The sequence below is a fragment of the Nonomuraea sp. NPDC048882 genome (assembly GCF_040649755.1).
Classification (GTDB): Bacteria; Actinomycetota; Actinomycetes; order Streptosporangiales; family Streptosporangiaceae; genus Nonomuraea; species Nonomuraea maheshkhaliensis.
Genome location: NZ_JBEZGB010000029.1, coordinates 1 through 57,671, shown reverse-complemented (window position 1 = coordinate 57,671; position 57,671 = coordinate 1). Strand labels below are relative to the sequence as shown.

The 57,671-nt window shown below is 69.0% G+C and carries 45 protein-coding genes and 4 pseudogenes (1 of these 49 running past the window's edge); 24 read left to right on the top strand and 25 right to left on the bottom strand.

Annotated features, from left to right (window positions below; genetic code table 11):
* Together AB0C27_RS52210 and AB0C27_RS52205 are read left to right on the top strand one after the other, a co-directional pair.
* A protein-coding gene (locus tag AB0C27_RS52210; protein ID WP_357862102.1) for an ROK family transcriptional regulator crosses the window boundary here: on the top strand, window positions 1-55 show its 3' end. Its footprint begins 1,082 nt before the window's first position; the window shows 55 of its 1,137 coding nt (coding positions 1,083-1,137); its start codon lies beyond the left edge, outside the window; its stop codon occupies window positions 53-55.
* A 12-nt stretch (window positions 56-67) separates the two neighbouring features.
* Complete coding sequence (locus AB0C27_RS52205) at window positions 68-1,495, top strand: M81 family metallopeptidase (RefSeq protein ID WP_357862100.1); 1,428 nt, start codon at window positions 68-70, stop codon at window positions 1,493-1,495.
* Between the two features lie 287 nt (window positions 1,496-1,782).
* Here AB0C27_RS52205 and AB0C27_RS52200 read toward each other — a convergent pair whose 3' ends face one another.
* Window positions 1,783-2,697, bottom strand: coding sequence for a hypothetical protein (locus AB0C27_RS52200; protein ID WP_357862099.1), 915 nt, complete (start codon window positions 2,695-2,697; stop codon window positions 1,783-1,785).
* Window positions 2,698-2,837: 140 nt separating this feature from the next.
* On the opposite strand from AB0C27_RS52200, the gene AB0C27_RS52195 reads away from it, so the two are divergent.
* Window positions 2,838-9,020: a VWD domain-containing protein gene (locus AB0C27_RS52195; protein ID WP_357862097.1), complete on the top strand. Its 6,183-nt coding sequence runs from the start codon at window positions 2,838-2,840 to the stop codon at window positions 9,018-9,020.
* A gap of 156 nt (window positions 9,021-9,176) precedes the next feature.
* On the opposite strand, the gene AB0C27_RS52190 is transcribed toward AB0C27_RS52195, so the two are convergent.
* Window positions 9,177-10,244 (bottom strand): hypothetical protein, encoded by a 1,068-nt coding sequence (locus AB0C27_RS52190; protein ID WP_357862095.1) that lies wholly within the window; start codon window positions 10,242-10,244, stop codon window positions 9,177-9,179.
* 305 nt (window positions 10,245-10,549) lie between these two features.
* On the opposite strand from AB0C27_RS52190, the gene AB0C27_RS52185 reads away from it, so the two are divergent.
* The 3 genes from AB0C27_RS52185 to AB0C27_RS52175 all read left to right on the top strand — a co-directional run bounded on the left by AB0C27_RS52185 (window position 10,550) and on the right by AB0C27_RS52175 (window position 12,183).
* Window positions 10,550-10,957 carry a DUF1963 domain-containing protein gene (locus AB0C27_RS52185; RefSeq protein WP_357862093.1) on the top strand — a complete coding sequence of 136 codons (408 nt, stop codon included), beginning with the start codon at window positions 10,550-10,552 and terminating at the stop codon, window positions 10,955-10,957.
* Complete coding sequence (locus tag AB0C27_RS52180) at window positions 10,929-11,306, top strand: DUF1963 domain-containing protein (protein WP_357862091.1); 378 nt, start codon at window positions 10,929-10,931, stop codon at window positions 11,304-11,306. Before AB0C27_RS52185 ends, AB0C27_RS52180 begins: the two co-directional genes overlap by 29 nt.
* A 109-nt stretch (window positions 11,307-11,415) precedes the next feature.
* Entirely contained in the window at window positions 11,416-12,183 is a 768-nt protein-coding gene (locus AB0C27_RS52175; protein ID WP_357862089.1) for a hypothetical protein, read from the top strand.
* Window positions 12,184-12,385: 202 nt separating this feature from the next.
* On the opposite strand, the gene AB0C27_RS52170 is transcribed toward AB0C27_RS52175, so the two are convergent.
* Both AB0C27_RS52170 and AB0C27_RS52165 read right to left on the bottom strand, forming a co-directional pair.
* Window positions 12,386-13,012 (bottom strand): response regulator transcription factor, encoded by a 627-nt coding sequence (locus AB0C27_RS52170; RefSeq protein ID WP_357862087.1) that lies wholly within the window; start codon window positions 13,010-13,012, stop codon window positions 12,386-12,388.
* On the bottom strand, window positions 13,009-14,214 hold the full coding sequence (locus tag AB0C27_RS52165; RefSeq protein ID WP_357862085.1) for a sensor histidine kinase: 1,206 nt from the start codon (window positions 14,212-14,214) through the stop codon (window positions 13,009-13,011). The genes AB0C27_RS52170 and AB0C27_RS52165 overlap by 4 nt, the downstream gene beginning before the upstream one ends.
* Before the next feature lie 114 nt (window positions 14,215-14,328).
* Between AB0C27_RS52165 and AB0C27_RS52160 the strand changes: the two genes are divergently transcribed.
* Window positions 14,329-14,517 (top strand): hypothetical protein, encoded by a 189-nt coding sequence (locus tag AB0C27_RS52160; protein WP_357862083.1) that lies wholly within the window; start codon window positions 14,329-14,331, stop codon window positions 14,515-14,517.
* Between the two features lie 376 nt (window positions 14,518-14,893).
* On the opposite strand, the gene AB0C27_RS52155 is transcribed toward AB0C27_RS52160, so the two are convergent.
* From AB0C27_RS52155 to AB0C27_RS52135, 5 genes are read right to left on the bottom strand one after another with little or no spacing between them, the layout of a single operon-like run.
* Window positions 14,894-18,376, bottom strand: coding sequence for an alginate lyase family protein (locus AB0C27_RS52155; RefSeq protein WP_357862081.1), 3,483 nt, complete (start codon window positions 18,374-18,376; stop codon window positions 14,894-14,896).
* Complete coding sequence (locus AB0C27_RS52150) at window positions 18,373-19,989, bottom strand: extracellular solute-binding protein (protein ID WP_357862079.1); 1,617 nt, start codon at window positions 19,987-19,989, stop codon at window positions 18,373-18,375. The genes AB0C27_RS52155 and AB0C27_RS52150 overlap by 4 nt, the downstream gene beginning before the upstream one ends.
* 33 nt (window positions 19,990-20,022) lie before the next feature.
* Window positions 20,023-20,919 carry a carbohydrate ABC transporter permease gene (locus tag AB0C27_RS52145; protein WP_357862077.1) on the bottom strand — a complete coding sequence of 299 codons (897 nt, stop codon included), beginning with the start codon at window positions 20,917-20,919 and terminating at the stop codon, window positions 20,023-20,025.
* Between the two features lie 50 nt (window positions 20,920-20,969).
* Window positions 20,970-21,881, bottom strand: coding sequence for an ABC transporter permease subunit (locus tag AB0C27_RS52140; RefSeq protein WP_357862076.1), 912 nt, complete (start codon window positions 21,879-21,881; stop codon window positions 20,970-20,972).
* Complete coding sequence (locus tag AB0C27_RS52135; RefSeq protein WP_357862074.1) at window positions 21,874-23,151, bottom strand: polysaccharide pyruvyl transferase family protein; 1,278 nt, start codon at window positions 23,149-23,151, stop codon at window positions 21,874-21,876. Before AB0C27_RS52135 ends, AB0C27_RS52140 begins: the two co-directional genes overlap by 8 nt.
* 79 nt (window positions 23,152-23,230) lie before the next feature.
* On the opposite strand from AB0C27_RS52135, the gene AB0C27_RS52130 reads away from it, so the two are divergent.
* Window positions 23,231-24,235 carry a LacI family DNA-binding transcriptional regulator gene (locus AB0C27_RS52130; RefSeq protein ID WP_357862072.1) on the top strand — a complete coding sequence of 335 codons (1,005 nt, stop codon included), beginning with the start codon at window positions 23,231-23,233 and terminating at the stop codon, window positions 24,233-24,235.
* Window positions 24,236-24,416: 181 nt separating this feature from the next.
* Here the strand turns inward: AB0C27_RS52130 and AB0C27_RS52125 are convergent, their stop codons facing one another.
* The gene (locus tag AB0C27_RS52125; RefSeq protein WP_357862070.1) at window positions 24,417-25,388 is read right to left on the bottom strand and encodes an aldo/keto reductase; all 972 of its coding nucleotides are present in this window, start codon (window positions 25,386-25,388) and stop codon (window positions 24,417-24,419) included.
* A 139-nt stretch (window positions 25,389-25,527) separates the two neighbouring features.
* Between AB0C27_RS52125 and AB0C27_RS52120 the strand changes: the two genes are divergently transcribed.
* Window positions 25,528-26,133, top strand: coding sequence for a TetR/AcrR family transcriptional regulator (locus AB0C27_RS52120; protein ID WP_357862068.1), 606 nt, complete (start codon window positions 25,528-25,530; stop codon window positions 26,131-26,133).
* 156 nt (window positions 26,134-26,289) lie between these two features.
* On the opposite strand, the gene AB0C27_RS52115 is transcribed toward AB0C27_RS52120, so the two are convergent.
* The gene (locus AB0C27_RS52115; RefSeq protein ID WP_357862066.1) at window positions 26,290-26,823 is read right to left on the bottom strand and encodes an RICIN domain-containing protein; all 534 of its coding nucleotides are present in this window, start codon (window positions 26,821-26,823) and stop codon (window positions 26,290-26,292) included.
* On the opposite strand from AB0C27_RS52115, the gene AB0C27_RS52110 reads away from it, so the two are divergent.
* A complete protein-coding gene (locus AB0C27_RS52110) occupies window positions 26,725-27,378 on the top strand; it encodes an RICIN domain-containing protein (RefSeq protein ID WP_357862064.1) in 654 nt (217 codons plus the stop codon). The genes AB0C27_RS52115 and AB0C27_RS52110 overlap by 99 nt on opposite strands.
* A 450-nt stretch (window positions 27,379-27,828) precedes the next feature.
* Here the strand turns inward: AB0C27_RS52110 and AB0C27_RS52105 are convergent, their stop codons facing one another.
* On the bottom strand, window positions 27,829-29,295 hold the full coding sequence (locus AB0C27_RS52105) for a serine hydrolase domain-containing protein (protein ID WP_357862062.1): 1,467 nt from the start codon (window positions 29,293-29,295) through the stop codon (window positions 27,829-27,831).
* 332 nt (window positions 29,296-29,627) lie between these two features.
* On the opposite strand from AB0C27_RS52105, the gene AB0C27_RS52100 reads away from it, so the two are divergent.
* Window positions 29,628-30,365 (top strand): TetR/AcrR family transcriptional regulator, encoded by a 738-nt coding sequence (locus tag AB0C27_RS52100; RefSeq protein WP_357862061.1) that lies wholly within the window; start codon window positions 29,628-29,630, stop codon window positions 30,363-30,365.
* Between the two features lie 681 nt (window positions 30,366-31,046).
* Here AB0C27_RS52100 and AB0C27_RS52095 read toward each other — a convergent pair.
* Window positions 31,047-31,757, bottom strand: a pseudogene (locus AB0C27_RS52095) (IS256 family transposase); the annotation flags it as partial.
* Window positions 31,758-31,873: 116 nt separating this feature from the next.
* Here AB0C27_RS52095 and AB0C27_RS52090 point away from each other — a divergent pair.
* The gene (locus AB0C27_RS52090; protein ID WP_357862059.1) at window positions 31,874-33,418 is read left to right on the top strand and encodes an ISL3 family transposase; all 1,545 of its coding nucleotides are present in this window, start codon (window positions 31,874-31,876) and stop codon (window positions 33,416-33,418) included.
* 300 nt (window positions 33,419-33,718) lie between these two features.
* A pseudogene (locus AB0C27_RS52085) lies at window positions 33,719-34,498 on the top strand (transposase family protein).
* A gap of 264 nt (window positions 34,499-34,762) precedes the next feature.
* On the opposite strand, the gene AB0C27_RS52080 reads toward AB0C27_RS52085, so the two are convergent.
* Window positions 34,763-36,706 carry a hypothetical protein gene (locus AB0C27_RS52080; protein ID WP_357862057.1) on the bottom strand — a complete coding sequence of 648 codons (1,944 nt, stop codon included), beginning with the start codon at window positions 36,704-36,706 and terminating at the stop codon, window positions 34,763-34,765.
* Window positions 36,707-36,814: 108 nt separating this feature from the next.
* Between AB0C27_RS52080 and AB0C27_RS52075 the strand changes: the two genes are divergently transcribed.
* Both AB0C27_RS52075 and AB0C27_RS52070 read left to right on the top strand, forming a co-directional pair.
* Window positions 36,815-37,390, top strand: coding sequence for a hypothetical protein (locus tag AB0C27_RS52075; RefSeq protein WP_357862154.1), 576 nt, complete (start codon window positions 36,815-36,817; stop codon window positions 37,388-37,390).
* 587 nt (window positions 37,391-37,977) lie between these two features.
* Window positions 37,978-39,186, top strand: coding sequence for a serine/threonine-protein kinase (locus AB0C27_RS52070; protein ID WP_357862055.1), 1,209 nt, complete (start codon window positions 37,978-37,980; stop codon window positions 39,184-39,186).
* Between the two features lie 34 nt (window positions 39,187-39,220).
* Here the strand turns inward: AB0C27_RS52070 and AB0C27_RS52065 are convergent, their stop codons facing one another.
* Entirely contained in the window at window positions 39,221-39,955 is a 735-nt protein-coding gene (locus AB0C27_RS52065; RefSeq protein ID WP_357862053.1) for an aldo/keto reductase, read from the bottom strand.
* 456 nt (window positions 39,956-40,411) lie between these two features.
* On the opposite strand from AB0C27_RS52065, the gene AB0C27_RS52060 reads away from it, so the two are divergent.
* Both AB0C27_RS52060 and AB0C27_RS52055 read left to right on the top strand, forming a co-directional pair.
* The gene (locus tag AB0C27_RS52060) at window positions 40,412-40,906 is read left to right on the top strand and encodes an SDR family NAD(P)-dependent oxidoreductase (RefSeq protein WP_357862051.1); all 495 of its coding nucleotides are present in this window, start codon (window positions 40,412-40,414) and stop codon (window positions 40,904-40,906) included.
* A complete protein-coding gene (locus AB0C27_RS52055) occupies window positions 40,903-41,973 on the top strand; it encodes an alcohol dehydrogenase catalytic domain-containing protein (protein ID WP_357862049.1) in 1,071 nt (356 codons plus the stop codon). Before AB0C27_RS52060 ends, AB0C27_RS52055 begins: the two co-directional genes overlap by 4 nt.
* Before the next feature lie 465 nt (window positions 41,974-42,438).
* On the opposite strand, the pseudogene AB0C27_RS52050 reads toward AB0C27_RS52055, so the two are convergent.
* The 3 genes and pseudogenes from AB0C27_RS52050 to AB0C27_RS52040 all read right to left on the bottom strand — a co-directional run.
* Window positions 42,439-42,716: pseudogene (locus AB0C27_RS52050) on the bottom strand (deaminase); the annotation flags it as partial.
* A 683-nt stretch (window positions 42,717-43,399) separates the two neighbouring features.
* Window positions 43,400-44,233: a ribokinase gene (locus AB0C27_RS52045; protein ID WP_357862047.1), complete on the bottom strand. Its 834-nt coding sequence runs from the start codon at window positions 44,231-44,233 to the stop codon at window positions 43,400-43,402.
* Window positions 44,234-44,250: 17 nt separating this feature from the next.
* A complete protein-coding gene (locus AB0C27_RS52040) occupies window positions 44,251-45,045 on the bottom strand; it encodes a GntR family transcriptional regulator (protein ID WP_357862045.1) in 795 nt (264 codons plus the stop codon).
* A gap of 147 nt (window positions 45,046-45,192) precedes the next feature.
* Between AB0C27_RS52040 and AB0C27_RS52035 the strand changes: the two genes are divergently transcribed.
* From AB0C27_RS52035 to add, 3 genes are read left to right on the top strand one after another with little or no spacing between them, the layout of a single operon-like run.
* Window positions 45,193-46,611 carry an MFS transporter gene (locus tag AB0C27_RS52035; protein WP_357862043.1) on the top strand — a complete coding sequence of 473 codons (1,419 nt, stop codon included), beginning with the start codon at window positions 45,193-45,195 and terminating at the stop codon, window positions 46,609-46,611.
* Between the two features lie 19 nt (window positions 46,612-46,630).
* Window positions 46,631-47,623, top strand: coding sequence for a nucleoside hydrolase (locus AB0C27_RS52030; RefSeq protein ID WP_357862042.1), 993 nt, complete (start codon window positions 46,631-46,633; stop codon window positions 47,621-47,623).
* 8 nt (window positions 47,624-47,631) lie between these two features.
* On the top strand, window positions 47,632-48,633 hold the full coding sequence (gene add / locus AB0C27_RS52025) for an adenosine deaminase (protein ID WP_357862040.1): 1,002 nt from the start codon (window positions 47,632-47,634) through the stop codon (window positions 48,631-48,633).
* On the opposite strand, the gene AB0C27_RS52020 is transcribed toward add, so the two are convergent.
* Window positions 48,601-49,404 (bottom strand): alpha/beta hydrolase, encoded by an 804-nt coding sequence (locus AB0C27_RS52020; protein ID WP_357862038.1) that lies wholly within the window; start codon window positions 49,402-49,404, stop codon window positions 48,601-48,603. The two genes, add and AB0C27_RS52020, sit on opposite strands and share 33 nt — an antisense overlap.
* Window positions 49,405-49,732: 328 nt before the next feature.
* Between AB0C27_RS52020 and AB0C27_RS52015 the strand changes: the two genes are divergently transcribed.
* The 3 genes from AB0C27_RS52015 (at window position 49,733) to AB0C27_RS52005 (ending at window position 52,403) form a co-directional block, all read left to right on the top strand.
* Window positions 49,733-50,719 carry a DJ-1/PfpI family protein gene (locus AB0C27_RS52015; RefSeq protein ID WP_357862036.1) on the top strand — a complete coding sequence of 329 codons (987 nt, stop codon included), beginning with the start codon at window positions 49,733-49,735 and terminating at the stop codon, window positions 50,717-50,719.
* A gap of 158 nt (window positions 50,720-50,877) precedes the next feature.
* Complete coding sequence (locus AB0C27_RS52010) at window positions 50,878-51,477, top strand: hypothetical protein (RefSeq protein WP_357862034.1); 600 nt, start codon at window positions 50,878-50,880, stop codon at window positions 51,475-51,477.
* Window positions 51,478-51,941: 464 nt separating this feature from the next.
* Window positions 51,942-52,403: an NACHT domain-containing protein gene (locus AB0C27_RS52005; protein WP_357862032.1), complete on the top strand. Its 462-nt coding sequence runs from the start codon at window positions 51,942-51,944 to the stop codon at window positions 52,401-52,403.
* A gap of 245 nt (window positions 52,404-52,648) precedes the next feature.
* Here the strand turns inward: AB0C27_RS52005 and AB0C27_RS52000 are convergent.
* The 5 genes and pseudogenes from AB0C27_RS52000 to AB0C27_RS51980 all read right to left on the bottom strand — a co-directional run.
* Window positions 52,649-52,825, bottom strand: a pseudogene (locus AB0C27_RS52000) (tetratricopeptide repeat protein); the annotation flags it as partial.
* 88 nt (window positions 52,826-52,913) lie between these two features.
* On the bottom strand, window positions 52,914-53,159 hold the full coding sequence (locus tag AB0C27_RS51995; protein WP_357862030.1) for a hypothetical protein: 246 nt from the start codon (window positions 53,157-53,159) through the stop codon (window positions 52,914-52,916).
* A gap of 12 nt (window positions 53,160-53,171) precedes the next feature.
* The gene (locus tag AB0C27_RS51990; RefSeq protein WP_357862028.1) at window positions 53,172-53,654 is read right to left on the bottom strand and encodes a hypothetical protein; all 483 of its coding nucleotides are present in this window, start codon (window positions 53,652-53,654) and stop codon (window positions 53,172-53,174) included.
* A 213-nt stretch (window positions 53,655-53,867) separates the two neighbouring features.
* Window positions 53,868-54,512 (bottom strand): response regulator transcription factor, encoded by a 645-nt coding sequence (locus tag AB0C27_RS51985; protein ID WP_357862026.1) that lies wholly within the window; start codon window positions 54,510-54,512, stop codon window positions 53,868-53,870.
* A complete protein-coding gene (locus AB0C27_RS51980) occupies window positions 54,500-55,741 on the bottom strand; it encodes a sensor histidine kinase (protein WP_357862024.1) in 1,242 nt (413 codons plus the stop codon). Before AB0C27_RS51980 ends, AB0C27_RS51985 begins: the two co-directional genes overlap by 13 nt.
* 113 nt (window positions 55,742-55,854) lie before the next feature.
* Between AB0C27_RS51980 and AB0C27_RS51975 the strand changes: the two genes are divergently transcribed.
* Window positions 55,855-56,724, top strand: coding sequence for a CPBP family intramembrane glutamic endopeptidase (locus AB0C27_RS51975; protein WP_357862022.1), 870 nt, complete (start codon window positions 55,855-55,857; stop codon window positions 56,722-56,724).
* Between the two features lie 107 nt (window positions 56,725-56,831).
* On the opposite strand, the gene AB0C27_RS51970 is transcribed toward AB0C27_RS51975, so the two are convergent.
* The coding region (locus AB0C27_RS51970) for a transposase (protein WP_357862020.1) at window positions 56,832-57,671 on the bottom strand (840 nt) is incomplete at its 5' end.

The window sequence follows — 57,671 nt, the reverse complement described above, 5'->3', positions numbered from 1 at the left end:
CCTGATCGGCCTGGGCCACCTCCTCCGGGAAACCGCCGAAATCCGCCCTTCCTAGAAAGCCTGTGCAGTGTCCCTGCGTATCGCCGTCTGCGGCATCCACATCGAGTCCAGCACCTTCTCACCTCACCTCAGCGACACCGCCGACTTCGAGGTCACCCGCGGCCAGGCCCTGCTCGACCGGTACGGCTGGCGCGGCGACCCCTGGGCGGCCGAGGTGGAGTGGGTGCCCCTGGTCCACGCCCGCGCCCTGCCGGGCGGAGCGGTCGAGCCCGCCGCGTACGACGCCTGGCGGGCCGAGATCGTCGAGGGCCTGGCCGAGGGCCCGTTCGACGGCGTGCTGCTGGACTTCCACGGCGCGATGAGCGTCGTGGGCCGCCAGGACGCCGAAGGCGACCTGATCACCGCCATCCGCTCCGTCATCGGCCCGGAACCGCTGGTGTCGGCGGCGATGGACCTGCACGGCAACGTCTCCGAGACCCTGTTCGACGGCTGCGACCTGCTGACCTGCTACCGCACCGCGCCCCACGTGGACGTCTGGGAGACTCGCGAGCGCGCCGCCCGCAACCTCGTCACCGCGCTCAGAGCGGGTGGCCGGCCGCACAAGACGCTGGTCCACGTGCCGATCCTGCTGCCCGGCGAGATGACCAGCACCCGCGTCGAACCGGCCCGCGGCCTGTACGCCCGCATCCCCGAGGTCGAGTCGAGGCCGGGCGTGATCGACGCGGCCATCTGGATCGGCTTCGCCTGGGCCGACGAGCCCCGCTGCACCGGGGCCGTCGTGGCCACCGGCACCGACGCCGCCGCCACCGAGCGGGCGGCGCGCGAGCTGGGGCAGGCGTTCTGGGACGCCCGTGACGACTTCGCCTTCGTCGCGCCCACGGGCTCCATGGACGAGTGCCTGGACGTGGCGCTGAAGGAGGGCGCGCCCCGGCCGTACTTCATCAGCGACTCCGGCGACAACCCGGGCGCGGGCGGGGCCGACGACGTCACGTATGCGCTGGAGCGCATGCTCGCCAGGCCCGAGATCCGCGACGGCTCGACGCGTGCCGTCTACGCCTCCCTGTTCGACCCCGAGGCGGTGGCGCGCGTCGGCCACCTGCCGATCGGCTCGCCGGTCAGCGTCCGCGCCGGCGCCCGGCTCGACACCCGGGCACCGGGACCGGTGCTGCTGGAGGGCACCCTGGAGGCAGTGGCCGACGACCCCGACGGCGGGCGCGTGGTGAGCGTGCGGGTCGGGGGGCTGAGCGTGTTCCTCACCTCGCGGCGGATGCAGTACCGGCTGCTCTCGTCCTATGGGCGGCTGGGGGTGGACGTCGGCGGCGTGGACGTGGCCACGGTCAAGATCGGATACCTGGAGCCTGAGCTGTTCGAGGCGGCGGCCGGGTGGATGCTGGCGCTCACGCCGGGGGGTGTGGACCAGGATCTGCGGCGGCTGCCGTACCGGAACCTGCGCCGCCCGATCTTCCCCCTGGACCGCGACGCCACCTTCGGCTGAGCCCGCAGGCTCAACCGTGGGGCCAGCACATCCTGGAGTGGAGGCGAAGGGACCGGCCGGGCGGGAGCGGCGGTTCCAGCGACTCGTCCAGGGGAATCCCGGTCCAGTCGATGGACGTGGTGTCCTCGTCGAGACGCTCGTTCAGGTCGGGCCGCCTGCAGCAGGTGGATGTGTGGATCCTGTACGGGCATGGGGCGGATTCTGTCATCGAGTCGTGGCGATTCCCGGGGAACGCGATCATCGAGGGCCGCTTGCCGAAAGGCCGCAGGAGGCCTTCGGACGCTTCGTCAGGCGACGATGTCGAGGGCGTCGATCGAGACGGCCGGGCTGACGGTCAGGAAGGGACGCTCGTCGCCGTCGTCGAGGTCGGTGGTGACGAGCTGCCCAGGCGCGGAGCCGGGGCGGACGACCCGGCCGGCGCTGACGGCGAGGTAGCCGTCGAAGGTGCGCCGGGTGAAACGGCGCTCGCCGCCCGTCCGCACGTCGATCAGGATCAGCGGGCTTTCGTCGTCGGGCTCCGGGTAGACGATCAGCTCGTGGCCGGAGGCCCAGACGGAGTGCGGGCCGGGCAGGGCCACGCGTTCAGCGTAGGCGGCGAGCTCCTTGCCGGTGCGGTCGAGGACGACGGTCGTCAGGACGTCGTCCAGCGTGAGGTAGGTCGCGGCGAGCAGCAGCCCGTCGGGCGACCAGCTGATCGAGGCCTCCTCCCAGTAACCCTCGGCCTGCCAGAGCCGCTGCCGGGTGCCAGTGCCAGTGCCCCCGTCGGTGCCGGTGCCGGTGTCGATCAGCTCGATGCCGGCGAGCTCGTCGCCGACGCCGGGGATGCCGGGGCCGCCGGACAGGTCGGCCAGGACGGCCAGGCGGGTGCCGTCCGGCGAGAGCGCCGCGCGCAGGTAGTCGTCGGAGGCGAACTCCTGGCGGGCCCCGGTGGCGAGCGTGTGCAGCACGACGCGCGGCGGGCCGGCGCCGTCGTCGTGGCGCGCGGTGAGCACCAGCCGGGTGCCGTCGGACGACAGCGACACCGTCTCCGGCGCGAGGTGCGCCGGCAGGCCCGGGACGGTGGCGAACGTGTCGCTGTCGGCGTCCAGCACGATCACGGCGGCCCCGCCCGGCCCGGTGGCCGCGAGCACCATCCGGGCCGCGCGCACCGGCCGTGCGGCCGGCGCGTCGAATGCGATCTCCCATGACCGGTCGACGACCACGACACCTCCTGTTGCTGATCTGGTGCGCAGCCTAGTCAAAGATCACCCGGAAAGGGAGGTGGCGATCTCTACCGCTAAACGATCTTTTAGGTGTACGGTCCCGCTGCCAGTCTTATGTCCTCTTTATTCGGGGTGACCGCTTGAGGCGTCTTCGTCTGTTCATGGTGGCCGTGCTCGTGGCCGGGTTCCTCGTTCCCATACCCGACTTCTTATTAGCCAGGTGGGCGGAGGCGGCCACCGCCTGCTCCCCCAACAGCAGCGACTGGTCCAACGGCCGTAGCGGCCAGAAACGCTGCGTCTTCAAGCACATGTACTCCACGCGCCGCCGCATCAACGAGGCGTGCCTGCGCGACCGTCCGGTGCTCGGCACCCACATCTACCAGCAGCCCAACGAGTGCAGCCCGTCCGGCGGCATCGAGGCCATCGGGCAGGCCCGGGCCATCAAGTACCTGAGCGACCAGCTCGGCCGCAGCGGCGGGCTCATCGACCCCGAGATCCAGTGGGAGCCGACCCTCAGCGGCGGCAGCGACCGGCCCGACATCATCTACTACGACCGCGCCGGCAACAACTGGGGCCAGGTGATCGAGGCCAAGGTCGAGGGCAACCCCGACTACTCCGGCTGGGGCGGGCAGGTCGTCCGGTACGTCGGCGTACTGACCAATGACGGTGTCAAGAACGTCACCGCCGGCACGGTGCTCAACCGCTGGGGCAGCTACGACGACTGGTTCCAGGTCTACAGCAAGAACCCCTCCTGCAAGGTGGACGGCAAGGACGGATACCAGCTCTCCACGTACCGGGCGCTGTCGCCCGTTCCCGGCCTGCTGCACATCGAGGAGGTGAAGAAGGAACGCAAGTGCGAGGAGAGCAAGCGGCAGCCCCCGCCAGGCAGCCCGCCCGCCGAGATTCCCGAGGTGGACGAGGACGACGACGACCGCGACTGGCCGATCTCCCCGGGCCTGCGCCAGCTGATCGACCAGCTCACCAGGCCCGGCAACGACTCCGACAACTCCGGCGACTCGCAGAACAACGACGTGGCCAAGTACGGCAGCGCCGCGGCCGCCGCGGCGGCGCTGACCGCCTCCATCATGGTGTTCCTGCGCAGCCCGCAGGGCGCGCTCTTCCTGCGCGCGGCCGGCTTCGCCACCATCGAGATGGCGCTGGCGCTCGGCGTGGGCGCGCTGGTCGTCCTCATCCTGTTGTGGTACTTCTCCGAGCACGGCGGCCTGGTCAAGGGCGAACCGCACTTCACCACCCTGGACGGCCTGGGCTACGACCTGCAGTCCGTCGGCGAGTTCGTCCTCGCCAGCAGCGAGAGGCACGGCCTGGAGATCCACGGCCGGCTCAGCCCCGCCAGCGGCGGCCGGGACGTGTCGGTGATGTTCGACGCCGCGATGGAGGCCGGTGACCACAAGGTCGAGTTCCACGAGGACGACCTCTACGTCGACGGCCAGAAGCTCACGCTCGGCGCCGGCAAGATCCTTTACCTGGGCAAGGAAGCGTTCGTCCTGCGTAAGGACGGCAAGTGGCTGGTCATGTTCGACGGTCTGGAAGGGCCCGTCCTGTCCTGGAGGCGGGGCGCCGCGGGCCTCTACCTGCCGCCGTCCGCCGACAGCGACCTGGAGGGCCTGCTCGGCAACGCCGACGGCGACCCGAAGAACGACCTGAAGCTGCGTGACGGCACCCAGTTGCCCGCCAACGCCACCCCGACCCAGCTGCACACCGACTACGCCAACTCCTGGCGGCTGGACGACACCGAGTCGCTGTTCACCTACGGCCCGGGCGAGAGCACCGCGACGTTCACGGACCTGCGCTTCCCCTCCCGCATCGTCACGATCCACGACCTGACACCCGAGCAGATGCAGCTCGCCTCGGCGCAGTGCGAGGAGAGCGGCGTCGCGCCGGGCGTGCCGTTCAACGACTGCGTCCTGGACATCGCGCTGACCGCGGACACCTCGTTCGCCGAGGCCGCCGCCGAGCAGAAGACGGTGAGCATCGACCCGGCGGCGCAGGCCGTGGACGTCAACGGCGACCTGACGATCGACTTCGAGGGCACGCTGGGCAAGAACACGCTGCCCTCGCGGGTGTCGGCCGACCCCGCGGTGAGCTCGTTCGCCGGGCCGTTCAGCGGCGGCGACTCCTACCGGTTCTTCGTGCAGTCGTTGCCGCTGCACAAGGCCGGCACGCTGAGCTTCGACCTGCTGGCCGTCGGCGACTGGACCTCCGACTCCGACACCGAGACGATCAAGGTCGAGACCGACCGCGACGACCCGCACACGATCACGCCGGGCGAGCTGACGCCCGTCGCGTCCGGCACGCTGGCGAACGGCCTGCCATGGGCGAAGTACCGCGTCACGGTGCCGATCACGCACAAGAACAGCCAGATCGAGGTCAAGGTCTCGGCCACCGGCATGGCGGGCCTGTCCAACCAGGCGTACGGGCTCGACAACGTGGCGCTCGACCTGGAGGTCACCCCGCCGCAGACGTTCCCGGTCTCGCTGCCGTTCACCGTTTCCGACGGCGTGCCCGGCGAGGGCGCGGGCAACCTGGAGGGCGAGGTCGCGGTCGACGAGTACCGGTTCACGCTGGACCAGCCGGCCTCGGTCTTCGTCAACGCGCAGGAGTGCCCCGGGTCCGGGTTCGGGCTGCGGTGGGAGCTGGCCGACGCCGCTGGCGCGAGTGTCGCCACCTCCTACCTGTGCGGCGCCAAGCGCGTGGACGGGCTGCCCGCCGGCGCCTATCGGCTGCGCGTGTGGCCGTGGAACGACGTGTTCGGCCCGTACAAGCTCAGCGTGAACACGCTGGGAGCCGACGTCACCGCCACCGCGGCGATCGACGGGCCGCAGGTGCCGCTGCGGATCACCGACCCGGGCCAGCGGGGCACCTGGACGTTCACGGGTACCGCGGGCCAGAAGGTCTCCGCCGCGCTCACCGACGGCACGCTGACCTCGCTCAGCGACGCCACCCTGCAGCTCCGCGGGCCCGACGGGAAGGTGCTGTCACAGGATTCCTGCGGTGCCGCCTGCTACGTCGACACCGAGACGCTGCCGGTCACCGGCACGTACGCGATGGTGTGGGACCCGAAGGACGACAAGACGGGCTCGATCGCACTACGCCTGTACGAGGTGCCCGCGGCGGTCACCGGGACGGTCGCGATCGGCGCGCCGTCCACGCTGACCACCACCGTCCCGGGGCAGAACGCGTCCTGGTCGTTCGCCGGCACGGCGGGCCAGCGGGTCGCGTTCGCGATCAGCGGCCTGGCCGGCACCGCCAGCGCCTCGATCACCAAGCCGGACGGGACCCGGCTGTTCGGCTCCACCCACTGCCCGAAGACCTGCGCCTTCGACACCGTCACGCTGCCCGCGACGGGCACGTACACGCTGCTCGTCGATCCCACCGACGTGCACACCGGGCCCGTCACGGCCAGTGCGATCGAGGGAGACGTCGTCGGCGCCCTGACCGTCGGCGGCGCGCCGGTGCGGCTGACCACCACGGGGCCCGGCCAGCGGGCGTACTGGACGTTCGCCGGCACGGCGGGCCAGCGGGTCGCGTTCGCGCTGACGGACGGCACGTTCAGCGGCGCGTACGCGTCACTGCGCAAGCCGGACGGCACGGACCTGGTCCGCTCCACCTGGTGCAAGACGTCGTGCGCGTTCGACACGATCGCGCTGCCGGAGGACGGCACCTACACCCTCGTCCTGGACCCGACCAAGACCGCTGTGGGCTCCATCAGCGCGCAGGTCAGTGAGGGCGACGTCACGGGCACGATCACCGCGGGCGGTGGCCCGGTCAAGCTGACCACGACCGCCCCGGGACAGGCCGCCACCTGGTCCTTCGCCGGCACGGCGGGCCAGCGGGCCGCGTTCGCGCTGACGGACGGCACGTTCAGCAGCGCGTACGCACTGGTGCGCAACCCGGACGGAACGGAGCTGTTCGAGCGCACCTTCTGCAAGCCGTCGTGCGCGTTCGACACGGTGTCGCTGCCGGCGGACGGCACCTACACGGTGGTGCTCGACCCCACCGGCACGGCGGTGGGCTCCATCTCCGCACAGGTCACCGTGGGCGACGTCAAGGCGGCGCTCACGGCGGGCGGCGAGGCGGTCAAACTGACCACGAAGGGCCCGGGGCAGAACCCGACCTGGACCTTCGACGGGACGACCGGGCAGCGGATCTCGGTGACCTTCTCGGGCGGCACGTTCTCCAGCGCGTACGCGTCGCTGCGCATACCGGACGGCTCGGTCCTGGTGCCGGCCACGTTCTGCCCGAGCTCCTGCTACTTCGACACGACGGTGCTGCCGGAGGACGGCACCTACCAGGTGGTGGCCGACCCGGCCGGCGTCCAGACCGGCTCGATCTCGGCCCAGCTCAACATCGTGCCGCCGGACGTGACCGCGCAGATCACCGTGGGCGGTCCCGCGTCCACGCTGACGACCACCATCCCCGGGCAGCGCGGCCTGTGGACCTTCGCCGGGACGGCGGGGCAGCGGGTGTCGTACGACTTCACCGGCTCGACGTTCACGCTCTCCTCCGACGCCACCGTCAAGGTCGGGAAGCCGGACGGCACCGACCTGATCGCCGACACCAACTGCGGCACCGGGTGCCTGCTGGAGCCGCTCACCCTGCCGGCGACCGGCACGTACCAGGTGGACCTGCGGCCCAAGGGCGCCAAGACGGGCGCGCTGACGCTGCGGGCGTACCTGGTGAACGACGTCACCGCCGCGATCGCGATGGATGGCGGCACCTCGACGCTGACCACCACCACCCCGGGACAGAACGGCACCTGGACCTTCACCGGGACCGAGGGCCGCTACGTCAACCTCGCGTTCATGAACGGGACGTTCTCCAGCGCCTCCGACGCCGCGGTCTCGGTGCGCGGCCCGGACGGCACCGTCCTGCGGGAGGACACCTCCTGCGGCAAGCTGTGCGTGCTGGACCCGCTCACCCTGCCGGCGTCCGGCACGTACACGATCCTGTTCGACCCGCGCAAGGCCCTCGCCGGCTCGCTGACCGCGCAGCTCACCGAGGGCGACGTCACCGGGACGACCTCGGTCGGCGGCCCGGCGTCCACGCTGACCACCGTCGGCGCCGGGCAGAAGGCCGTCTGGACGTTCACGGGGACGGCGGGGCGGCGGGTGTCGTACAACTTCACCGGCTCGACCCTCACCAGCACCTACGACGCCTACGTCGCGGTACGCAAACCGGACGGAACCGTTCTGATCGACGACACCCCGTGCGGGAAGAACTGCCTGCTGGACCCGGCCGTGCTGCCGGTGAACGGCAGCTACACGGTCGAGTTCCGGCCGCAGGACGCCACGACCGGCTCGATCACCCTGCAGCTGTACGAGGTCACTCACCTGAGCGCGAACGTCACGCTCGGCGGCTCCGCCTCCACGCTGACCACCACCACTCCGGGCCAGAACGGCACCTGGTCGTTCACCGGGACGGCGGGGCAGCTCGCGTCGTTCAACCTCACGGGCGGGAACTTCGCCGGCTCGGCGGACGCCAAGGTGTCGGTGAAGAGGCCGGACGGCACCACGCTGGTATCGGCCACCTCCTGCGGCAAGAACTGCTTCCTGGAACCGGTGGCACTGCCCGTCACCGGCACCTACACGATCGAATTCGACCCGCAGGACGACAAAACCGGCAAACTAACCCTGGAGGCGTACGCGGTCACCCACCTGCTCGGCTCGGTCACCGTCGGCGGCGCCGCCTCGACGTTCACCACGACGACCCCCGGCCAGAACGGCACCTGGTCGCTCGCCGGGACGGCCGGGCAGGTGGTGTCGTTCAACCTCACCGACGCGAACTTCACCGGCACCACCGGTGCGCGGGTGTCGGTGAAGAAGCCGGACGGCACCACGCTGGTGTCGGCGACTTACTGCGGCAAGAACTGCTTCCTGGAGCCCGTGGCACTGCCCGTGACCGGCACCTACACGGTGGAGTTCGACCCGCAGGACGAGAGGGTGGGCAAACTGACCCTCAGGGTCCACGCGGTCCGCGACCTCGCCCCGGCCGCCGTCACCATCGGCGGCACGGCGGTCACGCTGACCACCACGACCCCCGGCCAGAACGGGAGCTGGACCTTCACCGGCACCGCCGGGCAGCAGGTGACCGTCACCTTCACCGGCACCAGCTTCTCCGCCGCCGCCGACGTCCGGGTCGGCCTGCTGAAGCCGGACGGCACGGCGCTGGGCAACTCGCCGAGCTGCGGACGTAACTGCACCATCGCGGCGACGACGCTGCCTGTCACGGGCACGTACACGATCGTCTTCAATCCGCAGGGCGACAAGGTCGGGTCGCTGACCGCGAAGGTGGCGGTGCCGTGACGAGCTGAACCGCTCAAGGGCACGGCCGGAACCGCTCCGGCCGTGCCTTTTTCGCACCGCCCCGCCGCTTGACGGCAGCTCAGACCACGTCACTTCATATCATTCCGCGCCGGGCGGGGTGAGGCTCGGGAACTCTCGGACGCGGCCCGCTGAGGCTCACGTGTTCCCGGGCGCCGGCCGCCACACGAGAGCGCGCCGCGAACCGTCGGGGGCCACGGCCCATCCGGTGATCTCGCCCCGTGCGTTGACGGAATTGGCCATCGTGGCGATGCCGGTCGCCGGGTCGGGCAGCAGGGCCGGCGCCGCGTCGGGGCCGGTCCAGACCGCCGCGTGGGCGACGGTGCCGGCCTCCGTGCAGGTGTGCGTGCCGGCGATCACGTCGTCGTCGTTGACGGCCTTGGGCGCGGCCAAACCGCCGGCGTCGGGCAGGCGCCGCATGCCCTCTTCAGCGCTCCAGATGTAGCCGCCCGCGAGCACGCCGTCCGCGCCGAGCGCCGACTGGCCGACGATGTCGCCGTCGCCGTTGATCCCCTCGGCCTGGCTCCACTGGCCGCCGAGCGTACCGAGCTCGGTGATGACGCCGTCCTCCCAGAGGAAGGCCTGGTGGGTCCGCAGGCTCGCCGGGCCGGGTGGTTCGAGGCGACGCTGGGTCCCGGCGATCTGCCCGGCCGGGTTGACGGCCGCCGCCTGGCTGCCGGCGACGGCGGCGAGGTCGGTCCTGACACCGTTCTGGATGCGGAACGCCTGGTAGCGGGCCGTGCCATCGGGCAACCGGTACCGATATTCGCCCACGATGACACCCGCGCCGACGTCGTGGACCAGGGTGGGGATGCTGCCGAAGGTGCCGAGGTCGGTCATCGTCCCAGCGCGCCAGTGGAAGGCGTGACCCTTCTCCGTCGCCGTGTAGCTACTGCCGACGACGTTGCCGTCCTCGTCGAGGGCGCCGGCGTAGGCGTGACCGCCGCCGAGGCTGCCCAGATCGATCACCTGCGCGCCGTCCCAGACCGTCGCCCGCTGTTCGCCGGTCGCGCTCACGCTGGAGCCGGCGATCTGTCCCACGTCGTTGATGTCGAGCGCGCTCCCGGTGACGCCCAGGTCGGTGACCTCCCACTGGTCGGTGATCGCCGGGCAGCCGTCCGCCGCGGCCGGGCCCGCGCCCGCCGCCTGCCCGGCCATGAGGAGGATGCTCGCCAGAATGGTCAGGTTCGTGCGTGTGGATCCCATGTTCACCCCGCCGCGGTTCGATGAGCCAGCAAAACGATCACCAACGTATGTGCGCGATCATCGGCTGCCAAGGCATGAAGGGGAACGTCACCGTCCGTTCGTACGCGATTTCATGTGTCCGGTGCCGGAAGTGCTGTGGAGGGTCCAACCTGGTCTTCCAGGCTTCGCTCTCGTGCTGTTTCGACTTCTGTTGAACGCCACTTCGACCAGCGTCGCCCGCATCGAGGTCTGGTACCTCGATGCGGGGGGCGGCAGGCCGTGTCGCTGCTCTTGCGCCGTTCCGTTCGAGATCAGATCCGGGCAGGATGGCCGCCATGCAGGACTGCATGCTGGATTTCGCCGAGTACGTCCGGGAGTTGTTACCTGGGGAATTCGCCGAGCCGTTCATCGCCCTGGCTCGTCCGGCCGTTCGGTGGTCGATCGCCGAGGAGGGCGAAGTCGTGGTCGGCCAGCAGGGCGGCCTGCCCCGGCTGCCGAAGGGGGTGCCGTGGCCGCGCGTCGGGGATTCCGCGATGCGGTTCCTCGCCGAACTGGACTGCGCGGCGCTCGCACCGTACGAATCGGACCTCGACCTGTCCGCCGCAGGCACGCTGTTGTTCTTCGCCACCTGGGACTGCACGGCCGCGCAGGTGATCCCGCTGTGGTGCGCGCCTTCGGGAGTCTGGACGCGGCCAGAGAACTGGTGTGGGACCGCATGGTGTACCCGACGATGAGGACCTCGACGACGAAAACCCCGACATCGGGGACGGTGGCGAGACCTTCGCCTGGGAGCTCGGGTTGTACGGCGAACGGCGTAAGAAGCCTGGGCCGAAGCACCAGGTCGGCGGCTACTCCGACGCCCTGCAGGCGCCGATCGAACCCGCGGCCGCGTCCGCGGCGGGGCTGAACCCGGAGGATCCCGGCTTCGCGGAGGAGGCCGCCCAGTGGGTCACCCTGCTCCAGCTTGACGAGGACAACGGGATGACCTTCGGAGACGGGGCCATCCTGATCTTCGGCATCCGCCGGGACCGGCTCGCCGCCCCCAACCTCTGCGCCCGGCGTAGGCGGCGATTCGGCCGATGACGCACTTTCAGACTCTTTGAAGTGAGCCGTTCTCCCGCGAGTACCGGATAGCGTCACGGTTCCTGATCAAGAACAGGTCCTGATCAACGGCAATCGTGGGAGCGACGACATGAAGAGGTTCCCGGTTTACGCCGGCGCGTTGGTGCTGGCGCTCGTGGGCCCGGCGGCCACGGCCGCTGTCACGGCCTCCGCCCAGGCGGCCACGGTCCAGGAGCGGCCCCGTACCACGTGGCTGAACCCGGGCCAGCGACTGCAGGCGGGTGACTCCGTGCGCTCGTCGAACGGCGAGTACGTCCTGCAGCAGCAGAAGGACGGCAACCTCGTCCTCTACCGCGGCACCAAGCCGCTGTGGAGCAGCCAGACCGGCGACAGCCCCGGCGCGTTCGCCGCCATGCAGGAGGACGGCAACCTGGTCGTCTACCGGGGCAAGACCGCGCTGTGGGCCTCCAACACCGGCGACGCGCCCGGCGCGCGCCTGGCCGTGCAGGATGACGGCAACCTGGTCATCTACGACGGCAAGACGCCCCTGTGGGGCCGCCACTCCACGATCGGCGTGCTCAAGCCCGGCTACGGACTCAAGGCGAACCAGTACGTACGCTCCCAGAACGGCGACTACCAGTTCGTCATGCAGGAGGACGGCAACCTGGTGCTGTACAAGGCGAGCAAGCCCCTGTGGAGCACGAAGACGGGCGACAACCCCGGCGCGTCCGCGCAGATGCAGAAGGACGGCAACCTGGTCGTCTACCAGGGCACCACGCCGCTGTGGAGCTCCGAGACCGGCAAGAACCCGGGCGCCAGGCTGGAGGTCCAGAACGACGGCAACGTGGTGATCTACGACGGCACCCGTCCCCTGTGGTCCACGAAGACGGGCCGCTGACAGCGCGTGAGATGACTCGAGACCGCCGCCGTCCCCGAAGAGCCACCGGTGTCGCGACGGCGCGACCACCTCGGTCACCGGACGCACCGCCGCCTCCGGCAGCACCGTCTCGTTGATGGCCTGGTCACGTCCGGCCTGATGAGCGCGGCCCGACCCCGATACCTTCGCCCCCGAGGTCATGGCGATGGGACGGGCCGCCAAGTCAAGGCGGGCTGAGGATGCCGCGGGCGATGGCGGTGGTCACGGCGGCGGTGCGGTCGGCGACCCCGAGCTTGCCGAAGATGCGCATCATGTGGCTCTTCACGGTCGCCTCGCTGATGAACAGCTCCCGCCCCGTCTCCGGGTTCGACAGGCCGCGGGCCGCGCACTCCAGCACCTGGATCTCCCGCGTGGTGAGCGAGGGGGCCTCGCCCCGCATGCGGGTGGCCAGCTTGGCCGCGACCGGAGCGGCGAGCACGGTGCCGCCCGCGGCGGCCGTGCGGACCCCGGCGACGAGTTCCTGCGCCGAGGCGTCCTTCAGCAGGTAGCCGGTCGCTCCCGCGGCGACGGCGCGCAGGATGTCCCCGTCGGAGTCGTACGTGGTCAGCACGACGACCGCCGTGGCGCTCCCGGCGGCGACGATGCGCTCGGTCGCCTCGACGCCGCCCAGGCCGGGCAGCCGCAGATCCATCAGCACCACATCGGGCCCGGCGTCCGCCGCCAGGGCGACCGCCTCCTCGCCCGTGCCGCATTCGGCCACGACCGCGAAGTCCGGCTGCGCGGACAGCACCGCGCACAACCCCTGCCGCACGATGGGGTGGTCGTCGACGATGAGCACGCGTACGGTCACGACGGTAGCTCCACCTGGACCAGCGTTCCCGACGGCCTGCCCGGTCCGATGCTCAGCACCCCGCCGACCTCGGCGACCCGGTCGCGCATGCCGCCGATCCCGAACCCGGTGCCGGTCTCGCCGGGGTCGAAGCCCTGGCCGTCATCGGTGATCCGCAAGGTCACGCCCTCGGTCCCGTACGCCAGCACGCCTCCCAACCGGCCTGCCCCGGAGGCATGCTTGCGTACGTTGGCCAGGGCTTCCTGGGTGACCCGCAGCAGCACCACCTCCTCGTTCGGGGTGAGCCGGCAGGGCGTCCCGGTCACCGTGAAGCGAGCCTCCAGCCCGGTCTCCGCCTCGAACCGCTCAATGAGCCCGCCCAGGGCGTCCGGCAGCGAGGCGTCGCGGAGCTGCGGCGGCGGCAGCGCCGCGACCATGGCGCGGGCCTCGGCCAGGTTGTCCATGGCGGTACGGCGGGCCTGGTCGAGGTGGCCGCGAGCGGCCTGGTCGCGCTCGCACGTGCCGGCCTTGGCCGCCTCCAGCAGGAGCAGCACACTGGTGAAGCCCTGCGCGAGCGTGTCGTGGATCTCCTTGGCGAGCCGCTCGCGCTCAGCCAGCACCCCGGCCTCCCGGCTGACCTCGGCCAGTTCGGCCCGCGTCGCCGCCAGCTCCTCCACCAGCCTGGCCCGCTGCCGGCTCTGCTCGATGATCCGGGTGATCCAGACCCCGAGTACGAGGGCGACCACCAGCGCCACCACCACCTGGAGAATCACCGAGGACAGCTCCTGCTCGTACGCGTCGCTACGGAAGATCATCACCGCGGCCATCGACATCACGCTCGCGACTGTCGCGGCCATCGCTTTGCGCAGCGGGAGCAGCGCCCAAATATGCGGGTACAGCATGACCCACATCAGCGCGCCCTCAGGCGCCACCGCGAACAGCGCCGCCGACAGCGGGACGGCGCCGGCCAGATAGACGATTCCCAGTCGGCTGTGGTCACGATGCAGGGCCCGAGCGCCGGTGGCGCCGTACCAGCCGCTCAGCAGCACGAGCACGAGCAGCGCGATACCTCGCTCGGCGGTGGCGGGGCCGTCATCGCCGGTGACGACGAGACAGGCGGTCAGTACGGCCAGGGTGGCGAAGGCGAGATGCCAGCCGGGCACCGTCCGATGCCAATCGTCCTGCCCGGCATCGACCGGGTCTGTGAGGGATCCACCAGCCATCTGACCAGTATCGACGACCGGCGTCGCCGCCCGGTATCCACCTTTCGTCGGAATCAGCATCCCCTCCCCCGGTGGCTGTCCCCACACGGTCGAGTTCGGGCACGCTCAGCGGCCATGAACGCGAAACTCTCCGCACGGGCCCTCATCGCCCTGTCCATCGTCTACGGTCTGACAATCGGCGTCCTGGCCGTGCTCCACGTCGCCGATTCCACGACGACGACCTTCATAATCGTCGGTGCCATCGTCATCGGCGCCCTGTGGGCGATACGCGGCCTGCTCACCGGACGCGGCCGATCATCCTGAAACGGAGATCCTGCACGCCGCCGACATCGATCCCATGTCCCGCGGTGCCGGGCCGCGGTGGCAGCATAGAATAGCCTGCGGTCAGCCGTGACGCCCGCGCCCTTTCGAGTGTGGACCACCCCCCGCCTGCCTCCGGAGCCGACCATGCCCTTCGCGGCGCCCCCACCTGCTACTACCGCCAAAGCGCGGTGCTCGACGCCCCGCGTTCTGGGCCAGATCGGCCTGCGACTGGGTGGTGCACACAGATGGCTATGACGAGTGGGGGTCTCACCTCACGCTATTGATCAAGGACAGGATCCCGCGCCGGGCTGATCACCTTGCCGTCAAGGCGATGGGCTGGTGGGCCGCCCATACGAACGGCAGCCCACCAACCCTGCTATACGCCAGTTCCGTCGTTGTGGTTCGTGCGGTGGCCGGCGCCGGGGGTAATTGGCCGCAGGCGCTCCCGCCCTCCACAAGACCGAGCGACAGTGACGTTCTCGAACGAGCTCTCCGTAGATGCGTAAAGCCCGACACCCCCACTACGCACAACAGTGTCGCGACCCTTCAGGATCTCGACGCCGTTCAACGTCACGGTGATGCGGTCGCCATGAATCATGGCACCCAGTCGCACGGGACCTGTCAACGGGTTGCTGATGTTCGTCTTGGCCACGGTCACGGGACCCGACGCGTGGGCCTCGCGGATGATGCTCGCGTACTGGGTTCCGTCGCTCGTCTTGCCGACGTGGATCCGGTACCCGTACGCGTCCGTACTGTCTCGCAGCGAGATTCCCGCGTTACCGACGGATCCGTCGAGCGTGAGCGTGGTCTCCGCGACATAGTCGCATGCCTCCGAGAAGCGCGCCGGCAGGGTCGAGTCGGCCAGTACGTGCGCCCGGCCACCGGCAGGCGGCGTGAGGCGCAACTTGCCCGAGGCGACGGACACGGACCCGGTCATCCCTCGCCAATTGGCCTGATCGAGCCCTTCCCTGATCACGATGTCGTCGAAGGTCGCGGCCCGCCGATGCGTGTAGGCGGCGGCGCCACCCGTCGGCAGCTGTGCGTCGTCCGCGGAGATCGACGTATCGCCGATTTTGGCGCTCAGATGCCTCCCGATCGCGGATACGACCAGCTTGTGCGGGACGTTGGCGCCGGTCGGCAGATCGGTCTCCGCGAGAACCTCGGTTTTCGAGTCGTAGATCTTCACGAGCTTCAGCGTCGCTCCCGACGCGGAGTTGAGCACTTCGGCCCGGTAGTAGTTGCGGGAATTGTGGTAGCGGAACGCGAGACCGGTACGGGACGTCGTCTGGCCGCGTGGTCCGGGAACGATGTCCGCGGCCATGACCACGTCATCGGGTACGTCCTGCAGCGCCGCGAACGACACCATGTCCGCGGTCGAGGTCTGTGCCAGTTGCCCGCCGGTCACCGTCCAGGTCCCCTGGACCGGCGTCCAGCCGCCGAAGGATGCGTTGAAGTCATGGACGGTGCGGTCCAGGCCGGCATCGTCGAACTCCTCGTTGAGCACGGGCGCCGGGGCGAAGCGTTCCTCGAGTGACACGGTGATGAGGTCGCCCGCGCGGGTGAACGCGGTCGGGGTGCCGTTCACCGTCACCGCGTTCGCGTTCGGCGCGTGGAGGGAGAGCGTGCCGGTGAACGGGTCCCCGAGCGAGATCCGGGCGGTCGCGCCGCGCAGTTCCACACTGACATCGGACACCGGTGCGGATGCGCTGATGACGGTGTTGCCTGCGTCGATCAGCGACGACCCTCTGGTCAGGGCGTACCTGGTGAGCCCGCCGCCCGAAGCACGCTCCAAGTACGCGGTCTCGCCGTTGGTCGTGGCGGCCCCGAACGCCCTCGACGAGGGATTCGCCTCGCGCGAGAGGTAGAAGCGCCCGGTCGCGCCCGGCAGGCCGACCTCCAGCGCCGTCGCCACGGAGTGACTCACTCCGGGCATGGCGATGCGCTTCGCCGTCACCGAGGGCGCCGCGCCGGCCGGGCCGGGGAAGACGACCGTGTCCACTCCCGTCGGGCCGGTGGCGGACCAGTCGTAGGACAGGTAGTCGACGTCGGTGAGTACCTGTTCGCCGACGCGTACGGCGCCGTCGTCGTGGACCGTGGGGGTCACCGCGGCGCCGGCCGTCGCCACCGGGATGAGCCGCACGCCGGCGCCGGGTGCGGCTCCTGGCACGGTGTCGAACCCGACCGTGGCGACCTTCGTCGTCGGATTGACGGTCACCGGATCGCCGGGGAAGTGCCAGAGCTGCCGGTAGTCGTGCGCGGCGGTGGCACCGGTGAGGTCGTCGGAGACCACCCAGAAGCCGGGCTTGACGAAGTAGACCGTGCGATCGTGCTCGATCGGCCGGTAGCCCATCGTCGCACCGCGGTAGATGTCGAGGCCCGCGTTCGAGCGCCACAGCGACGTCGTGCGGGGGACGCCGGCGGTCTGCGCGGCTCCGTCGACCTCGATGGTGTTGTGCGCCGCGGTTTGACGGCGCATCCAGTCGTTCGTCGGAGTCGCGCTGTAGTCTCCCACCCCGGAGTCGACGATCAGCGGACGCCCGTACGCCGCCATCACCAGGCTGAGGTCGTCCGGATGCCGATGCGAGGCGGTGTAACTGGAATTCTGGTTGTTGATCAGCATGTACCGGGCATCGGCGTCCCACCCGGAACGCTGGACCGCGAAGCTGATCGGATACACCGTGGACGACAGCGTCGGGGCGGTCCCCTGCGTGCGGCCGGAGGCGACCCAGGTGAAATCGGGCCAGGAGTTGCGTACGCCGCTCCTGCGAATGGCCGACGTACCCGCGGTGTTGTTCGGCGTGTCGCCGATCGCCGCGGGTTCGAGATTCGGCTGACGGGTCGCGAACAGCGAATCCGCGATCCAGTCCGCCGCCTGGACGAGGTAATCGGGAACGGTCCGCCCGTTGGCGTCCGCGACTGCGATGACGGAGTTGAGGAGGTCCGCCACGTATGCCTGATAGTTGAACGCCGGCTCGCGGTACACGCCGTCGCCCTTCAGGTACGCGCGCAGAAACCGCTCGGCTGAGCGCACCGCGAACCACTCCGAGCCGGACGATGCCGAGAACTCGGGCAGGAACACGGCCGCCGCGTGGACGGAACGGGCCATCGACATGTACCAGTTGTTTCCGACGTGACCCTGCATCACGCCGACGAGGAAGTCCGTCGTGAAGTGCACGCCGGACAGGTACGCCACGAGATCGCCCGGGTCGATGCCGGGATCGGTCCTGAACACGGAGAACCCGCTGACCAGCTGGGAGAGCCGCTTGGCCGCCGACAGGTTGCGGCCCTTCGGCCAGCTCTGATTGTCGGCGAAGAAGTCCAGCGAGATGTCCATCCACGCCTTCGCGTACGCCGCCCGCTTCGCCGGGTCGCTCTCGGACACGTACGCGAATGTCAGTTTGGGCATGAACGTCAAGTCGCTCATCAACGTCTGCGCGCCGCCCGGGGTGGTCTGCGTCCCACCCCAGGGGTCCTGCCAGTCGATGTCGATCCGCTGCTCGGCGCTGTCGTAGAAGGTGCGGGTCTCGGCGCCGAACCGGAAGATCCCCGCCGCGAGCTCGTCGGGGCCCGAGTCGCCACCGCCCAGGCCAGCGGCCGGAGCCGGGTAGTGGACGTCGGTGCGGCCCGCGTAATACGCCTTGAGCTCGCTCGCGGCGCCCGCTTCGTCACCGGCGGCCAGCTCGGCCGCCACCGCGGCGAGCCCCGGGCGCGTCAGGTCGAGCAGCCGGCCGAGATCCGACATGTCGGCGACCGCGGCCCGGCCCGGCGACAGAGGCGACAGGAACGCCGCCACCAGAGCCAGTACGACCGCCGCACGGGCCCGGCCACGCGTGTACCAACGTAACGTGCTCCGTCTCATGACTGCTCCTCGTACTCGGCCTTGATCTTGTCGCCCACCCGATCCATGAACTTCTTGATGGCCGGCTGCCACGCCGAGACGGGCTTGTTGCCCAGCTGGATCTCCAGCAGCACCGCGTCCAGTTCCTGCTGCTCGCTGGCGGCCTTGCTGGCGGCGGTCTCCGAGTACCGCCCGAGGGTCGGGTCGGCGACGGCGAGCGGGACGCCGGCGACCTGGTGATCGTGCTGGTCCTGTACGGCCTGGCGGTTGCCCGGCTCGTAGATGACGGGCGATGCCTCGGCGAGGTAGCGCACCGGCAGGAACACCTGGCTGCGCCCGCCCTCGGTGAGGGTCGGGTCGGAGCCGTCGCGGGTGAACGTCTGGCCCTCGACGCCGTACCGGAGGGCCAGGTACTCGCTGCTGCCGAAGGGTGAGCACAACCAGTCGAGGACCTTGAGGATCTGCTTGATCCGGTCGGCGTCGTCGGTCCTGGCGATGGCGGTGAAACTGGACAGGGTCGGGCCGGGCGTGCGTACCCGCGTCCCTTTGCCGTCGCGGGTGGGCGAGAGCATGCCGGTCAGACGGAAGCCGGACACGTCCTTCGCCTGACCGTAGAACTTGCCCCACCCGGCGTACCCGCCGATGGTGAACGCGGTCGTGCCGGCCAGCATCCACGCGTTGCGCTTGGTGTTGGGCGCGCCCGCATGGTCGGGATGGATCACCCCCGACTTCACCAGCTCGACGGTGTCCTCAAGGGCCTGCGTGAACTGCGGTGTCGTCCCGGAGTGGGTGAAGACGCCACCCGCTGCCTGCCAGACGCCGACGCCGCCGGGCCAGTTGCCGGTGATCCCGTTCATCTCCAGGATCGTGTTGAACGGGATCTGCCCGAACGCCCACCGACCGGCCCGCTCGTCGCTCAGCGCGGCCGCCAGCTCCTTGAACTCGGCCCACGATTCGGGCTGGAGGCTGAGTCCTGCCTTGGCCAGCAGGTCGGCCCGGGTGTACAGCACGGTGCCGATCCGGGCCCGCGGCACGGGGACGCCCCAGATCCGCTGGTCGTAGACGGTGCCGCGCCAGGCGTCGGTGGGCAGGGCGGCGAGGTTCGGGTAGGCGAGGACCGCGTCCCCGGACAGGTACTCGGTGAGGTCGGTGAACGTCGCCTTCAGCATGGCCGGCATCTGCTGGACGACGCCCTGGATGGCCACGATGTCGGGCAGATCGCCACCGGCGATGGTCGTGGCGACCTTGCTCTTGTAGTCGGTCGAGGGGACGTACGTGATCTTCAGCTCGGTGCCGAGCTTGCTGTTGAGGTTCTGCCAGTAGGGGTTCGAGCCGAGCGCGGGGGCGATCGGGTCGTAGGTGTACGTCAGTGCCGTGACGGCTTCGCCCTGCACCGGTTGTGATGCGGCGCTGGAGGCGGTCGGGTAGGTGAAGTATCCCGGCGACACCCCGGGCGGCTCGGCGGCCAGGTCCGGCGTGGCCGCGGTGACGGGCTTGTAGGTGGGCAGCTTGACCGGCCCGGTCGAGCTGTTCGGCGCACTCGGGCCGCCGTCGCCGCAGGCCCCGAGCAGCGGGGCCAGCCCCGTTGCCGCGCCGAGTGCCAGGAGGCGGCGGCGGCTGAAGGTGGGTGCCATGACGTTCCCTTTCCACATGGCGTGGACGATCGGTCAGCCCTTGACGGCGCCGACCATGAGTCCTTTGGCGAAGTGCTTCTGAATGAAGGGGTAGACGAACAGGATGGGCAGGACGGAGATGACGAGAATCGCCATCTGGACGGAGATCTGTGGTGGCAGGTTCTCCAGGTTCGAGCTGAGCTGGTCGGACCCGATCGGGGTGTTGTTGACGACGTAGGTACGCAGCACCAGTTGCAGCGGCCACTTCTCGGACGACTGGAGGTACAACATCGCGGAGAAGAAGGCGTTCCAGTACGCCACCGCGTAGAACAGCCCGATCACGGAGACGACCGCCTTCGACAGCGGCAGGACGATCCGCAGCAGGATGCGCATCTCCCCGGCACCGTCCATGTGGGCGCTCTCCCGCAGCTCGCGGGGGATCTCCTGGAAGAACGCGCGCATGACGATGACGTTGAACGCGTTCACCAGCACCGGCAGGACCAGTGCCCAGTAGCTGTCCAGCAAGCCGAGCTGTTTGACCGTCAGGTACATCGGGATGATGCCCGGATTGAACAGCAGGGTGAACACCGTCATCAGCAGGAGCGGCTTCTGCAGCAACGAGCCCGGCCGCGACAGCGCGTACGCCAGAGCGATCGTGGCGACGAGGCTGAGTGCCGTGCCGACCGCGGTGACGCCGGCGCTCACCAGCAGCGCACGGGTGACGATTCCGCCGGACAGGACGGCCCGGTAGGAGTCCAGCGTCGGTGCGTTCGTCCACAGCACGAAGCCGCCCGCCCTGTTGACCTCCTCCGGGGAGGCGATGCTGGTGATGAGCACCGCCCAGAACGGCACCAAGACCGCCAGGCAGCCCAGGCCGAGCACGAGTCCCCGCGCACCGACCCCCAGTTTGCTGGACTCGCCCATCCAGACCGGACGCCGACTGCCGGCCAAGCGTGGCCTGTGGCGCGCTACGGACACCCCTGTCGACGCAGGTCGGCTCGTCATTTGGCGTACACCCCCTGCTCGCCCAGAGCGTGGGCCAACCGGTTGGCGCCGAGCACGAGCGCGACACCGACCATGCCTTTGATCAGCCCCACAGCGGCCGCGGTGCCCCAGTCGCCGCCGACGATCCCGTGGTTGTAGACGTAGGTGTCGAGTACTTCGCCGGCACCGGCACCGACCTGTGCCTGCTGCAGGATGATCTGCTCGAACCCGACGGACAGCGTGTCACCGAGCCGCAGAATCAGCAGCAGGACGATCACCGGGCGGATGGCGGGCAGGGTCACGTGCCACAGGCGGCGAGCCGCCGAGGCGCCGTCCACCACCGCGGCCTCCATCTGCGCCGGATCCACTCGGGACAGCGCGGCCAGGAAGATGATCGTCGACCAGCCGGTGTCCTTCCAGATCACCTGTGATGTGATCATGAGTTTGAACAACTCGGGCACGCCGACGACGGTGAACGTGGACAGGTCGGCCGAGCGCAGCCAGGCGTTGAGCATCCCGCCGTTGCCGAACATCTGCTGGAACAGGGCGACCACGATGACCCAGGACAGGAAGTGCGGCATGTAGAGGATCGACTGGGTGAGGCGCTTGAGCCGTTCGCTGATGGTCGCGTTCAGGATCAACGCGAGGCAGATCGGCAGCGGGAACACGAAGACCACCTGGATCAGCGTGATGATCAGCGTGTTGACGAGTGCGTTGAGGAACACCGGGTCGCCGGTGAGCACCGGCTCGAAGTTGTCCAGCCCGACGTACGGGCTGTGCCAGATGCCGAGGAACGGCTGGAAGTCCTGGAACGCGATGACGTTCCCACCGAGCGGCAGATAGTGGAACAGCAGCAGCACCGTGACCCCGGGAAGCGCCAGCAGCAGCAGGACCCGGTCACGCCGCCAGCGGTCGCGCAGGCTACGCATCGCCGGTCCCCGCCGCTATGGGCCGGCCCGCTGCGCAGGCTTCCACCGCCGCCCGCAGCCGGTCGTCGGCGTTGGCCGCGACCCTCCTGCTCCGGTCGACCGCGGGCGCCGGGTCGGTGGCGATGTCGGTGACCGCCGCGACGACCGTCGCCGCGGCACGATGGTCGAGCTCGATCACCAGGTCCGGGGCGCCGAGGTCGGCGAACATCTGAGACTTCGTGGTCTCGGTCGGCTGCCGGAGGTAGATGGTCGGGATCGCATGTCGTGCGGCCATGATCGGCGAATGACACTCCATGCTGACCACCAGCGACGAGAGGGCGTAGACCCCGGTCGCCTCCTCCAGCGGCCAGTACCGGTCCAGGATCCGGACCTGACCGAGCGTCTGTGGGCTGAGCAGGCTGGGAAGCTGCTCGTGGGCGAGCTCGACGGCATAGCTCATCTCGGGCACCACGACGGCCGGCAGGCCGCTGACGCGTACCCAGGTCTCGATCGCCGCCGCCAGCACCGCCAGGTCGTGCGTCACGGTGGCCCGGTTGACCGCGTCGCGCCGCATCTGCTCGCGGGTCGGTTCCGTGCCGTAGATCTTCGCGTACGGGGCGAAGCGCAGCCGCGGAACGAAGCAGGCGAACCCACCGGGCCGCAGGCCGAACTCCTCCAGCAGGCGAGCGGCGGCGACGTCGTCGGTGTGGTCGAACGCGAACGTGCCGTCCGGCCCGAAGGCGAGGTCGGGCCCGGTGATCTTCTGGCCGCGCAAGGTGGCCAGGGTCAGCGTTTCGCGGCAGTACACGAAGTCGGCGCCGTCGAAACGGTCCTTGACGTCGTCCTCGAGATAGGAAGGTGGGAGCAGATCGACCATCTGCGCCAGCTCCGGCAGCGTCGCCATGGTCGGTGGGCACAGCGGATCCACGGTGATGCCGAAGTACCCGTACGGGCGGCCCACGTGCTCGCGCCACCAGTCGATCTCGGTGGTCTGGAAGGCGTCGGCGCCCGATCCGTGCATCAGGACGTCCGCGCCGTCGATGGCGGCGGCCAGCTCCGGGGTGCTCGGCCCGTCCCCGCCGAGAGTGCCGTCGACGACGCGCAGGTCAGGGAACGCGTGCCGCAGCATGGATCGTTCGCGCTCCTCCAGCCGCACCGGCCAGAGGACGACCTCGACCTCGGGGGCGAACCGCTGAAACGCCCGCACCACCCCAGGGGAGTGAGCCACGTCGCCGATGTTCACCGTCGCCCAGGAGGACCGCAGGAGGACGGTGCGACGTACCGATGTCATATGTACTCCTTGTTGACGTAACGTTAATTCAAAATAGGGATGGTGAGACGTTACGTCAAGAACCGAGTAGGCTTGCACCATGGCAACGCAACGTGACGTCGCACGGGCGGCCGGAGTGTCACTCGCTGTGGTGTCGGCGGTGGTCAACGGCACGAGCCACACCCGGATGAAGGAATCCACCCGCACCCGGGTGCTCCAGGCGATGCAGCAATTGAACTACCAGCCGAACCAGACGGCGCGCTCGCTGCGGCTCAACCAGACCGACATGATCGCGATGATCCTCAACAAGCTCGACAACCCGGTCTACGCACCGCTGCGGCATGGGGTCTACGAGGCGGCGGCGGAGCACGGCGCGACGGTCCTGCTGGGCGATGCCGAGACGATGCGCTCCGGCAGCCAGTTCCTGACCCGGCTGCTCAGCCAGGGCACGGTCGACGGCATCCTGATCCGCGGCGAAGGGCTGCTGGACGACGACGTGATGGCCGAACTCCGCGACCACCCCAAGCCGATCCTCATCCTGGAACACGCACTGGAGCATCCCTGGATCGACGTGGACGATCTCCGCGCGGGCGAGATCGCGACGCGGTTCCTGATCAACCTCAGCCACCGCCACATCGTCTTCGTCGGGGGCTCTGGATACCTCTCCCAGCAGCGCTACCTGGGCTACCAGCGGGCGATGGACGCCGCCGGCCTGACACCGGCTCCGCACCTGGCCACCGGGTTCGGCGAGCAGGCCGGCGCCGACGGGCTCCGCCAGGCCATGCAGGCGGCGACCGCGCCGACCGCCATCGTCGTCAACAACATCATGAGCGCGGTCGGGGTCCTGGCCGCCGCCCGCGACCTCGGCATCACCATCCCCGACCAGCTGTCGGTGGTCGGCATCCACGACGTCGACCTGATGCGACACCTGCGCCCGGCCGTCACCGCGGTCCGGATGCCGATGTACGAACTCGGCCGGGCCGGCGTCGAGGCGCTTTACGACCTGATCGCGGGGCGGCCGAGCGCGGGCGGTGTCATCACCGATCCTGAACCGGAACTGGTGATCCGTGACTCAGCGACCGCTCTGACCCGGGTCCGCGATTAGCGGCCGCATGCTCGGCCGCCCTGTCTTGGAGAGACCCCTCACGGACCGACGGTCCGCGTCAAGAGGTGCGTGAGGCACTCGCCGGGCCCGCCGCCACTCGCGAGTTTCGGTGCCACGATGGGGAATGCGGCACTCTTCGCCCGGATGCCGGCCCGCATTGTGCGTGATGGTACATCTTCGATCAGCGGTCGATGGCGGCCATGTTGTCCGCGTCGTAGCGCTCGCCGGAGGCCGGGGGCAGGTCGTTCAGGCGGGCGACGTGGCCGGCAGTGAGCTCGATGTGGTCGGCGGCGGCGTTCTCCTCCAGCCGGGCGACTCGCTTGGTGCCGGGGATGGGCGCGATGTCGCCACCCTGGGCGAGCAGCCAGGCCAAGGCGACCTGTGCGGGCGTGGTGCCGATCTCGGCGGCTACGGCCCGGACCTCGTCGACGATTCGCAGGTTGCGTTCCAGGTTGCCGTCGGCGAAGCGGTGGTTGGTGCGGCGCCAGTCGTCGGCGCCAAGATCGTTCAGGGAACGGATGTCGCCGGTCAGGAAGCCGCGGCCGAGCGGGGAGTAGGGCACGAAGCCGATACCCAGTTCGCGCAGGACGGGCAGGATCTCGGCCTCCGGGTCGCGGGTCCACAGCGAGTATTCGGACTGGACCGCGGTGACCGGATGCACGGCGTGAGCGCGGCGAATCGTGGCGGGGCCGGCCTCCGACAGGCCGATGTGGCGGATCTTGCCTTCTGCCACCAGTTCGGCCAGCGCGCCAACGGTCTCTTCGATGGGTGTGCCGGGGTCCACCCGGTGCTGGTAGTAGAGGTCGATGTAGTCGGTACCCAGGCGCTTCAGTGATCCCTCCACGGCCAGGCGGATGTTGGCCGGGCTGCTGTCCGGTGCCGAGCCACCGGTGTGGGCGATCAGTCCGAACTTGGTCGCCAGCACGACCTCGTCTCGGCGCCCTCGCACGGCCCGGCCGACCAGCTCCTCGTTGATGAAGGGGCCGTACACCTCAGCGGTGTCGATATGGGTGACCCCGAGGTCCAGAGCGCGGTGGATCGTGTGAATCGACTCGTCGTCGAACTGGCCGGCGCCGGCGTAGAACGCCGACATTCCCATGGCTCCGAGACCGATGCGCGAGACCTCGAGGCTGCCGAGCGAAATGGTTTTCATGGCGCGGACTTCCCTTCCCATTAGTTAAGTACCGGTCGGTGCAGAACTCTAGCACATCAAGACCGATCGGTACTGAATTGCCTGGGCGGGATGAAACCGCTGGTCAGCGTAGATCTGTACCGAGGGGTACGCTTGTGGCATGAGCGACTCCCGCAGGGCCGTCATGGGCCGGCCTCGAGGATTCGACATCGACCAGGCGCTGGAACGCGCGATGCGGGTGTTCTGGGCGCGGGGTTACGAAGGCGCAAGCCTCGCTGAACTGACCGGCGCCATGGGTATCACCAAGACGAGCATGTATGCGGCCTTCGGCAACAAGGAGCAGTTGTTCCGCAAGGCCCTCCAGCGCTATGGCGCGGGGCCGGCCGCCTACGCCACGCGCGCCCTGGAGGAGCCCACCGCACGGGCTGTGGCCTTGGCGTTCCTCCGCGGAGCGGTCCGCACCACGACCCCTCCCCGCGGGCCCTCCGGATGCCTGACCGTGCAGGGTGCGCTGGCGTCGAGCGACGAGAGCCGGGCCATCCACGACCTGCTTGTCGACTGGCGCAACGACGCGGGGGTCCGCCTCGAGGAGCGCTTCCGGCGCGCCGTCGACGAGGGTGATCTTCCGCGCGACGCCGACCCTCGGCGTCTTGCCCGGTTCATCATGACGATGGGTTTCGGCATCGCAGTGCAGGCCGCCAACGGCCTCGGTCCTGCCGAACTCGATGAGATCGTTGACACGGCGTTGCTCGGCTGGCCCGCGTAGCGGCCGCCATCCTGGCCGTCATCGAGCACGCCACCAGGCGCGTCCATGTGCTCGGCACCACCGCGCACCCGAGCACGAGCTGGGCCACCCAGGCGATGAACGCAGGCGGACGGTCCCCGCGCCGAAGCGGCGCGGGGACCCCGGTTTCGAAGACGTCTAAGCGACTTTGTTGATGTGCCAGCTCTGGTTCTCGCCGCCCCAGCAGCGGGCCTGGACCACCCTGGCGCCGTTGGCCTGGTCCACATTGGCCACGTCCAGGCACAAACCGCTGTGCTTGGCGATGACCCGGTAGGTGCCGTCGGCGTTCTTCTTGAGCCGCCACCGCTGGTTGGCTTTGAAGCTGCAGGTCGCCTGGATCACGGCCGCCGCGCCCGCGGTGCTCGCGAAGGCGACATCCAGGCACTTGCCGCTGTGCCTGGCGACGAACACGTACGCCCCGTCGTCGAACCTACGGGCCTCCCACCGTTGACTGAGCACTTGATCCAGGCACCGCCACTGGTGCGTCGGGGTGGCGTGAAGCTTGCTCCCGTGCAAGACGTCCAGGCACTTGCCGCTGTGCTCGACGACGAACTTGTAGTAGGCGGGTCCGGCATGGGCGACCCCGGTCCCGGTGAGGGCGAGGCCGGCGGCCGCGGTCAAGGCGACGACGAAGGCGCGGCGGACTGTTGCGAAGGACGTTGCAGAGAGCATGGTGACACTTCCTTTCATGTGCTCAAGAGTCGGTGTGACGAGCGGATTCCGCATGAGTCGGGCCTACTCATTTCCGGACCCATTCCGGGATCCCGGGGTGCTTGGCGCCCAGGCCAGAGCCAGGCTGAATCGCCTCGACGAAAGGACATCTGCGTGCGAGAAGGGTCGATCTACGTGCTGGTGAACGTGAACACCGGCACGTGCCTGGATGAGAACCAAGGCAACCATTGGGTCAGAGCGTGGGGGCCCAACGGAGGCGACAATCAGAAGTGGGAGGTGAATCGGGATGGCCCCGGCCAAAAGTGGTGGCTTCGGAACATCGGGTCTGGCCGCTACCTTTGCCCCGAACTCACAGCTCGGGGAGGCGCACTTCGCACTGAGGAGGAGCCCTTCCGGTGGCATATCTCGTCCGACGAACAAGGGACCCGTTTGCAAGTCGAACACGACGTCGATTTGCATGTCGACGTAGAAGACGCTTCTAGCGACGACGACACAGCAGTCCTGTCGTGGAAACACAGGGGCAACAACCAAGTCTGGCGCTTCGAAGAGGTATAAGGGGCGTTTAGTCCTTTCTGATCCTGGGGTTCAGGCGCCGCGCCAGACTGCCAACCGACTGTATGGGCGTGTCGGCTTCCAACAGCGGGAGGTCACCGGTTCGGGCTGCCGGCAGCCACGACAGGACCTCCCCGACCGTCCCATGGGCACCCCCCAAACCGACGCCTCGGTGCGGACCATCGCTCTGGGCACCGACACGGCAGCACGAGCCTGGGATGGGGGCGGCATCGCGGTAGATGTTGTGACTGGTCGCGCGGCCGGACGGCAGGTGCATGGTCTCCGGCGGCAGCAGGACGTTGTGCGCATCGGCCGGCGACTCGTCACACGACAGCTCCACCTCCAGGCGGTGGCCCGGCCTGAAGGCATTCGGGAGAGGCAGAGGTGTACCACGCACTCCTGGATCTTCCCCGGCTCGACCGGGACCGGGCGGGTGTGCGGGTGGCAGCTCCGTCAGCGCGTCCCGACCTTGGGGGTGGCGCGCATGCCGACGTACGCGCAGGCCGTGCCGTCGGCCAGGGTGGAGAAGACGACGGGCATGTAGTCCTCGCTGAAGGACGGGCCCGCCCCCGTGGCCGCGAAGACGGTGTCGGTCACCGGGAGCAGCTCCATGTCCAGGGGCGGGGACATGTCCTTCATGCCGTCCACGAACTCGTAACGCATGCGCAGGCCACCACCGGCGCCCTGGCTGTCCTGGCTGTCCTGGCTGACGGTGATGACGACGCCGGCGCGCCGGTAGGTGCCGATCAGCGGGGTGACGTCCACGGCGGGCGGTTCGGCGGGCGGGCCGAAGGGGGCGGGCATGGTGACGCCGGCGAGCTCGGCAAGTAGGTCGCGGAACAGGTCGGCGTACAGGAGCCGGGCGCTGCCGCCGTTGGTCAGCAGGACCAGGGCGAGGCCGGCGTGCGGGACGACGCGCAGGTAGGCGTACTGGCCGATGGCGGCGCCGTCATGGCCGAAGCCGGACACGCCGTTCCAGTCGTACAGGGTCCAGCCGAGCCCCCAGCCGTCGGCGGAGACCGTCCACTTGTCGGGCACGTCAGTCTCGCGGCGCTGCATGGCGGCGACCGCCTCGGCCGACAGCACCGGGCCGCCGCCGGCCAGGTGCATGGCGGCCAGGCGGGCCATGTCGCCCGCGGAGGTGATGACGCGGGCCGCGGGGCCGACGGAGCGCGGCATGAGGTCCCAGGCGGGGGCCGGTTCCGGGTCGGCGCCGGGCTCGCCCAGGTGGCTCATCGCGGCCGGGAAGCGCAGCGCCTCCTCCGGCAGCGTCATCGAACGCTCCATGCCGAGCGGCGTGAACAGCAGGTCCTTGAGTGCCTGGTCCCAGGTGCGGCCGGTGAGGACCTCGATGAGGCGGCCCAGCACGATGTAGCCGAGCCCGCCGTAGGAGATCGCGGTGCCGGGTGGGCAGTCCAGCGGCACGTCCCGGGCGGCCTCGACGTAGCGGGCCAGGCAGTCGTCGCCGCGCCCGCCGTCGTAATTGAAGTCGTTGGTGACGCCGCCGGTGTGCGACAGGAGCTGGCGGACGGTGATCGTCCGGGTGGCCTCGAGGTCGGGGGTGGCGAACTCGGGCAGGACGTCGGCAACCCGGGTGTCCAGCGTCAGCCGGCCCTCGTCGATCAGCAGCATCACCAGGGTGGCCGTGTAGACCTTGGCGATCGAGCCGGACAGGAACACCGCGTCGGTCGTCACCGGCACGCCGGTGCCGCGGTGCAGGACGCCACTCGCCAGCTCGTGCACCTGCCCGTTGACCAGCACCGCCAGGGACGCGCCCGGCACGTGGTGCCGCCGGCGCAGCTCGTCGAAGCGCGCCTGCCAGCGGGCCAGGTCGAAGGTCTGTCCCTGCGAGCCCGCACTCCCCCAGTCACCGCCGGCGGTCCAATCGCCCTGCTCGTTCCACTGCACGTTCGTCGCCATGCTTTCCTCCGGTACGCCGTTCTCTCGATGCGCACACTGTACGCATATGGAATCGGCGTTCGCAACCGCGCACGGTCTCCCAGGCGGAAGTGGCGAGCAGACCCAGCGGTCCAGCCGTTCGTTAGGTACCGCGACACACGACCGGGCTGTCGTACAACTTGGCGGTTCAAGGGCCGCACAGTGGGGCGAGACGGTCGTGCGACCGCGCACCAGTACAGCCGTGCCGCCAGCCCCGCCGCCGTGAGTCCATTGACACCTGATGGCCGAGATCGCTGTACGCACCTTGCGAACGCCGTACGCTACGATGGCCGTTCAGCAAGGAGGAGGACTGAATGCCGGCCGAGAAGCAGCCCATCCCCTCGGTTTGGGCCCGCCCGCGTCCCAAGCGGGAGCAGCCGTCGCTGAGTCGCGACCGGATCGTGTCCGAGGCCATCCAACTCCTGGACGCCGAGGGCATCGACGCCCTGAGCATGCGCAGCCTCGGCGCCCGGCTCGGCGCGGGAGCCACATCCCTCTATCGCCACGTGGCCAACAAGGACGAGCTGATCGAGCTGGTCGTGGACGAGATCTACGGCGAGGTGCGGGTGCCCGCCGCCGACCCCGCACACTGGCGGGCCGCCGTCACCGACTCCGCGCACAGCCTGCGCTCGATGGTGCTGCGTCATCCCTGGGTCGTCTCCGTGCTCGGCCAGGTCGGGCTCGCCTATCTCGGGCCCAACCTGATGCGGCAGTCGGAGCGCATGCTCGCCCTGTTCAGAGCGGCGGGCTTCGCCGCTGACGAGGCCGATCAGGCCATGAAACTGCTCATCGCCTACGTCATCGGGATGACCACCAGCGAGGCCGCCTACCTGTCGGTGCTCGCCCGCAGCGGCCAGAACGAGCAGGACTGGCTGGAGAGCCTGCGACCGACCACCGAAGAGGCTCTGCAGGAGTATCCGCTCCTGCGCGACGGGCGTGCCACGGCGCAGACCAAGGACCCGGAGCAGCTTCGCGCGGATTCCTTCGTCTACGGCGTCGAGCGCATCCTGGACGGCCTGGAGAGCAGGCTCGGCCGCACCTCCGCCCGGTGAGAACCGGAGGGAGGGCGGCGGACGGCAGCCGTACGCGCCAGGCGGGGACTCCGGACTCCAGGGACGGGAGCCTGCCGGGGTGTCTCGGCCGGTCGTTGCCGAGTTGCTCGGCGGCCTTGGTGTAGAGCTCGGCCACCCGGCGCTCGGCGGCGTCGTGCACGATGTGCGCGGCGTGCGCGATGGCCAGCCCCTGGTGGCGCCGGCGGCGTACAGCCGGCAGTAACGTCACCGCGGCGCCGACACCGGCCCCGGCCCCGGCCTCCAGCGCGATCCGAACGGCCTTGACGGCCGTCCCGCATACGACGGCTTTCGGGACGGCTGACTGACACACACCTGGGCCATCAGTCCGAACTCCTCATCGCCGGGCCGCGCGGTCCAAGGCCGCGAACAGCCGACATACTTCACAATGAGAGCGATGTCAGCTCACCTCCTTGCACGAGCCACAGCCTCACTCCATGGCTTGGCTCTCGGCGACGCCTTCGGTTCCCAATTCTTTGTTCCGGCCAATCGTCACGCCTTCTCCTCTCGCTCTCTTCCGCCAGGCCCATAGCAGTGGACGGACGACACCGAGATGGCGTGCTCCATTTATCGCGTCCTGGCGGATCACCGCACCATCGACCAGGACGAGCTCGCCATCAACTTGGGTGTGTCCAGTCAGTGGTGTATCTCGATCTTTCTTGATTAGCGGGTGGTCGGGGTCAGGCGGCCTTCGAAGGTGATAGCGAAGGCGTTCAGGGCGGCTTTCCAGCGGGTGATCCAGCGTTTGCGGCCCCTGCCGGTCGGGTCCAGGCTCATGATCGCCATGTAGACGCACTTGAGCGCGGTCTGCTCGTTCGGGAAGTGGCCGCGGGCCTTGACCGCCCGCCGGATGCGGGCGTTGACCGACTCGATGGCGTTGGTCGAGCAGATCACCAGGCGGATCTCGGTGTCGAAGTTGAGGAAGGGCACGAACTCGGCCCAGGCGTCCTCCCACAACTTCACGACCGCCGGATACCTGCCGCCCCACGTCTCGGCGAACTCGTAGAACCGCTCCAGCGCGGCCGCCTCGGTCGGGGCGGCGTAGACCGGCTTGAGCGCTTTGGCGATGGCGTCCCAGTGCTGGCGGGCGGCATACCGGAACGAGGCGCGCAGCAGGTGAACGACACACGTTTGCGCCACCGCCTGGGGCCAGACGCTCTCGATGGCCTGGGGAAGGCCCTTGAGCCCGTCGCAGACCACCATCAGCGCATCGCCGACCCCGCGGTTCTTGATCTCGGTCAGCACGTGCAGCCAGAACTTGGCACCCTCGCCACCGTCGCCGGCCCACAAGCCGAGGGTGTCGCGCTCGCCGTCCACCGTGACGGCCAGCGCCACGTAGATCAGCCGGTTGGCGACCTGGCCCTCGCGCAGCTTGGCTCTGTCGCAGATTGCGTGATCCTCGGTTCGTCGGTCTGGTTGCGGGTTCCCGGCAGGAATAATGATCTTCGTGTCTTGCGCAGTGGATTGACGTTCTGCTTCCGCACCTGACGGTGCTAACCGTGGAGGATGCCAAGCGCGAAGGCGGGATAGTGAGTATTCGTGCTCGGGTAAGCGGGACGCGAGCGGCGTGCACGAGCTGTGGCGGGTTATCGGCTCGGGTTCACGGCAGGTACGTGCGCCGGCTCAAGGACGCCGTGGTGGGTGGTGCCTGCGTGATCATCGAGTTGGTGGTCAGGCGGTTTCGCTGTGTGAGCGTCACGTGTCCGGTGAAGACGTTCGCCGAGCAGGTGCCGGGCCTGACTCGGCCGCATGCGCGCTTCACCGACGCCCTGCAGCGGGTGCTGGCATCGATAGGGATGGAGCTGGCGGGCCGGGCCGGCGTTCGCCTGGCAGCCTCGCTGGGTCTGCAAGTGGGCCGGGACACCCTGCTGCGCCGCATCAGGGCTTTGCCTGAGCAGCCGATCGGACACGTGCGAGTGCTGGGTGTCGATGACTTCGCCACACGTAAGGGGCACCGCTACGGCACGATCATGGTGGATCTGGAAACCCGCAGGGTCGTGGACATGATCGACGGCAGGGACGGGGACGCTCTGGCAGCGTGGCTGCGTGAGCACCCGTTACCGGAGATCATCTGCAGAGATCGAGCCGGCGGCTACGCTGATGGGGCGCGCCAAGGCGCACCCGACGCAGTGCAAGTGGCAGACCGGTTCCATCTGTGGCAGAACCTCGGCCAGGCCGTGGAGAAGGACGTCGCCACCGCCCGCCACGACCTCGCAGCAGCGCTGGCCGCCGAGGCCGCAGCCGCCTGCACCGCCGAACCACCACCCGTGGTGCATCACCGCGAGCTCAAAGTCGTCACCCGGCTGCGTCGACATCACGCCGCCGTGCATGAGCTGCTGAAACAGGGTCTCAGCAAGGCAGCTATCGGCCGAGAGCTCGGCCTGCACCCCGCAACCGTCCGCAAGCTGGCCAGCGCCGCCGAGGTTGACACCGTGATTGCCATGAGTCAAAACCGTGCCAGCATCCTGGACGGATACCACGAACACCTGCACCGCCGCTGGAACGAGGGCATTCGAAACGCCGCCCAGCTCACCCGGGAGATCACCACGCTCGGATACTCCGGGACCGAGCAGCAAGTGCAACGCTACCTACGGCGTTTTCGCACCGGTGCCGGTCAGATCGCCGTCCCCGCGCCCAGGCCGCCATCGGGCCGCGACATCACCCGCTGGATCATGTCCAACCCCGACAACCTGAGCTCCGACGATGCCGGTCAGCTGCGAACCCTTCGCAAACGCAGCCGCGCTCTGAACCGGCTGGCCCGGCACGTCCAGGACTTCGCCCTCATGATGACCCAGCTCCACGGCCACCAGCTCGACGCCTGGATCTCCGCAGCCGAAAAGGACTCATTCACCGCGCTGGCTTCCTTCGCCCGCAACCTCCGCCGGGATCTCGACGCTGTCCGCAACGGCCTGACACTGCCGCACAGCTCCGGCCCTGTCGAAGGGCACGTCAATCGCGTCAAGATGCTCAAACGCCAAATGTTCGACCGCGCGAAACTCGACCTGCTACGCAAACGCACCCTGCGTTCCGCCTAGATCACGCAATCTGCGACAGAGCCCGCAGCTTCACATGGATCGCATCGATGAAGATCACCGGATACGCCGCTTGAGTTCTATCGGTGATTGCGAACGTTCTTGAGAAGGGACCGTTCCGATGCCTCGATGGGCGCACAACAAGATGCCGCTCTCGGCGAAGAAGCGCTACTTCGAGCTGCTGCGGGAGGGGGTACAAGGGCGCGGCGTCCTCCAGGTCAACTCCGTCGATGCCTGGATCACAGTACTCATCAGGTGTGTTCTCCTTGATCAGGAGTTACACCAGTGACCGTACAGACCCGTATGGGTGGGGTGTTAAGGGCTGATCCGTTGTGGGTGGAGACGTTCACTGGGCTGCCGATGAGCCGGTTCCAGCGGCTGCTGCGAGTGGTGCGGGAACGAGGCGGTGAGGGGCCCGGTAAGGGCCGCGGCAGAGGGCGTCCGTGGTGCCTTGCGCTGCCGGAGCGGGTGTTGCTGGTGGCCGTCTACTACCGCACCAAGCTGACGATGCGACAACTCGCGTCGTTGTTCGGGATCTGCCCGGCCACCGTATGCCGGGTCATCCAGCGCCTGGGCCCGCCGCTCGCCCTGGAGCCGGCCGCGCGCCCCGCCGAAGCCGTGGAACGGCTGTGGATTGTGGACGGCACCCTGATCCCGGTACGGGACCGAACCGTCGCCGCTTCCAGCAAGAACTACCGCTTCTCCGCGAACGTGCAGGCCATCATCGACGCCGACACCAGGCTGGTGGTGGCCATCGGCCGCCGGCACCGGGCAACAAGGCCGACGCTCACGCCTGGCGGGATTCCGGCCTGCAGGCCCAGTGCGAGGATGTCACCGTCTTGGCCGACGGCGCCTATTTCACACCGGCCTGGTCGTCCCGCACCGAACACGAGCGGGACGACCTCTGCTACGGGCCAGGCGGAAGACAACGCTGAACGCCAGCGCATCCGCGCCCGTGTCGAGCACACCTTCGCCCGGATGAAGAACTACAAGATCCTTCGTGATTGCCGGCAGCAAGGATCCGGACTCCACCATGCGGTCCAAGCCGTCGCACAAATGCACAACCTCGCCCTCACAGCATGAGCACCACTGCCGCAGAACGGCACTGACCTGCTCACACACGGACTTCTGCACAACTTTAAATGCCGTTGCAGTACTAAAGAGCGGGGGCGGCCGGATCACCATACGAGCCTCAACCATCCCGGCCGGACGCCGGCCCGGTCAGCTCCAGGTGGCAGTCACGGCGTAAAGCCGCACCGGCCGACATCGGTGAGCACCCCGGGCCGTTCGTGGTCGCGGACCGGCCGAGACGACATCGTCAGCGCGGATGCTCACCGTGGGGCTTCCTCAACCGCCGGCTGAGGTGGTTCTCGTACCCATCGATATCTCCTCATCACCGGGGCGATCAGTAGAGTCGGTGATCCACATCCAGTTCTCGTTCAGGATCACATGAGTCTCGTTCGATTTGACCGGAGCACACGGCGATGTCGTGCCATGGTGAGGTGTCCAGGAATGGCGCGGCTTTTTCCCCGGCTTGCCCGGCTTGCCCGGCTTGCAGTGCTGCGGCCCCTGCACCACCCGGATGGTGGCCGTGGCCGGGGCGGAGGTCAGGTCTCCAGCTCTGGCCACGGCGGTGTTGGTGATGGAGTAGCGGCAGTCGTTCCCCTTGCACTTCCGCTGGCCGCCCGTGCCCCTCGGCACGGTGAACGTACCCGTGCAGGTCGTCACGGCGCCCGGGTCAAGGGTTGTGGTCTGGCAGGTGATGTCCCGTACGTGGCTGTCCTCGACCCGCAGGTCGTTCACCCCGCTGCGGGAGTTGTTCGTGACGGTGTATCGGTAGACGACTGTGTCGCCAGGACGGTACGGGCGGGAGCTGTCGACGCTCTTGTCCAGCTCCAGCACCCCCTCTTCGCCCGCGACCTGGATCGTGACCCGTGATTCGGGCGAGGTGACCTCCGTCGAGTCTGCCCTGCCGGTCGCGGTGGCGGTGTTGGTGACCGAGCCGCGCTCGGCGTCTTGCGGTGTGACGGTGTGGGAACCGCGGCAGATGATCGTGTCACCGACCTCCAGGGTGGTCTGCGGGCAGGTGACCTCCTCCACCACATCGTCGCTCACGGCCAGGTGGGTGATGTTCATGTTGCCGCTGTTGGTCACCACGTACTCGTACGGCACCGTGGTGCCCACCGGCACGGGGTCGGGCACCGGCGAGTCCTCCGCGACCCGCTTGACGAGCGTCAATTCCGGCTCCTCCGCCACCGGGCGGACGACGACGTTACGAATCAGGTGGACGTCGGTGAACAGGCCGGTGGAGGCCGCGAACCCGAACTTGTACGTCGAGGGCACCGGTGTGGGCGCCGGCGTGGACAGCACCTGCTGCATGCCGTTGCCGTCGTTGAAGTCGATCGACACGGTCAGCATGGGGTCGGGCGCCGGGGTGATCCGGACGTTCACGGTGCGGCGCGACGGTTCGAGTGCGGCCTGCGCCGCCTGAGGGTCGTCGGGGACCGTCGTGGTGGGTCCGTGGAGCTGTCCAGGCAACGTCGAGGGCCACGGGCCGGTGGTGGTGAAGTTGCTGGTGGTCGCGGTCAGGAAGCAGTAGCCCTCCGTTCCGTCACCCGGCCCGCGCACCGTCACCATGTTGGCCCCCGGAGCCGGGATCCGGAACTCCGTGCCGGCCGGTGAACGCTCGGCGCATCCGCGGCCGCGCTGTTCCCAATCGCCGAAGTAGTTGCCCAACACGTCGAGGCCGACGCCGACGTAGCCCTGGTTGACCCCGGGCTCGAACGCGTTGGTGGGGTTGTCGTCGGGCAGTTTCTGCGCGTATCCGAGGCTGCCGCCGAAGGCGCCTGGCCGGTCGAGCGTGGCGGCGCCGTTGATGAGGAAGAAGGATATGCCGTCGGCGGGCGAGAACTGCGGCGTGGTGGTGCCGTACTGCCATTGCTCGAAGGTCACGTGCAGGCCTTGTTCGGCTGGGATCGGCTCGTCGTACAGGACGGCTGAGGTCTGGTCATTGTCGGCGCTGGTCAGCTGGAGGTAGCCGTACGGGGCGGCTCCGGTCGGGGGCACGGGACCCGCGGCGTTCTCCGGGCATCCCGCAAGAAGGCGGTTTCCCGGCCCCGGCGGCGCGGCGGTCGGCGCACCGGTCAGGCAGGCGGACCCCACGGCCCGGAATTCCGGGATCGCGGTGGCCCCCGTGAAGTCCTCCTCGACCAGCGGTACCGGCTGTGCTGCGGCCGGCTGGGCCGGTAGGAGTGCGGCCGACAACATGCCCAGAAGCGCCACGCCGGACACGGCCCGCCGCTTCAGGCTGTATTCGATATTTCTCGATCGAGTGATAGCAGATGGCGTTGTCACAGACACCCAACGTAGGTGGAGGTGCTCGGACATCTATCGAGCGACATGGCAAACGATCCGCCATCTGCTGACAGCCCTCGCCGTGCGCGTGCGATCTTCGCCTGCGACTATCTCAGCAGGGCCTCCGGCCTCCTGTCCGACCTGCACGCCTCGTGCCATGTCATGCGCCAGACCGTGAGCCGCCTGCTGATCCGCGCACAGGAGAGCGGGCAGGTGCGCCCCGAGGTCGACTCGCTCGACCTGGCCGCTCTGGTCAACGCCGTCGGGTGGTTCTTGGCACAGGCCCCGGCCCTCGCCGCCCGGCAGGAGCGACTGCTGGGCTTCGTACCGGACAGGATAGGCCCAGAAGCGGGAGCCGTGGCCCCGGTGGTCTGTTCGTGTGATAGTCCATGCCTGGGGAGGTCAGTGCATGCTCTGGGCAAGGAGGGGCGGGGCAGCGAGGTCAGGAGCGCGGCGAGAAAGGCTCGGTCCTCGGGTGCGAATCTGACTCTGGTGTCGGCGCCGAGTTGGCGCTCAAGGACGGCGATCTGGTGGCGCAGGGCGAGAATCTCCACGTCCTTATCCCGATCACCCATGGGCAGCAACCGCAATGCGGCGAAAGCGTTCGTGACGGCGCGGTAGACCAGGCGAAGGAGCACGGCCGATCATCATGCCGCACTTGGTTCCGTCTCCCTAGGTAGCCGGAGCTCGCACCACCACGCGCAGCCCTCGCAGGATTATGACCTGGGCGGATGTGATTATCGGCAGGCGCAGTGCTGCTGAAACCCGGCGGGAACGGTCGGCTCACCCTACCCGGCGCTGAGCCGTTGACATCCTCCTCCCGCCTGCAGGCGGGGATTCAACAGCAGCGACCCCACGAGGCACCGTCCGCAGCAGCTCGGTGAGCGCGTCGGCCCCTTGTTGAGCAACCCGATGAGGATCAGGCTCCGTTCGCCGCCGACCCGGTTCAGCAGCGGCCGGACGACATCGAGGCCGTGCTCGCTGTGCCCCCTAGGCCGCCCAGGGGCGCAGCAGTCTGTCCGCCTCGGCCTGCTGCGACACGCCCTCCACTGTCCCTGTCACCTGTATGTGACCAGGTCACGTTGCTGTTACCGGCCGTCGAAGAGTACATCAGTAACCAGAAGTAACTCCCTGAAAGGTGACGTGTCATGCAGGAACGGACTATGCCAAGCTCAGCAGCCCCGGCGGACATCGGAGGTTACCGCCTGGTGCGACTGCTGGGCGAAGGCGGGCAGGGAATGGTCTTCCTCGGCGAGGCACCCGGAGGGCGGCAGGTGGCGATCAAAATGCTGCACTCCTGCTTCGCGGCCGACTCGCACGTCAGACAGCGCTTTCAACGGGAAGCGGAGATCGCGCAGCGGCTGGCCACCTTCTCCACCGCACGGGTAGTGGAAACTGGCTTCACGACAGAACGGCCGTACATCGTCAGCGAGTACGTGCCGGGACCGTCACTGGAGTCGCTGGTCAAGGAGGACGGGCCGCGCGACGGCAGCGGGCTGGAGCGGCTGGCGGTCACCACGTTGACCGCCCTGTCCTCGATTCACGCGGCCGGGATCGTGCACCGCGACTTCAAGCCCAGCAATGTCATCATGGGCCCAGAAGGGCCCGTGGTGATCGACTTTGGGATCGCGTTCGCGCTCGACACTGCCACCGCCTCCACCCGGCCAGCGGGCACGCCGGCGTACATGTCGCCGGAGCAACTGGACGACCAGTCGCTCACACCCGCCTCCGACATGTTCTCGTGGGCGGGCACGATGGTCTTCGCCGCGACCGGGCGGCCGGCCTTCGCTGGTGGTACGGTGCCGGCAACGCTCAACGCCGTCCTGACCGCCGAGCCTGACCTGTCCGGCCTACCCGACGCGCTGCGCCCACTGGTGGCGGCCTGCCTGACCAAGGACCCGCATGGCCGCCCCGCGGCCGTGGACGTACTGTGCGTACTCATCGGCGGAGATCCCGCAGCCGTCCGGCGCACCGCAACCACACAGAATATCCCGTCCCACAGCCGGAACCGCCATCACCGTCGCACCGCAACGTCAATCCGTGAGCTGATGCCCGTCATGCGGCAACGTCGCCGCGACGGCGCCTTCGCCCATGAGACCAGCCGGGCGCGAGTGGCGGGCAGGCACGCCGCGTCGACGGCGCCCACCTCTCCAGCCTCCTCGAAGGCAGACGGCCGGGGCCGCGGCGTCGCGCTCGTGGCCGCAGGCGCGGCTGTGGCCGTGACGGTCAGCACGCTGCTCTTCTCCTCGGTGTCCGGCGGTCCGGCCGACGCGCAGCAAGACTGGACGCGCAGTCCCGCCATGCCGGCGATCTGCGCGAGCGGCGTTCCTGACGACCCCGCGCCCCCGCGGGCCCCCGCGCCCTCCAGGCACGCCTCAGCCGATTGCGCCGAGGAAGTCGCCGCTGTAGCCCCATGACGCCATCAGGTGCCCGCACCAGGGTGTATTCACGTCAGCTCGGCGCCGTGACGGCCGCGGTCAGCTCGGCGACGTCCTCCTCGGTCAGTTGGAGACCCGCCGCGGCCACGTTCTGTTCGAGATGCTCCACCGACGAGGTCCCAGGGATCGGTAGGACGACCGGTGAGCGGTGGAGCAGCCACGCGAGCGTGAGCTGTGACGGCGAAGCCGACAGCCGGGAGGCGACGGCCTCGATCGGTCCGCCGGGCTTCACCAGCCCGCCGGTGGCCAGCGGAAACCACGGGATGAACGCAACGTGGTGACCCTCACAGTAGTCGAGCACGTTCCCGGCCGTGCGGTTGGCCAGGTTGTACAGGTTCTGCACGGACGCGATCGGGGCGATGGCCCGGGCTTGCTCGATCTGCTCGACGCTCACCTCCGACAGGCCGATGTGCGCGATCTTCCCCTCCTCCTGCAGCGCTTTGAGTTCGCCGACCTGGTCTTCGAGGGGCACTCCCGGATCGACGCGGTGCAACCGCAACAGCACGATCCGCTCCAGGCCGAGGATGCGCAGGTTCATCTCGCACTGCTGGCGCAAGTAGGCCGGCCTGCCGGCGGGAATCCACTGGTCGGGGCCCTGCCGGGTGAACCCCGCCTTGGTGGCGACGACGATCTCGGTGTATGCGGCCAGCGCGCGCCGTAACAGCGGCTCGGCGACCATCGGCCCGTACGAGTCGGCGGTATCGAAGAGGGTCACACCGAGTTCCGCCGCCCGGCGCAGCACCCGCACGGCCTCGTCCGGACGCCGCCACGACAGGCGCCCTCTCTGGTGTAGGCGAAGCCTCGCACTGAAGGCACCCTCGTGACGGCCGCGCTGGTGCTCGAGGTGCCTTCAGAAGATGACGCGCTTCCCATCCCCAGACGAGATCCCTGGACGTGGTAGACGAGCATGTTCGGCGCTGCCGGGAGTTGGCCGAGGACATCTGGCCCGACCACGGCCCTTGCCGGGCGCGAAGGCGCGTCGCAGGCCACTGCGTTGTCTCGCCCATGGGAGGGGGTGTCGAAGCCGACGTTCATCACTGTGGCTGGCACCGCTGCTGACCTGCGGTGCGAGCCCACATACACCACGTGGAAGGAAGCCGGTCCTGGCGCCGACGGGGCGGGATTTTGACTTGCCTTCTCCGGTGGTCTACCTTCGCAACGAATAGACGACCGGTTGTCTACTAAATCTTTGGGGAAGGTCATCTTGAGTTCTCAGAAAGTCACCATCGTCACCGGTGCCTCGCAGGGCATCGGCGCCGCCGTCGTCGACGCCTACCGCAAGCTCGGCTACGACATCGTCGCCGTCTCGCGCACGATCGCCCCCTCCGCCGACCCGGACGTCGTGACCGTCCAGGGCGACGTCGCGGACCGCGCCACCGCCGAACGCGCCGTGGCCGGCACCGACGCCCGGGTGCCCGGCCCGGACCCGCAGCGCCGCAGCTACGGCTCGTTCCTGTCGTTCAGCGACCCGGACGGCAACGGCTGGGTGCTGCAGGAGGTCACCACCCGGCTCCCCGGACGGCTAGACCCGTCCGTCACCACGTTCGCCTCAGCCTCGGGCCTTGCCGCAGCGCTGCGCCGCGCCGCGGTCGCACACGGCGAGCATGAGGCCCGCACCGGCGCCGAAGACCCCGGCTGGCCGGACTGGTACGCCGACTACCTGGTACGCGAGCAGGCCGGAAGCGAGCTGCCGGCATGAGCGGCCCCACCTTCCGCGCCTCCACCCCTCCCGCCTCCCCTGGCCAGGACTCCACCTACCGGGCCTTCACCGTCACCGGCCGGCGGCAATTCACCCTCGTCGAGCGCGAACGGCACGAGCCGTCACCCGGTCAGGTGCGCATCCGGGTCGAGGCCTGCGGCGTCTGCCATACCGATATCCTCGCCGTGGACGGGCTGCGGCCCGATCCCTCGGCGCCGGTCGTGCCCGGCCACGAGATCATCGGCGTGATCGAGGCCGCGGGCGACGGGGTGGACCCGTCGTGGCGGATCGGCGACCGCGTCGGCGTCGGCTTCCTCGGCGGCCAGGACAACGCGTGCGAATCGTGCCGGCGCGGGGACTTCGTCAACTGCTCCGACCAGCCGCAGACGGGTACCGCCGTCGACGGCGGCTACGCCGAAGTGGCCTACGCGCGGGCGACCGGCCTGGTGCGGATCCCGCCCGGCCTCGATCCTCTCGCCGGCGCGCCCCTGCTGTGCGCGGGCCTGACCGTGTACAACGCGTTAATCTCGGCCTCGGCGCGGCCCGGTGCGCTGGTCGCGGTGCAGGGCCTGGGCGGCCTGGGCCACCTCGGCGTCCAGTACGCCCGCGCGCTGGGCCACCGGGTCGTCGCCGTCGCGAGAGGCGGCGCGAAGGCCGAGCTGGCCGCGCAGGTCGGCGCGCACCACTACATCGACAGCACGCGCACCGATCCGGGCGCCGAGCTGCGCCGCCTGGGCGGCGCGGCGGTCATCGTCGCCACCGCCGCCTCGGGCGCGTCGATGTCGCCGCTGGTGCAAGGGCTCGGCCGGCGTGGCGAACTGATCGTCGTCGGCGCTGCTCCCGACCCGATCCAGGTGACCACGAGCGACCTCATCTTCGGCGAGCACGTCATGCGGGGCAGCCTGACCGGCACCGCGATCGAGAACGAGGACAACCTGCGCTTCGCCCTCGACCACGGCATCCGCTCCCACAACGAGGTGTTCCCGCTGAGCGAGGCGCCCAAGGCGTACCAGCACATGCTCTCGGGCGACGCCCGCTTCCGCGTCGTCCTGGACTCCACGAAGTGAGACATCCATCTCCGATCTGCCCCTGGATGGGATAGGCCCAGCAGGCGGTATCACGCATCGTGTTAGAACCTTTTAGCGGGTAGCGGGCCGGGCAACGACGGCGACGGCGACGGCAACGGCAACGGTCAGGACGAAACCAATGACGGGCCCTTCCCCGGGGGAAGCCCCGGCCGCCGACCAATGCCGTCGACGCCGAAAACGCCGCTCGAGCGGTGCTGTCGCAAGAGACCGCCGCCCTTGACAGCCAAGACCGGCGATGGCCCCGTTGAGATGATCCGCATGCTCGCCGTCGCCAGAGACTCGGCGGTCAAGGCCCGTACTCAGACCATCAACCAGCTGCGTGCGTCCTGATGCGCGCCGACCCAACGCTGCGCGACGCGCTGGCCGCTCTGGGCCCAGTCACCCTCATCCGCACCTGCGCGTACCTGTCCGCTGCCGTGTCAGCGCCTCGGCTGATGTCGCGTTGAGGAAATGGAAGGTGGTGTCGGCCAGGGTGAAGGACGGGCGTTCGTGGTGGGTGAGCACGAATACCGGTGTGTGGAACGGGGGGTGTCTCCCCACCATCCCTGCCACTCGTGGTTCTCCCAGGGCCGCGCTGGGGGGCCGAACTTGCGGTGCCGCCCGCCCAGGGCCGAAGCGGGGTGGGGTCCGCGTGGCCGAGGGGCCGATCCAAGCTGTCCCTCACCGGTACCGAACCCGTCCTGCGACACGTTGAAGCACTGCACCCTCAACACCTGCGACATGCGTCCTCCTTAGGGAGCTGACAAGCAGCTTCTGACGGAACGCCCAGGTCAGGCGGGCCTTCGGGGAGGTAGGCGGAACAGTCGGGAGATTCTTGCGGTTCGGTACCGCAAGAATGCGGCACCGGTGTCGACTTCATGGTGAACGGCGCCCCAGGGGTGCGGCTCGACCATCGAAGTAGATGACATGAAATTCTTGTTGATCATGCATAACTACCCGTAGATCTGGGATGCGCTGACCGGGGAGGAGCGCAACGAGGTGATGAGGGGCCACGGCGCGTTCGTGGAGACCGTCACAGGCCAAGGAGTACCTCGGCGGCTACTACCTGGTGGAGTGCGAATCTTTACCTGACGTGGCGGACCCACCGGGCGAAGGGTTAGACCATGAGGAGTTCTTGGCCGCGGCAGGGGAACTGATCAGTGCCCACGAGTTCGCCGATCCTTCCATCAGCGCCACCATCAGGGTCAGGGGCGGCGCACAACAGGGTGCTGAGCTGGACAGCGTGCTCAATGCCTGATGGGGCCGAGCGATGCTCGACACGGAATCTGATCGCGACCGAATCCACGCAGCAGCCGAGGCAGGGACCCTGCCAACCACGTCGATGGACGAAGTCCAACGCCGGCGGCGGGAGCTCAACATCCAGTGAGCGAGGATGACCGCGCCCCCGTTCAGGCAAGGTTTCCGTCTACGCGTAGCTGTTGATGCGCTCAAACGGAGGCTGGCTGCCGGGGTGTGCGACAGCGGCAGCTCCGACGGCACACCCTATTTGCAGGGCCTCTTCCTGTGAGGCTCCGGCGCGCAGTGCGATCGTGAGGGCGGCACAGAACGCGTCCCCGGCACCGACCGTGTTGACCGCCGCGGTCCGGAACGCAGGGACGCGGGCAGTCTCGGCTCCGTCGGTGATCAGCGCGGCTCCGTCACCGCCGTGGGTCACTGCGACGAGCTTGGCGTACTGCAGTTCGGGCATGAGTGCGTACTCGGTCTCGTTCACGATGAAGAGGTCGACACGCTCTACCAGCTCGGGCGGGAGGGGCTGGGCGGGGGCCGCGTTCACGGCGATGAAGCCCGGCGCCCGGGCGACCAACTGGACGACGAGATCGAGGTTGACCTCGAGCTGAGTCAGCACGGTGTCGTCCTGCGCGAGCTGCAGTCCGTCCAGAGTGACCGAGGCGTTGGCACCCTGGCACACAACGATCTGATTTTCGCCGTCGCGGTCGACGGCGATGAGAGCGGTCCCGGTCGGCGCTGAGGTGACTCGGACGCCGGTGGTGTCCACGCCGGCCGATCGCAGGCTGTCGAGCATCCATACGCCGTCAGCGTCGTTCCCGACTGCGCCGATCATCCGGACGTGCGCCCCAAGGCGGCTGGCGGCCACGGCCTGGTTCGCGCCCTTGCCTCCAGGGTCTCGATACAGCGTTCCGCCGCCGATGGTCTCCCCTGGGGTCGGCAGGCGGTCGGCCAAGGCGGTCACGTCGACGTTGATGCTCCCGACGACGACGATGTCCGGCAGGTCGTTCATGGTGAGGCCTCCTTCGGTCAGCTCGGCAGCGGGCTGGACTGAATGACGGACAGGCTGCCTACGTGCGAGGAGACGATGCACTTCGCCAGGTAAATCGGGGTGCCGTGGTGCTCGACGGTCTGGGTCAGGACCAGCACGGGATCGTTCTGCCCTATCTGTAGCAGGCCGGCACGCGTCGGCCCGGCGACGTTGGCGGCGATCTGGCAGACACCGGCCTCGAAGATCGGGCCGCACTTGCCTATCAGGGTCGCGAGCAGGGTGGCCGGCTCACCGGAGGCCGCGTCCAGGTGTGCCGCGACCGCCGGGCTGATGTCCGTCAGGTACTTACCTGCCGGCAGATGCTCCTGGACGATCGCGATCGGGTCACCGGCACGGTGGGCCACGCTCTCGCGGAACCATGTGTTGGCCGCTGAGTCCAGTGCGAGCCTGTTGGAGATGAAGTCAGTCGTCGGCTGGATCTCGAACTGGTGCGTCCTGAGTTCGACGGGCCTGCCGGACTCGGCCAGCACGGCGTCGAACGGCTGGAACACCTCCAGTCCTGACCGAGGGATCGCGTCGGCCACGAACCGGCCCACTCCACGCTTGGTGCGGATGAGCCCGTCCTCCTCCAGGAGCATGAGCGCTTCCCGCACCGGTGTGCGACTCACGCCCATATGGGCGGCAAGCTCGGTCTCGCGCGGCAGCATCGCACCGAGAGGGAACACCCCTGACCGGATCCCGTCGGCCAATCGGCAGTAGACCGCCACGCGCAGCGGCTGCCCTGCTGGAGTCATGAGCTGCTGTCCGAGGAAGTCGGCGGTGCTCGTGCTCACCAAAGCTCCTTTACATGCTGAACGGCGCCGTCGAGCGCTCCGCCACATTGAACCACGCTCCGACACCCATTGAATATGTCATACACGAGAGGTATAACTTCATACTCATCAGGACTCTCCGAGGACTTCCCCCAGGCAGGAGCCACCATGGGCGTGCCGAACGCACCCGCCACCGCTACCAGAACCCCACCAGATACTCCGGTCCTGACCGGAGGACGCGCCGTCGGCCTGGTGGCCACGCTGATCCTCGGCGTGCTGTCCTATCAACTCAACGCGAGCATGCTTGCCCCCGCCCTGCCGGACATCGCCCGCGAACTCCGCACCGACGTCGCCGTCGTCTCGCAGGTCACCTCACTGTTCTTCCTGGCCGGAGCCATCGGCGGCGTGGTGCTCTCCCGTTGGAGCGACTACATCGGCCGTCGCCCCGCCCTGATCGTCGTGCTCGTCGTGGCGACCGTCGGCACGATCGTATGCGTCCTCGCCCCCAACTTGTCGCTGCTGCTGACGGGCCGCGTGCTGCAGGGCGCCTCGAGCGCGGCCTTCCAGCTCGCGTACGTCATCCTGAGCGAGTCACTGAGCGCCAAGGTCTTCGGCACCACGCTCGGAGTCATCACCGCCGTGAACGGCGGGGCCGGCGGACTGGACGGCTGGGTCAGTGGTCTGCTCACCGACAACTTCGGGTACCGCTCGGTCTTCGTGGTGATCCTGATCTTCGTAGTGCTATCCCTGCTCGCCGTAATACTCGTCGTTCCCGCGGGCGGGCGACCCACCCCCACCGGGCGGATGGACTGGTGGGGGGCAGCAGTGCTGTCACTGAGCTTGATCTGCATGACCTACTTCGTGTCACACGGCGCTTCGGCCGGCTGGCTAGCCCCGGTCACGCTCGCCTACCTCGTCGGCACGCTCGTGTCGTTCACCTCGTTCTGGATGATTGAGAAGCGCCGTGCGTCGCCGCTGATCGCGGTGCGCCACCTCCGCTCGCGGCAGGTGTGGCCCGTGATCATCTCCACCATCCTGACGCTGAGCGGCATCTTCGCTGTCATCAACTTCACCGTGGTACTGCTAGGCCAGAACGCCGAGGTCGGGTACGGGCTGGACGCCGCAACGTCTGCGCTGTTCTTTCTGGCCCCGGCGGCGCTGATCGGCGTCGCCGCCGCGCCCTTGTCCGGGTGGCTGGCCGACAAGCAGGGCTGGATCCGCATCCTGCGCATCGGGCTGGTCCTGAGCCTCCTGGCGCTGGTGGTCATCGCCGTGATCCCGACCCACCAGGGAGCGGTCATCGCCTGCGTCGCGGTTCTCGGCATCACCTACAACGGCCTCGTCCTGACCACTATCAACGGCCTGGGCGTGCTGCTGTCGCCGTCGGAAGCCCCCGCCGCCCTACCCGGCCTCAACGGCGCAGGGTTCGGCATCGGCGCCAGCCTCGGCATCGCCATTGTCGCCCCGTTCACCGCGGCGGGCACGCTCGACGGCTTCACGACCGCCCTGTGGGTCTCGATCGCGATCACCGGCCTCGCCCTGGGCGCAAGCCTGCTGATCCGTCCGCGCCCCGGGCAAAAGCTCTGACCCCAGCGACCGTTACCGCATGAATCGAGTACTCATGAGCACCACCTCCCGCCGGCCCGTCTATCTCGACTGCGACACCGGGATCGACGACTCCCTCGCACTCGCCTACCTCCTGGCCTCCCCGGAGATCGAGCTCGTCGGTGTCGGAACCGTTTGCGGTAACACCAGTGCCACCCAGGCCGCCCGGAACACACTGGACCTGCTCGCCCTCGCCGGCCGCCATGACATCCCGGTCGCCGTCGGAGCGGCAGACTGGCTCACCCGCGCGTTCGACGGCGGTGTCCCGCAGATCCACGGCCCACACGGGGTCGGCGGCATCCAGTTGCCCCCATCCGAAACCGTGCCGGTTGACGAGGCCGCCGCCGAGCTGCTGATCCGCCTGTCGCACGAGTACGCCGGGCAACTTCAGGTCGTGACCGTCGGCCCGCTGACCAACATCGCCCTGGCCCTCACAGCAGACCCCACCCTCGCCGACAGGGTCGCCTCGGTCACGACGATGGGCGGCGCCGCGCTCGTGCCCGGCAACGTCACGGCCGTCGCCGAGGCCAACATCTGGAACGACCCAGAAGCGGCCCAGCACGTCATCGCCGCGCACTGGGACATCACGCTCGTCCCGCTCGACGTAACGCTGGAGAACACCCTGGCTGAGAAGGATCGCCAGCAGCTGCTCCAGTCGGCTGATCCCCTGGCCCGAAGCCTCGGCGAAATCCTCGACTTCTACTTCGACTTCTACCTCTCCTTCTACCGCCAGCGCGGCTGCGCCCTGCACGACCCGCTCGCCGCGGCGATCGCCGTCGGCGGGGTCCAGGCCACCACCGCCCCAGCCATACCAGCGCAGATCGACACGACCCACGGCCCCAGCCGCGGACAGACAGTCCTGGACCTGCGTGAACAGCGCCACGGCCCTGTCGACCACCCGGGCTGCCGCACCCGGGTGGTCCTCGCCACGGACCAACCCCTCGGCCCGCACCTCATCCAGCGCCTGACCACCCCCGTCGCGACCCTCGCCTAGGAGACCTCGTGCTGATCAACCTGCACACCCACCTCGAGGGTCGGGTCCGCCCCGAGACCGCAGCCGAACTCGCCCAGCAGTCCGGCCTCGCACCCACCATCGACTGGCGCGAGGCCCTACAGCTCCAAGCGCCGTCCAACCTCACCACCTACCTGAAGAAAGTATCGTCGTCCTACCCGTTCTTCGCGAGCCGCGAATCCCTCACGCGGATAGCCCGGGAGGCAGTCGAGGACGCACACGCCGACGGCGAGCATTACCTAGAGCTGCGCTTCGGGCCCGCCTCGCACGTACGCCATGGCTTCGGACTGGACGAGGTCATCGCCGCGGCCAGCGAGGGCGTACAACAAGGCACCGAGATCACCGGTATGCCCGCAGGAATCGTTGTTGCCGCATTGCGACTCCACGACACCGAGCTGAACAACGAGGTCGCGCACGCCGCTGGACGGTACGCCGGCCGCGGCGTCGTCGGGTTCGACCTGGCGGGCGACGAGGCCCGCTTCCCCGATCTCGAACCCTTCATGGACGCGTTCGCCATCGCCAAAGCTGCAGGACTGGGACTGACATGCCACGCGGCCGAGGCTGCGCCGGGCCAGGCAGCGATCAACGCAGTCAATCTGTTCGGCGTGACCCGGATCGGGCACGGCGCGCACATTGTTGACGACCCCGATGTCCTCGCACGCTTTCAGGACCTCGGGGCCGCGGTGGAGATCTGCCCCACCTCCAACCTCTACACCGCCGCCATCACGAGCATCTCCGAGCACCCGGCACCGCGGCTACGCGCCGCGGGCGTGCCCGTCGTACTCGGCGACGACAATCCCCGCCAAACCGGATCACCGCTCAGCTACGAGTACGAGCTGCTCTCCTCTCGGCTCGGATTCGACACCGCCGCACTGACGAAACTCGACGAAGACAGCGTACGTACGGGGTTCATGGAAGAGCACACGCGCACTGAACTCGCCAACCGACTTGGTTCCGCGTCAGGCAACGTTCGCCCGGAGGCGCGCGCCTGAACGACCCTGCCCCGTGGCCATCGATGCTGTGGCCGCAGTGCTGCGCTGGGCGCGCCCAGAGGCGGAAGCGGGCGACAGCGCGAGCTGCCTGAAGCCACCATCTCTCCCATCCATCCGGTCCTTGCGGGGGAGGTGTTCGTGAGACAAGAGGTGTTCTCCGCAGAGCACACAGCGCGCGTCTTGCCGGTCGAGCACCCTGATGGTGTAGGCGTCGAGCGGGGTTTCACCCGTCGTCGCCGCGCAGTCCAAAGGATCTTGACGGGTAAGGCAAAAATCCGCTCTGCCCGGCCTTGCCAAGGCCTCATCGCGTACCGCTGGCCGGCGTGTGCTGCGGAGTCGGCCGGGCTGGTGGGTTCTGCGGGTCAGTCGGGCCGCAGCCAGGCCTCCCCCGGCGCTGCCGCCGGCGACGATGATCTGCTCGGGATGGAAGCCCTGCTCCTGGGCGTGTTCGGCAGTCCAGACCAGACCGGCGTAGCAATCCCCGACCGGACCGGGGTGCGGGGTCTCCGGCGCCAGCCGGTACTCCACCGACACCACGGCCGCGTCCACCCCCTGGGCCAAGTCGAGCATCTCCGGGACCTGTGACCGATTGTCGCCCATGACCAGCCCACCGCCGTGTACGTGGTAGATCACTGGAACAGGTCCAGCGGCCACCGTCGGTGAGCAGATCAGCAGGGAGATATCCGGAGCGTCCTGAGGTCCTGGCACCGTCTGCTCTTCGACGGTGAAGGCGCCACCCTTGGTGAACGCCTCGTCCGGCGCAGGCTGCATACCTGGAGGGCCCTGGCGCAAGGTCGCGATCTCGGTGAGCGGCCAGCGCCAGGTCGGCCCGCATCGCAGCCGAATTCCGTCCCTTGCCCGTGTGTGCGTCCAGCAGCTCGCGCGCCAAGGAGGGGCCCCGCGCGGACCACCTCGACACCGCGCCCGACCTCCTCCTCGGCACCCGCGTCCGCCGCCCGGGCGGGCCGGTGACCGATCACCCCGGCAGCCGGCGACGACTTGTCGGCCGCCGCCGGTTCGTAGAACAACACCCGCCATGTCCGGATCTGTGGGCTGGTGGTCCTTGCGGACATCTCCGACGACCAGCGAGGGTGAAGGAGTGGAAGATGTGGTTGTGGCCGTCTACGACGGCGTGGTGCTGCTGGACGTGGCCGGCCCGGTGCAGATGCTGCACGGATCTCGCGGCTACCGGATACGGCTCGCCTCGCTCGATGGACAGTCCGTGCGCACGGACATCGGTGCCCCCTTAGGGGTCGACCTGGCGTTGGCCGACGTCGAGTGGCCGGTCGGGACGTTGCTGGTACCGGGTTACGCACACCCCGACGGCGATCGCCCCGGCGAGGCGTTCCTGAACCGGCTGCACGACATCAGTCGGCGCGTGCGCCGGGTGGCATCGGTGTGCACGGGCGCGTTGCTGCTGGCGGAGGCGGGGCTGCTCGATGGGCGGCGCGCCACAACGCACTGGGCCGTCTGCGCTGAACTGGCGTCCCTATTCCCGCAGATCACCGTGGAACCCGACGCCATCTACGTACGTGACGGGCCGGTGGTGACCTCCGCCGGCGTCACCGCCGGCATCGATCTGGCGCTCGCCCTCGTCGAGGAGGATTACGGTCCGGAGCTCGCACGGGCCGTGGCCAAGCACATGGTCGTGTTCCTGCAACGCCCGGGCGGCCAGTCGCAGTTCAGCGTTCGCGGAGCCGTGGCCACGCCACGGCACCCCGCGTTACGCCGGCTTCTGGACGCGGTCACGGCCGATCCGGCGGGAGGGCATACCCTCGCCGCGATGGCGGACCGCGCCGCAGTGAGCGAACGGCATCTGACCAGGCTGTTCCGCCGCGAGATCGGGCTCACCCCCGGCCGGTACGTCGAACGGATCCGGGTGGAGGCGGCACAGGCCCTCCTGGAGAGCGGTACGGCGGGCGTGGACTCGATCGCCCGCACGTGCGGCTTTGGGTCTGACGAGACGATGCGCCGGGCGTTTCTGCAGGTTCTGGGCACGACGCCGACCGAGTACCGCCGGCGCTTCCGCACCTCCCACGCCATCCCGTTCACCAAAGACGTGACCGTCTCTAAGGAGACCCCATGAGCTCATTCCCGCCCCGCCGCACTGTGCTAGGCGCCGGCCTCGCCGGCGTAGCGGGTTTGGCGGTCGGTACACCGGCCGCTTCAGCCGCCGGCACCGGAGATCAGAACACTGATCTCTCCTTTCCCACCACGCGCGTGGCTCGGGCAGCCCACCGGCTGGTGACGGACGCAGAGGAGCCGTACCTGCGCAACCACAGCCTGCGCAGCTTCCTGTTCGCCCGGGCGGCCGCCGCCCAGGCCGGTCGCCGCCCGGACCGCGACTACGACGCCGAGGTCATGTTCCTCATCTGCGTGCTGCACGACATGGGACTGACCGAACGCGCCGCCACCAGCCAGCGGTTCGAACTCGACGGCGCCGACTTCGCCGCCCGGTTCCTGGGGGAACACGGGATCACCGACCGCCGCGTCGACACCGTCTGGGACGGCATCGCCCTGCACACCTCCTACGGCTTCCACCAGTCGCCGGTGTTCGCCCGCCGCCGCCCGCCGGAGATCATGATCGCCCAGGACGGCATCGGCATCGACCTGACCGGCAGCCCCGACCAACTGCCCGCCGGATACGCCGAACGCGTACACGCCGCCTATCCCCGCCACGGCGGGGCCCGCACCCTGACCGACGCCATCATCACCCAAGGCCTCGCCGACCCGCGCAAGGCGCCGCCCATGACCCTGCCCGGCGAGATCCTGCACCAGCGGCATTCCGAGGCCCCCTACGCCACCTGGGACAACATTCTCGACACCAGCGGCTGGGACGACTGACGGCGACCCCACAGCCCGCCGAGCCGCTGCCGTTGTCCGGCTCCTGCATTCGACCACCTGGCGATCCATCGAAGGCTCGGTGATGCTCACCTACATCGCTTCCCTCGACCACCACGCCGCGCACGTCCCACCGCATGGCCGGCATCCCCGGCGATCAACCCCGTGTGGGCCGCGACCGTCGGCCCGCCCCTACCCCACGCGCCCGTAGCAGCACCGGCACCGCGCGGCGCTGACGTGCTCTCGCACGGCCTTCGACACCTGGAGTCGTGGCCGTCGTCCCAGACGATGGGATCGAACACGACTTGCGCGCATTTGAGCAGACCGTGGGGCCAGGGCAGGCTCGATGGTTATCTGGGGTTGTTGACCTCTCCTCGCAGGTCAAAGCGAGATGATCCTGTCAGGCACGTCAGGCACGTCAGGCACATGGCAGCTCTCCAGCATGTGCGCGGGCATGGGCCACGCGGGTGTCGAAGTTCGGCACAGCCGACGACATCCGCGCCCTGACCGCACGGTTTCGGGGCCTGCGCAGCCGCCGCCTGATCATCACCGGCGGCCCCGGCACCGGCAAAACCACCCTGGCCCTGCAACTCCTGCTGGCCCTCCTCGCCACCCGCGGCAGCGACGAACCGGTCCCGGTGATGTTGTCGATCGCCGGCTGGGACACCACCCGCCCCCACCGCCTGGAGGAGTGGGTGGCAGCCCGGCTGGCCACCATCTACCCCACGCTGCGCGCCTTCGAGTACGGCGGCGACGCCGCCCCCGCCATGCTCGCCGCGCACGGGCACATCCTGCCCATCCTAGATGGCCTGGACGAACTACCGGCGCCAGCCCGCGCCTGCTCAGCGAAGGAGGCGGCCTCGGCCTCGCCGAGGCCGCAGGCCGCGTTGGCCAACCCGACGAAACCAGCGGCCTTGGCGAAGAAGTGATCGTCACCAGCCATTTTCACCGCTCGGTGATGGTGTTCCATAGCCTGGGTACGGTGGCCGGTGTGCTCGTGCACCCTGCCCAAGGCGTTTTGCGCCAACGATTCGGCGAGGCGGTCTTCTATGTCGCGGCTGCACGCCAGCGTTCGTTCCCCGAGGTCCAGTGCTTGGTCACTTCGGCCGAGGTCGCAGTAGAGATCGGTGAGGATGACAAGGCAGTAGGGTTCGAGAGCCTGGTTCCTGGTTTGCTCGAGTCGAGGCAGCACCCGATTGAGATATTCAAGCGCTTCGTCGAACCGTCCCTGCAGGTAGCAGACCTCTCCGAGGTTGATTTCGATGTTGCCGTCAAGGCCGCCATGAAGCTGAAGGGCCTCGGTGAGGTGGTGATACGCGGAGTTCAACTGGCCCAGCTGAGTACAAACCACACCGAGGTTGGCGTGCTTGACGCCCAGCCAGGCCAGTCGGCCATCCTGCTCATCCAGCTTGACGCCCCCTTTGAACAAGCGGGCAGCATCATCCAGTTGCCCCAGGAGCAAGGTAGGTGCCGGCGAGGTTGTTCCGGATGGACGACATGCCCTCCTTCCAGTCGCCCTGGTCGGCGAGCGAGAGGGCTTGGCTGTACAACGAGATCGCATCGGGCTGTCCTCGATGCGTATGCGCGGACGCCAGGACGAGCAGGGCTGCAGCCCTTGCTGTCGCATCGCCTTCCTCTCCGGCGACGGTGACGGCTGCCTGCGCGCAGGAGAGCCAGTCGCCCATGTTTCTTCCTGTCTAGAAATGGCTGCGCATGGCGTCGGTGAGCAGCCACACCGCTTGACGCGGACCAGTTGAGACCGCCTGGTGGATTGCGGCGACAAGGTTGCGATGCTCGCTGGTCAGCCACGCCGCCGCCGATGGGAGATCAGCGAAAGATGCCGCTGTCACGTCGCTGCGGCTCAGGGTTAGCGGCAACCTGGCCCAGTGCGGGTGGCTTTGTTCGACGGCGGCTCGAACGCTCAGCAGATACCAGTCGTACAGCCGCTGCTTGGCCTCCGCCAGGCCCTCCAAGCTCTCCTCCGCGTGGGCACGTTCGGCGGCGTACAGGCGCAATAGGTCGTGGAACCGGTAGCGGCCGGGCGCGTTTTGGTGGATCAGGTGTGCGGTGGCCAGTCGGTTGAGCTCGTCCTTCGCCTCGTCCGTGGTAGACCCGCTGAGGGTGGCGGCGGCCTCGATGGTGAAGTCCGCGCCGGGCACGACGCCGAGCAGCCGGAACACCCTCTGAGGGCTGGAAGCCCAGCTTTCGGGTCCGAGCTGGGGGCACGTGGCGAGACGTTCAGGTGGGCGTGTCTCTAGGCGGGGTGTCGCTGCTGATCGGCGGGTAGGGCGGACGGACTCGATGACCTTGTTCGGGGCGGAGATGTCGAGCTTGGCGAGCAGGGCGTATTGGGGCGGTTTCGATGAATGCGATGAGCAGGTGGGCTGACGGTTTCAGGTGCTGTCCAGATAGGCGAGTACGGCGAGCACCCGGCGGTGGCCTCCTTCGGCGGGTGGCAGGCCGAGTTTGGTGAAGATGTTGCCGATGTGCTTGTGCACGGCGTTGTCGGTGATGAACAGCCGCTTGCCGATGTCGCTGTTCCCGAGGCCTTGGGCCATCAGGGTGAGCACCTCACGCTCGCGGCCGGTGAGAGTGTCGACGGCGCTCGTGCCACCGCTCGCCAGGAGTTGGGCGATGACCTCAGGGTCCATGACAGTGCCGCCTTCGGACACCCGGCGCAGGCCGTCGACGAACTCGCTGACCCGGCTCACCCGGTCCTTGAGGAGGTAGCCGACGCCCCCGCGGCCGTCGGAGAGCAGCTCCCGTGCGTAGACCTTCTCGACGTACTGCGACAGGACGAGCACCGGCAGGCCGGGATGCGCGCGCCGAATCTCCAGCGCGGCCCTGATGCCCTCGTCACGGAAGGACGGCGGGAGCCGGACGTCGACGATCAGTGCGTCCGGCCGGTGCCGGTCCACGGCCTCGACCAAGGCGGGATGGTCGGTGACGACGGCGGCGACCTCGATGCCCTTGGTGCCCAGGAGGAGTTCGAGACCCGCGGAGAGCAGCACGTTGTCCTCGGCGATCACGACTCGCACGGCAGCTCCACCGATACGGCGGTCGGGCCACCTGGCGGGCTGGTGACGATCATGGTGCCGTCGAGTGCGGCGACCCGGCGCCGGATGCCAGTGACGCCGGTGCCACGGGATTCGTCGACCCCGCCGATGCCGTTGTCGGTTACCTCGATCAGCAGCCATCCGCGATCGCGGGTGATCCGTACCTGTACCTGGGTGGCGCCGCTGTGCTTGGCGGCGTTGGTGAGCGTCTCGGCCACGACGAAGTAGGCGGCTGCCTCCACGGCGGCGGGTAGGCGGCCCAGATCGCCGAGGTCGATCTCGGCGGGCACGCCCGACCGTGTGGTGAGCGCCGCCAGCGCTCCGGGGAGTCCTCGGTCGGCGAGGATCGGCGGATAGATCGAGCGGACCACGTCACGCAGCTCCGTCATGGCCTCCTCCGTGCCCTCGTGGGCTTCGCGCAGCAGGTCGGCCAGGTCGGCGGAACCGTCGGTGAGGGACTCCCTGGCCACCCCCAGCCGCATGGCGATGGCGACCAACCTGGCCTGCGTGCCGTCGTGCAGGTCTCGTTCGATGCGGCGGAGTTCCGCGCCGTGGGCGTCGAGCACTCCCGCGCGGCTCTCGGTCAGCTCGCCGACCCGCTCGGTGAGCTGATCCTGCGCCGAGGGCTCGAGCGCCGCCAGGCACCTGCTCGCGTGGAAGGCCGCGAGCCGGGGCACCGCCCAGTACGCCAGGGCCGCGAAGCCCACGATCTGAACGGCCCCCATGCCCAGCGCGCTGCCCCAGCCGGTCACCGGGAACGCACCCAGCAGTCGCAGCGGCGCGTCGGCGGGGAACAACCACCACAGCGGAGCCGCGAACGCGGTGAACAGCACCGAGCCGACGCAGGCCAGCGCGGCGAACCCCGCCGGCACGCCGGTCACGACGTGCCGGAGCACCCAGCGGACGTCACGCCTGGTCTCCGGGTCGTCGAGCACCTGGCGCCACCGCGCGCGAATCCCCTTGCCCAGCGTCATCTGCCGGGGGGACACCTGCCTGCCCAGCAGAGCGGCGGCGCGACGGCGGTGCCACTCGGCCCAGCGCCGCAGTAAGGCCATCGCCCGGGGAAACAGGACGAGCCCGATGCCGCCGAGCCCGGTCGACAACGCCGTGGCCGCCAGAAGCGGCAGCGCCATCATCGTGGCCATCGCGGTCGGCAGGCCGAGTAAGAGATATCTACTGGCCCGCCAGGTCTTCTGCCATCTTTCCTGCACGACGTTCAGTCTGGTGCAGCGCGGCCGGTGGGCGCACTACAGCGGACTGTAGTACCGACCGGGCCGCCTGCTCCATCGTCTGCGGACCGGGGTGATACCTACCGTTCGTGGTCATGACCACACAAACGCTCCGCCGCCCCGCCGTGCCCTGGCTCAGGATCGCGGCGTTCCTGACCATCACCTTCGGCGCCATCTGGGCCACCGGAGCCGCCCTCTGGTTCGGCGGAGGTGACGTCCAAGGGGACGCGGCCACGCCCATCCTCATGATCGCGATGTACACGCCGACGCTGGGAGTGCTCGTCACAGCGTCGGCGACAGGAGAGTTGCGCCGTCCGCGCGACCTGCTGAGGGAGACGGGCGTCCTGCCGTCGCGGTCGCTGCCCCGGACGACCGGCTACACCGCAATCGGCTTCCTCCTCGCACCGGCGCTGACGCTCGCCGCGCTGGGCGTCAGCTCGTCCGCCGGTCGCTTCGCCTTCCACGATCCGCTGCCGCTTGAGGGCCTGGCGAGCATGCTGGCCCCCCAGATCCTGATCTTCCCGCTCGGGATGGTGCTGACGTTCGGCGAGGAGTTCGGGTGGAGCTACCTACTGCCCAAACTCCTCCCGCTCGGGCTCTGGCGCGCCCTGCTGACCAGCGGCGTGATCTGGGGAGTGTTCCACGCCCCGTTCACCTTGCAGGGCTACCACTATCCCGGGCTGCCGGGCGGCCTGGCCGTGCTCGCCTTCACCATCGCGTCGGTGCTGCTCGGCGCTCTGCTGGGCTGGCTGCGCCTGGCCGCCGGCAGCATCTGGCCCGCGGTCGTCGCGCACGCCGCGGCGAACCTGATCGCCTCCGCCCTGCCCGCGCTCCTCGGAAAACCCCTGAGCGCCGCGGACACCGCCTTGCACGCATCGCTTTCCGGTTGGCCGGGCTGGCTCGTCATGGCCGCCACGATCGCCGTGCTCATCGTGACAGGACAGTTCAGGAAACTCGCGGTCTAAGTAGCTGGTATCCCCACCGCCTCAGTGATGCGCGGCGGTACGCGCCGAAACCGGGTCTGTCCAGTGAACGGCTCTGGCCCGTAGTCGGTGGTGGCATTAAGTGATCATCACTGAAGCAGGATGCGGTGGCGCAGAAGGTCGAACCCGGCCCGGCCGTGCATCTGGCGCATGATCCTCTTCGTGCGGGTGTTGACGCCTTCGGTGCGGCCATTGTGGTGGGGAAGGGTGAGGGCGGCGTTCACGGCGGCGCGGTCAAGCTCGATCCCGTTGGCGAAGCCGTGCAGGTGAGGTAGATCGGCGACGCGGATGGTGGTGATCCAGGTGGTGAGCTTGTTGTCGTTGCCTTCAGCCGGGGTGAAGAGCGCGGCGAAGTCGCGGACATGGTGGGCGAGGTCGGTCAGCTCGGGACAGGCGGCGGTGAGCTCTTGCACCAGCCGGGTGTCGCTATCACGGAGTCGGTCGGGGTGAGTGAGCAGCAGACGTGCCAGGCGGCGCGGGGTGGTGACGGGCCGTTCTCCTTCGGCTCGGCCTTGGGTGATATAGCGGTAGAGCAGGTTGAGGCTGCCGGTGTAGCCGAGGTCCTTGATCTCACGGAACAGCTGCTGAACGGGCACGGCTGGGTCGGTGGCGCGTCGGTCGCGCAGGTGATCGCGGTAGGGATCGACGAGCGTGGGCCGGTAGCGCGGTGCGCGGCGTGAAGCCTCGGGCTTGTGGGTGCGGGCGTAGCGCTTGACGGTGCCCCGCGACAGGTTCAGGCGGCGGGCGCATTCCAGGAGGCCGACGCCCTTGTTCAGCAGGTCGTGGATCTGCTGCCAGCGCTCGCGGGTAGTCCGTTCGTGGACGCCGGCGGGGCGGGTCGGGTTGACCGTGGCCCAGCAGGCGCTGTGGGAGCGAACCTCGGCGAGGACCTTGTCGCAGGAATTCGCCCATAAGGCACTGGTGGGCCG

Bases quoted from the DNA above. Each gene is read 5' to 3' on its own strand.
- AB0C27_RS52130 (WP_357862072.1), top strand. From the start codon at position 23,231: ATGGCAACGCAACGTGACGTCGCACGGGCGGCCGGAGTGTCACTCGCT.
- AB0C27_RS52020 (WP_357862038.1), bottom strand. From the start codon at position 49,404: ATGCAGCCTGCGCCGGACGAGGCGTTCACCAAGGGTGGCGCCTTCACC.
- AB0C27_RS52120 (WP_357862068.1), top strand. From the start codon at position 25,528: ATGAGCGACTCCCGCAGGGCCGTCATGGGCCGGCCTCGAGGATTCGAC.
- AB0C27_RS52160 (WP_357862083.1), top strand. From the start codon at position 14,329: ATGAACGCGAAACTCTCCGCACGGGCCCTCATCGCCCTGTCCATCGTC.
- AB0C27_RS52140 (WP_357862076.1), bottom strand. From the start codon at position 21,881: ATGCGTAGCCTGCGCGACCGCTGGCGGCGTGACCGGGTCCTGCTGCTG.
- AB0C27_RS52165 (WP_357862085.1), bottom strand. From the start codon at position 14,214: ATGGCTGGTGGATCCCTCACAGACCCGGTCGATGCCGGGCAGGACGAT.
- AB0C27_RS52105 (WP_357862062.1), bottom strand. From the start codon at position 29,295: ATGGCGACGAACGTGCAGTGGAACGAGCAGGGCGATTGGACCGCCGGC.
- AB0C27_RS52075 (WP_357862154.1), top strand. From the start codon at position 36,815: ATGGCAAACGATCCGCCATCTGCTGACAGCCCTCGCCGTGCGCGTGCG.
- AB0C27_RS52190 (WP_357862095.1), bottom strand. From the start codon at position 10,244: ATGGGATCCACACGCACGAACCTGACCATTCTGGCGAGCATCCTCCTC.
- AB0C27_RS52045 (WP_357862047.1), bottom strand. From the start codon at position 44,233: ATGAACGACCTGCCGGACATCGTCGTCGTCGGGAGCATCAACGTCGAC.
- AB0C27_RS52155 (WP_357862081.1), bottom strand. From the start codon at position 18,376: ATGAGACGGAGCACGTTACGTTGGTACACGCGTGGCCGGGCCCGTGCG.
- AB0C27_RS52030 (WP_357862042.1), top strand. From the start codon at position 46,631: ATGAATCGAGTACTCATGAGCACCACCTCCCGCCGGCCCGTCTATCTC.
- AB0C27_RS52110 (WP_357862064.1), top strand. From the start codon at position 26,725: ATGGGCGACCCCGGTCCCGGTGAGGGCGAGGCCGGCGGCCGCGGTCAA.
- AB0C27_RS52055 (WP_357862049.1), top strand. From the start codon at position 40,903: ATGAGCGGCCCCACCTTCCGCGCCTCCACCCCTCCCGCCTCCCCTGGC.
- AB0C27_RS52185 (WP_357862093.1), top strand. From the start codon at position 10,550: ATGGCCGCCATGCAGGACTGCATGCTGGATTTCGCCGAGTACGTCCGG.
- AB0C27_RS51975 (WP_357862022.1), top strand. From the start codon at position 55,855: ATGACCACACAAACGCTCCGCCGCCCCGCCGTGCCCTGGCTCAGGATC.
- AB0C27_RS52135 (WP_357862074.1), bottom strand. From the start codon at position 23,151: ATGACATCGGTACGTCGCACCGTCCTCCTGCGGTCCTCCTGGGCGACG.
- AB0C27_RS51995 (WP_357862030.1), bottom strand. From the start codon at position 53,159: ATGGGCGACTGGCTCTCCTGCGCGCAGGCAGCCGTCACCGTCGCCGGA.
- AB0C27_RS52175 (WP_357862089.1), top strand. From the start codon at position 11,416: ATGAAGAGGTTCCCGGTTTACGCCGGCGCGTTGGTGCTGGCGCTCGTG.
- AB0C27_RS52115 (WP_357862066.1), bottom strand. From the start codon at position 26,823: ATGCTCTCTGCAACGTCCTTCGCAACAGTCCGCCGCGCCTTCGTCGTC.
- AB0C27_RS52100 (WP_357862061.1), top strand. From the start codon at position 29,628: ATGCCGGCCGAGAAGCAGCCCATCCCCTCGGTTTGGGCCCGCCCGCGT.
- AB0C27_RS52125 (WP_357862070.1), bottom strand. From the start codon at position 25,388: ATGAAAACCATTTCGCTCGGCAGCCTCGAGGTCTCGCGCATCGGTCTC.
- AB0C27_RS52035 (WP_357862043.1), top strand. From the start codon at position 45,193: ATGGGCGTGCCGAACGCACCCGCCACCGCTACCAGAACCCCACCAGAT.
- AB0C27_RS52150 (WP_357862079.1), bottom strand. From the start codon at position 19,989: ATGGCACCCACCTTCAGCCGCCGCCGCCTCCTGGCACTCGGCGCGGCA.